The organism is Bradyrhizobium sp. STM 3843, assembly GCF_000239815.1.
Taxonomy (GTDB): Bacteria; Pseudomonadota; Alphaproteobacteria; order Rhizobiales; family Xanthobacteraceae; genus Bradyrhizobium.
Genome location: NZ_CAFK01000085.1, coordinates 1 through 57,119, shown reverse-complemented (window position 1 = coordinate 57,119; position 57,119 = coordinate 1). Strand labels below are relative to the sequence as shown.

The 57,119-nt window shown below is 64.0% G+C and carries 48 protein-coding genes; 31 read left to right on the top strand and 17 right to left on the bottom strand.

The features are described from left to right. Positions 1-229 precede the first annotated feature (229 nt). Positions 230-1,225, top strand: a complete 996-nt coding sequence (locus BRAS3843_RS11740; RefSeq protein ID WP_008969102.1) for an MBL fold metallo-hydrolase — start codon at positions 230-232, stop codon at positions 1,223-1,225. Positions 1,226-1,258: 33 nt separating this feature from the next. After that, complete coding sequence (locus BRAS3843_RS11735; protein WP_008969101.1) at positions 1,259-2,410, top strand: tetratricopeptide repeat protein; 1,152 nt, start codon at positions 1,259-1,261, stop codon at positions 2,408-2,410. 198 nt (positions 2,411-2,608) lie between these two features. Here BRAS3843_RS11735 and BRAS3843_RS11730 read toward each other — a convergent pair whose 3' ends face one another. Further along, positions 2,609-4,120 (bottom strand): acetyl-CoA acetyltransferase, encoded by a 1,512-nt coding sequence (locus BRAS3843_RS11730; protein WP_008969100.1) that lies wholly within the window; start codon positions 4,118-4,120, stop codon positions 2,609-2,611. Positions 4,121-4,295: 175 nt separating this feature from the next. Between BRAS3843_RS11730 and yghU the strand changes: the two genes are divergently transcribed. Further along, entirely contained in the window at positions 4,296-5,174 is an 879-nt protein-coding gene (gene yghU, locus BRAS3843_RS11725; protein ID WP_008969099.1) for a glutathione-dependent disulfide-bond oxidoreductase, read from the top strand. Positions 5,175-5,583: 409 nt separating this feature from the next. On the opposite strand, the gene BRAS3843_RS11720 is transcribed toward yghU, so the two are convergent. Beyond that, a complete protein-coding gene (locus BRAS3843_RS11720; RefSeq protein WP_008969098.1) occupies positions 5,584-6,195 on the bottom strand; it encodes a flavin reductase family protein in 612 nt (203 codons plus the stop codon). Positions 6,196-6,372: 177 nt separating this feature from the next. Between BRAS3843_RS11720 and BRAS3843_RS11715 the strand changes: the two genes are divergently transcribed. Further along, positions 6,373-6,660 (top strand): hypothetical protein, encoded by a 288-nt coding sequence (locus BRAS3843_RS11715; protein ID WP_008969097.1) that lies wholly within the window; start codon positions 6,373-6,375, stop codon positions 6,658-6,660. 708 nt (positions 6,661-7,368) lie between these two features. Here the strand turns inward: BRAS3843_RS11715 and BRAS3843_RS11710 are convergent. Both BRAS3843_RS11710 and BRAS3843_RS11705 read right to left on the bottom strand, forming a co-directional pair. After that, positions 7,369-8,211 carry an alpha/beta hydrolase gene (locus tag BRAS3843_RS11710; RefSeq protein ID WP_008969096.1) on the bottom strand — a complete coding sequence of 281 codons (843 nt, stop codon included), beginning with the start codon at positions 8,209-8,211 and terminating at the stop codon, positions 7,369-7,371. 228 nt (positions 8,212-8,439) lie between these two features. After that, positions 8,440-9,219 (bottom strand): SDR family oxidoreductase, encoded by a 780-nt coding sequence (locus BRAS3843_RS11705; protein ID WP_008969094.1) that lies wholly within the window; start codon positions 9,217-9,219, stop codon positions 8,440-8,442. Positions 9,220-9,393: 174 nt separating this feature from the next. Here BRAS3843_RS11705 and BRAS3843_RS11700 point away from each other — a divergent pair, with 174 nt between their 5' ends. The 3 genes from BRAS3843_RS11700 to BRAS3843_RS11690 are packed head-to-tail and all read left to right on the top strand — an operon-like array spanning position 9,394 to position 11,621. Beyond that, positions 9,394-10,188: an enoyl-CoA hydratase/isomerase gene (locus tag BRAS3843_RS11700; RefSeq protein WP_008969093.1), complete on the top strand. Its 795-nt coding sequence runs from the start codon at positions 9,394-9,396 to the stop codon at positions 10,186-10,188. Further along, a complete protein-coding gene (locus tag BRAS3843_RS11695) occupies positions 10,185-11,177 on the top strand; it encodes a phosphotransferase family protein (RefSeq protein WP_035981477.1) in 993 nt (330 codons plus the stop codon). The genes BRAS3843_RS11700 and BRAS3843_RS11695 overlap by 4 nt, the downstream gene beginning before the upstream one ends. A 57-nt stretch (positions 11,178-11,234) precedes the next feature. Beyond that, entirely contained in the window at positions 11,235-11,621 is a 387-nt protein-coding gene (locus BRAS3843_RS11690; RefSeq protein ID WP_008969091.1) for a DUF6285 domain-containing protein, read from the top strand. A 241-nt stretch (positions 11,622-11,862) separates the two neighbouring features. Here BRAS3843_RS11690 and BRAS3843_RS11685 read toward each other — a convergent pair whose 3' ends face one another. After that, positions 11,863-12,642 (bottom strand): enoyl-CoA hydratase-related protein, encoded by a 780-nt coding sequence (locus BRAS3843_RS11685; protein ID WP_008969090.1) that lies wholly within the window; start codon positions 12,640-12,642, stop codon positions 11,863-11,865. 178 nt (positions 12,643-12,820) lie between these two features. Here BRAS3843_RS11685 and BRAS3843_RS11680 point away from each other — a divergent pair, with 178 nt between their 5' ends. After that, complete coding sequence (locus BRAS3843_RS11680; RefSeq protein WP_008969089.1) at positions 12,821-14,098, top strand: acyl-CoA dehydrogenase family protein; 1,278 nt, start codon at positions 12,821-12,823, stop codon at positions 14,096-14,098. A gap of 89 nt (positions 14,099-14,187) precedes the next feature. On the opposite strand, the gene BRAS3843_RS11675 is transcribed toward BRAS3843_RS11680, so the two are convergent. Then, positions 14,188-15,789: an esterase-like activity of phytase family protein gene (locus BRAS3843_RS11675; RefSeq protein ID WP_008969088.1), complete on the bottom strand. Its 1,602-nt coding sequence runs from the start codon at positions 15,787-15,789 to the stop codon at positions 14,188-14,190. A gap of 293 nt (positions 15,790-16,082) precedes the next feature. Further along, the gene (locus BRAS3843_RS11670; RefSeq protein WP_008969087.1) at positions 16,083-16,958 is read right to left on the bottom strand and encodes an SDR family oxidoreductase; all 876 of its coding nucleotides are present in this window, start codon (positions 16,956-16,958) and stop codon (positions 16,083-16,085) included. A 101-nt stretch (positions 16,959-17,059) separates the two neighbouring features. Here BRAS3843_RS11670 and BRAS3843_RS11665 point away from each other — a divergent pair, with 101 nt between their 5' ends. Next, complete coding sequence (locus tag BRAS3843_RS11665; protein WP_008969086.1) at positions 17,060-17,872, top strand: crotonase/enoyl-CoA hydratase family protein; 813 nt, start codon at positions 17,060-17,062, stop codon at positions 17,870-17,872. Between the two features lie 105 nt (positions 17,873-17,977). After that, positions 17,978-20,797, top strand: a complete 2,820-nt coding sequence (ppc, locus tag BRAS3843_RS11660) for a phosphoenolpyruvate carboxylase (protein ID WP_008969085.1) — start codon at positions 17,978-17,980, stop codon at positions 20,795-20,797. A gap of 192 nt (positions 20,798-20,989) precedes the next feature. Here ppc and BRAS3843_RS11655 read toward each other — a convergent pair whose 3' ends face one another. The 4 genes from BRAS3843_RS11655 to BRAS3843_RS11640 form a co-directional block, all read right to left on the bottom strand. Further along, positions 20,990-21,868 carry an SMP-30/gluconolactonase/LRE family protein gene (locus BRAS3843_RS11655; RefSeq protein ID WP_083841355.1) on the bottom strand — a complete coding sequence of 293 codons (879 nt, stop codon included), beginning with the start codon at positions 21,866-21,868 and terminating at the stop codon, positions 20,990-20,992. A 432-nt stretch (positions 21,869-22,300) separates the two neighbouring features. Further along, positions 22,301-23,215 (bottom strand): SDR family oxidoreductase, encoded by a 915-nt coding sequence (locus tag BRAS3843_RS11650; RefSeq protein ID WP_008969083.1) that lies wholly within the window; start codon positions 23,213-23,215, stop codon positions 22,301-22,303. A gap of 99 nt (positions 23,216-23,314) precedes the next feature. Beyond that, complete coding sequence (locus BRAS3843_RS11645) at positions 23,315-24,454, bottom strand: thiolase (protein WP_008969082.1); 1,140 nt, start codon at positions 24,452-24,454, stop codon at positions 23,315-23,317. Between the two features lie 5 nt (positions 24,455-24,459). Continuing rightward, positions 24,460-24,873, bottom strand: coding sequence for a Zn-ribbon domain-containing OB-fold protein (locus BRAS3843_RS11640; RefSeq protein WP_008969081.1), 414 nt, complete (start codon positions 24,871-24,873; stop codon positions 24,460-24,462). 215 nt (positions 24,874-25,088) lie between these two features. Between BRAS3843_RS11640 and BRAS3843_RS11635 the strand changes: the two genes are divergently transcribed. The 9 genes from BRAS3843_RS11635 to BRAS3843_RS11595 all read left to right on the top strand — a co-directional run bounded on the left by BRAS3843_RS11635 (position 25,089) and on the right by BRAS3843_RS11595 (position 34,171). Further along, a complete protein-coding gene (locus tag BRAS3843_RS11635; protein ID WP_008969080.1) occupies positions 25,089-26,336 on the top strand; it encodes an ABC transporter substrate-binding protein in 1,248 nt (415 codons plus the stop codon). A gap of 43 nt (positions 26,337-26,379) precedes the next feature. Next, positions 26,380-27,306, top strand: a complete 927-nt coding sequence (locus BRAS3843_RS11630) for a branched-chain amino acid ABC transporter permease (RefSeq protein WP_008969079.1) — start codon at positions 26,380-26,382, stop codon at positions 27,304-27,306. Next, positions 27,299-28,219 carry a branched-chain amino acid ABC transporter permease gene (locus tag BRAS3843_RS11625; RefSeq protein WP_008969078.1) on the top strand — a complete coding sequence of 307 codons (921 nt, stop codon included), beginning with the start codon at positions 27,299-27,301 and terminating at the stop codon, positions 28,217-28,219. The genes BRAS3843_RS11630 and BRAS3843_RS11625 overlap by 8 nt, the downstream gene beginning before the upstream one ends. After that, on the top strand, positions 28,209-28,940 hold the full coding sequence (locus BRAS3843_RS11620; RefSeq protein WP_008969077.1) for an ABC transporter ATP-binding protein: 732 nt from the start codon (positions 28,209-28,211) through the stop codon (positions 28,938-28,940). Before BRAS3843_RS11625 ends, BRAS3843_RS11620 begins: the two co-directional genes overlap by 11 nt. Then, entirely contained in the window at positions 28,930-29,643 is a 714-nt protein-coding gene (locus BRAS3843_RS11615; RefSeq protein WP_008969076.1) for an ABC transporter ATP-binding protein, read from the top strand. The genes BRAS3843_RS11620 and BRAS3843_RS11615 overlap by 11 nt, the downstream gene beginning before the upstream one ends. A 137-nt stretch (positions 29,644-29,780) precedes the next feature. Beyond that, positions 29,781-31,133, top strand: a complete 1,353-nt coding sequence (locus BRAS3843_RS11610; protein WP_008969075.1) for an amidase — start codon at positions 29,781-29,783, stop codon at positions 31,131-31,133. A 334-nt stretch (positions 31,134-31,467) separates the two neighbouring features. Further along, positions 31,468-32,211 carry a 2OG-Fe(II) oxygenase gene (locus BRAS3843_RS11605; protein ID WP_008969074.1) on the top strand — a complete coding sequence of 248 codons (744 nt, stop codon included), beginning with the start codon at positions 31,468-31,470 and terminating at the stop codon, positions 32,209-32,211. 6 nt (positions 32,212-32,217) lie between these two features. Then, positions 32,218-32,871 carry a DNA oxidative demethylase AlkB gene (gene alkB, locus BRAS3843_RS11600; RefSeq protein WP_008969073.1) on the top strand — a complete coding sequence of 218 codons (654 nt, stop codon included), beginning with the start codon at positions 32,218-32,220 and terminating at the stop codon, positions 32,869-32,871. A 79-nt stretch (positions 32,872-32,950) separates the two neighbouring features. Continuing rightward, positions 32,951-34,171: an MFS transporter gene (locus tag BRAS3843_RS11595; RefSeq protein WP_008969072.1), complete on the top strand. Its 1,221-nt coding sequence runs from the start codon at positions 32,951-32,953 to the stop codon at positions 34,169-34,171. A gap of 50 nt (positions 34,172-34,221) precedes the next feature. Here BRAS3843_RS11595 and BRAS3843_RS11590 read toward each other — a convergent pair whose 3' ends face one another. From BRAS3843_RS11590 to hpaH, 5 genes are read right to left on the bottom strand one after another with little or no spacing between them, the layout of a single operon-like run. After that, positions 34,222-35,847: a thiamine pyrophosphate-dependent enzyme gene (locus BRAS3843_RS11590; RefSeq protein ID WP_008969071.1), complete on the bottom strand. Its 1,626-nt coding sequence runs from the start codon at positions 35,845-35,847 to the stop codon at positions 34,222-34,224. A gap of 21 nt (positions 35,848-35,868) precedes the next feature. Further along, positions 35,869-36,744, bottom strand: coding sequence for a fumarylacetoacetate hydrolase family protein (locus tag BRAS3843_RS11585; RefSeq protein WP_008969070.1), 876 nt, complete (start codon positions 36,742-36,744; stop codon positions 35,869-35,871). A 10-nt stretch (positions 36,745-36,754) separates the two neighbouring features. Next, positions 36,755-38,293 (bottom strand): 5-carboxymethyl-2-hydroxymuconate semialdehyde dehydrogenase, encoded by a 1,539-nt coding sequence (gene hpaE / locus BRAS3843_RS11580; protein ID WP_008969069.1) that lies wholly within the window; start codon positions 38,291-38,293, stop codon positions 36,755-36,757. After that, the gene (locus BRAS3843_RS11575) at positions 38,286-38,684 is read right to left on the bottom strand and encodes a 5-carboxymethyl-2-hydroxymuconate Delta-isomerase (protein WP_008969068.1); all 399 of its coding nucleotides are present in this window, start codon (positions 38,682-38,684) and stop codon (positions 38,286-38,288) included. Before BRAS3843_RS11575 ends, hpaE begins: the two co-directional genes overlap by 8 nt. A 23-nt stretch (positions 38,685-38,707) precedes the next feature. Next, on the bottom strand, positions 38,708-39,514 hold the full coding sequence (hpaH, locus tag BRAS3843_RS11570) for a 2-oxo-hept-4-ene-1,7-dioate hydratase (RefSeq protein WP_008969067.1): 807 nt from the start codon (positions 39,512-39,514) through the stop codon (positions 38,708-38,710). A 113-nt stretch (positions 39,515-39,627) separates the two neighbouring features. Here hpaH and hpaR point away from each other — a divergent pair, with 113 nt between their 5' ends. From hpaR to BRAS3843_RS11530, 8 genes are all read left to right on the top strand, one after another. Next, positions 39,628-40,137: a homoprotocatechuate degradation operon regulator HpaR gene (hpaR, locus tag BRAS3843_RS11565; RefSeq protein ID WP_008969066.1), complete on the top strand. Its 510-nt coding sequence runs from the start codon at positions 39,628-39,630 to the stop codon at positions 40,135-40,137. Between the two features lie 241 nt (positions 40,138-40,378). After that, positions 40,379-41,524 (top strand): ABC transporter substrate-binding protein, encoded by a 1,146-nt coding sequence (locus BRAS3843_RS11560; protein ID WP_008969064.1) that lies wholly within the window; start codon positions 40,379-40,381, stop codon positions 41,522-41,524. An 85-nt stretch (positions 41,525-41,609) separates the two neighbouring features. Then, entirely contained in the window at positions 41,610-42,485 is an 876-nt protein-coding gene (locus tag BRAS3843_RS11555) for a branched-chain amino acid ABC transporter permease (RefSeq protein ID WP_008969063.1), read from the top strand. Then, entirely contained in the window at positions 42,482-44,263 is a 1,782-nt protein-coding gene (locus tag BRAS3843_RS11550; RefSeq protein WP_008969062.1) for a branched-chain amino acid ABC transporter ATP-binding protein/permease, read from the top strand. Before BRAS3843_RS11555 ends, BRAS3843_RS11550 begins: the two co-directional genes overlap by 4 nt. Further along, positions 44,263-44,991 carry an ABC transporter ATP-binding protein gene (locus BRAS3843_RS11545; RefSeq protein ID WP_035981490.1) on the top strand — a complete coding sequence of 243 codons (729 nt, stop codon included), beginning with the start codon at positions 44,263-44,265 and terminating at the stop codon, positions 44,989-44,991. Before BRAS3843_RS11550 ends, BRAS3843_RS11545 begins: the two co-directional genes overlap by 1 nt. Before the next feature lie 18 nt (positions 44,992-45,009). Then, the gene (locus tag BRAS3843_RS11540) at positions 45,010-46,095 is read left to right on the top strand and encodes a malate/lactate/ureidoglycolate dehydrogenase (protein WP_008969060.1); all 1,086 of its coding nucleotides are present in this window, start codon (positions 45,010-45,012) and stop codon (positions 46,093-46,095) included. A gap of 79 nt (positions 46,096-46,174) precedes the next feature. Beyond that, the gene (locus BRAS3843_RS11535; RefSeq protein ID WP_035981473.1) at positions 46,175-46,978 is read left to right on the top strand and encodes an aldolase/citrate lyase family protein; all 804 of its coding nucleotides are present in this window, start codon (positions 46,175-46,177) and stop codon (positions 46,976-46,978) included. 112 nt (positions 46,979-47,090) lie between these two features. Next, complete coding sequence (locus BRAS3843_RS11530; RefSeq protein ID WP_008969058.1) at positions 47,091-48,614, top strand: altronate dehydratase family protein; 1,524 nt, start codon at positions 47,091-47,093, stop codon at positions 48,612-48,614. A gap of 53 nt (positions 48,615-48,667) precedes the next feature. On the opposite strand, the gene BRAS3843_RS11525 is transcribed toward BRAS3843_RS11530, so the two are convergent. Beyond that, positions 48,668-48,862, bottom strand: a complete 195-nt coding sequence (locus BRAS3843_RS11525; protein ID WP_008969057.1) for a hypothetical protein — start codon at positions 48,860-48,862, stop codon at positions 48,668-48,670. A gap of 582 nt (positions 48,863-49,444) precedes the next feature. Here BRAS3843_RS11525 and BRAS3843_RS11520 point away from each other — a divergent pair. The 4 genes from BRAS3843_RS11520 (at position 49,445) to BRAS3843_RS11505 (ending at position 56,711) form a co-directional block, all read left to right on the top strand. Next, positions 49,445-52,753 (top strand): transglutaminase family protein, encoded by a 3,309-nt coding sequence (locus BRAS3843_RS11520; RefSeq protein ID WP_008969054.1) that lies wholly within the window; start codon positions 49,445-49,447, stop codon positions 52,751-52,753. A gap of 30 nt (positions 52,754-52,783) precedes the next feature. Then, on the top strand, positions 52,784-55,348 hold the full coding sequence (locus BRAS3843_RS11515; RefSeq protein WP_008969053.1) for a circularly permuted type 2 ATP-grasp protein: 2,565 nt from the start codon (positions 52,784-52,786) through the stop codon (positions 55,346-55,348). Next, on the top strand, positions 55,345-56,223 hold the full coding sequence (locus tag BRAS3843_RS11510) for a transglutaminase family protein (protein ID WP_008969052.1): 879 nt from the start codon (positions 55,345-55,347) through the stop codon (positions 56,221-56,223). Before BRAS3843_RS11515 ends, BRAS3843_RS11510 begins: the two co-directional genes overlap by 4 nt. Positions 56,224-56,330: 107 nt before the next feature. Continuing rightward, a complete protein-coding gene (locus tag BRAS3843_RS11505) occupies positions 56,331-56,711 on the top strand; it encodes a hypothetical protein (protein ID WP_008969051.1) in 381 nt (126 codons plus the stop codon). Positions 56,712-57,119: the final 408 nt, after the last annotated feature.

Sequence of the window (57,119 nt, the reverse complement as noted above, 5' to 3'; positions counted from 1 at the left end):
CTAATCAGAAAATCCCGTCGATTTGAAGGCGGCTGCGGCTTTGCCGCCGCAGAGGTGCAGTGAGATCGCACCGATCAACCTGCGCATGCATTTGCGCGGTATGTGCACACAGCCGGGAGGCAAGTTCGGCCGAGGGCCGCCATGGCGCCATATTCCCCATTACGTTCACACAGACCTCGCGAGCGAGGCCTATTCGACTGACGGTCCAATATTCGTGGTGAATACGCTCATGACATATTCTCCGTCCCGGCGGACGCTGGTGCTGTCGGCGGCCACCGCTGCGGCCGCATTCGGGCTCGACGCAGAGCTCGCCGTCGTCGCGGCGCGGCCGCATCGCCGCACCGAGGATCCGGAGCGCGGCTTTTTCCGTGCCCGGATCGGCGAGGCCGAAGTCATCGCACTCTATGATGGCATCTGGGAGAAACCGCATGAAGCCGGCTTCATCAGCAATGCGAGCGTGAGCGAGACCAAACAGGCGCTCGCTGCCGCCGGCCTGCCGTCCGCCTTCGTCACCATTCCGATCGCGACCTATGTCGTCCGGTTCAAGGGCAAGACCGTGCTGTGCGATGCCGGCGGCGGCGGCCAGGTGCAGGGTTACAATCCCGACTCCATCTTCATCTCCGGTCGCATGCTCGGCAATCTGAAGGCCGCCGGCATCCAGCCAGGCGAGATCGACACGATCCTGGTCTCGCATTTCCATCCCGATCATATCTTCGGACTGCTTGGCGAGGACACCAATGCGCCGGTGTTTCCCAATGCCGAGATCATCGTCGCCGGGGCCGAATACAAATGGTGGACCGATCCGTCTTTGACCGGCCGGCTGCCGCCGGGGCGACAGCCACTGGCCCGCCGCATCCAGACCGTGATCCCAAACTGGAAGAACGTCCTGCCGGTGGACGGCGAAGACGAGGTCGTTCCCGGCATCCGCTTCGTCAGCGTGCCCGGTCATACGCCGGGCCACACCGCCTTTCATCTCTCCTCCGGTTCGGAGCAGCTGATGATCTCGAACGATACCGCCTATCTGCCGGCGCTGTGCGCGCGGCATCCTGGCTGGCACGGCGCGTTCGATCAGGACGGGGTGCTCGCGGAAGCGAGCCGCCGCAAGCTGCTCGATCGCGTGGTGGCGGAGCAGATGCTGATCTGTGGGACCCATTTCCCCTGGCCCGGCTTCGGCCGGCTCACCCGTGACGGCGGCAGCTATGCGCTCGATATGCTCCACGCCTGACCCCGCGCGGGTCCTGGGAGCGGGGGGCCGCGCATGGCCGTGAGGACGCATTATGAGATTCTCGGCGTCTCGCCATGTGCCGATGTCGAGATCATCAAGCAGGCCTTCCGCAAGGCGGTGAAGGCGCATCACCCGGACCTGCGCGGCGGCCCTGACGCTGCAGCCGACCGGCACGTCAAGATGATCATCGCGGCCTACCGGGTGCTGCGCGACCCCGATCTGCGCGCCGAATATGACGCCCTTCTCGCTGAGGCGCGCGATCGCGCGAGGTCCGAGCGATGGAATGCGATCTTCCAGTTCACGGCGATGACGGCCGTGCTGAGCGTGATCCTGATCGGGGTGGAGCTCTTGTTCTTGCCGGAGATCCACGGCTGGATGTCGACGGCCTCGCTCCGATCGATCGCGATGCGGATGCGGCCGCGCGCGCCCGAGCCCGCGCTTGCGCCCAAGCCTGCTGCTACGCCTGAGAGCCGTGCCGACACGGCGCCGGTTGCGACCGCTCGACCGGCCGGCTCGCCGATGGCGTTTGACGCCGGTCCCGATGATCGCGACATTCCGCCGATCCCGCCAGCTGCTGCCGCGGCGCATGGGGAGATCACGAGCCCCGGCGACGAGGAACAGACAGCCGCAGTCTCCAGTCTCGATCACGGTGTTGACCTCAGTCGCCGCGACGATCTCGATCGCGCGATCGCTGATTTCGACGCGGCCATCCGGCTCTGGCCCGACAATGCGCAAGCCTACCGCTATCGAGGCCGTGTCTGGAGCCGCAAAGGCGACCTGGACCGCGCAATCGCCGATCTCGATGTGGCGATCCGGCTCGATCCCAAGAATCCGGGGCTGCTTCACGACCGCGGCCTGATCCGGCAGCAGCGGGGCGAGTTCGACGAAGCCCTGGTCGATCTCGACCACGCCGTGCGCATGAGCTTCAGCGATGCCGAGATCTATAGTGATCGCGCGGCGGTGTGGCTTGCGAAGGGAAGCTACGACCGCGCGCTGGCCGACCTGGATCAGGCGCTCAAGCTCAACCCGCAGCTTCTGAGCGCGGTGCGGCGCCGCGATGAGGCGCTCGAGCGCAAGCACGAACGCGACCACGCCAGCGAAAGCGGCAATGTCCCGCCGGCGCTTCGCGATGATATCACCGGCGCGCTGCCGAACCCTCCGGCGCCCCCGAGCGGCACGCGTTGAATACCCTCTCCCCTTGTGGGAGAGGGTGGCAGCCGAAGGCTGCCGGGTGAGGGGTTTCTCTCCGCAGAGGCGGTTGCGCCGGCGAGGCAAACCCCTCACCCGAGTGAGTATGACGTTGACGTCGGCGTAGCCCTCTCCCGCAAGGGAGAGGGCGCAGTCATCGGCGCTGTGCATCTCAGACGAGAGTCGAAGCTGTCTCTACCTCACTTGCCACTCCGGCACGCCGTCCTCCGCCATCATGATCTCGCCGCGCATGCCGACCGGAGTGCGATCCATGTTCAGCAGAGCCGCGAGCGTGATCCTGTCGCGCGCGGGCACGCGGGCCAGCGTGCGCGCATTGGCTTCGGTGCGCAGCATCACCACGCCATGCTCGACCTCGCCATCGCGATCGTACAGCACCGTGTAGCTCTCGACCTGGCCTCGGCCTGAGGCCTCGGTGACGAACTCCGGCACGTCGCCACGGCTGCGATCGGCGGCCGCCTGCACGCTCGTCTCCTGCGAGAGCGGCGCCTCTGGCGCCTGACGCGACAGCACCAGCGCATGATGCTTGGTGACGAAGCCGCCCTGGCCATAGAGCAGACCGCGCCTGGCACCGCCGCCGCGCAGCCGCCGCACCATCGCGCAGGCCGCATGCGTCATGTAGCTGTTGAGCGGCGCGCCGAAGAAGGTCAGGCCACCGGTCACGGTCGGCTCGATATCGGCGCTCAGGCCGAGCGTTCGCCGCGCCATCTTCGGCACGCAGGGAAAGCAGCTGTAGAGCTCGATGACGTCGAACGCATGCCCCTTGCCGCCGACCAGATCCATCGCCGCTTGCAGCACGGCATTCTGCGGATGGCTTGCAGTGAACTGATCGCGTGCGAGATAGTCCCGCGGGTCCTCGGCCGCGGCGCCGCCGAGCGGATAGATCATGCGCACGTCGGCAATGCCGGCCGCACGCGCGCGTGCCAGGCTGGTGAGGATCAGCGCCGCGCCCATGTTGACCATGGGATTGGCGACCATCAGCTTGGTATAGGGCCAGGCGATCGGGCGGTTCTCGGCCGAGGGCGTGATGATTTCGTCCGACGAAAAATGCCGCTTCAGCCATGCATTCGGGCTGTACGCCGCCACGGCCGAATAGTGCGACCACAACTCGCCGGATTCCTCCAGCGCCTGGCGCGGCGTCTGGCCCCAGGCCGCCGAGGTCGCGGCCTCGTAGAACGGGTAGACCGACACCGGGCGGAACACGCCGAGCTTGACTGCGAGTGGCTTCTGGAACGCAGCGCCGCGCTTCGGCTCCTCGACGTCATGTGCGAACGGCGTCCAGGGCAGGGTAAGCCCGGCGCGCTCGGCCTTGGTCGCCGTCGATTGCGCCTCGGCGCCGCAGACCACCGCCACCTCGCATTCGCCGCGCGCAATGCGTAAGCCCGCCTCGTGGAGGAAGCGGATCGGGCTCTCGCCGCCGACCGGGCCGTAGTGACAATGCGCTGGGTGAGCGCCGAGCCGCTGCGCCAGCAGCTTCTCCGGGTCGCGATAGCGCCAGCTCAGGAAATTGACCACGTCGAGCGAGCCGATGTCGCCCAGCAGTTTCGCCCCGGAATCGAGCTCGGCGCGCCGCACCGCCTGTTCGAGCAAGGCCAGCGGCTCGAGCCCGTCCATGAGATCCTTGGGCCGATCGACGATCTCGCCGACCCCGACGATGACGGGTATGCGTTCTGCGGGCAGTGAAGTCATGGCGTTTCCGAGGGTGCAGCCCATTGAGGGCCGTTATGTTCTGTGGGATCGTTCTGTCATCGCAACGCGGCGCAGGCAATGCAGAAATGCGCAACGCAGACGCGCAGGCTGGACTTCCGCTTGGCCCGCCCAGCGCATAGAACCGGCTTCGCGCCCGTGATGTTCGGAGGATGCCGTGTCTGACGAAACCGCCTATACGCCACCCAAGGTCTGGACCTGGAACAAGCCGAGCGGCGGCCAATTCGCCAGCATCAACCGCCCGATCGCGGGTCCGACGCATGAGAAGGAATTGCCGGTCGGCCGTCATCCTTTGCAGCTCTACTCGCTGGCAACGCCCAACGGCGTCAAGGTGACGGTGATGCTGGAGGAGCTGCTCGCGCTCGGCCATTCCGGTGCGGAGTACGACGCCTGGCTGATCCGCATCAGTGAGGGCGACCAGTTCGGCTCGGGCTTCGTTGCGATCAATCCGAACTCGAAGATTCCGGCGCTGATGGATCGCAGCGGCGAGGCGCCGATCCGCGTGTTCGAATCGGGGTCGATCCTGGTCTATCTCGCCGAGAAGTTCGGCAATGCATTCCTGCCGACCGCGCCGGCGCAGCGCGCCGAATGCTTGTCCTGGCTATTCTGGCAGATGGGGGCCGCGCCCTATCTCGGCGGCGGCTTCGGGCATTTCTACGCCTATGCGCCGAGCAAGATCGAATATGCGATCGACCGGTTCGCGATGGAGGTGAAGCGCCAGCTCGACGTGCTCGACCGGCGCCTGGCGGAGAGCGAATATCTCGCGGGCACGGACTATACGATCGCCGACATCGCGGTGTGGCCGTGGTACGGCGCGCTTGCCAAGGGACTGATTTATGGGGCCGGCGAATTCCTGTCGGTCGACGACTACAAGAACGTGCAGCGCTGGACCGACCAGATCGCGCAGCGGCCCGCGGTGAAGCGCGGCCGCATGGTCAACCGCGTCTTCGGCGATCCCAAGAGCCAGCTGCACGAACGCCACGATGCATCGGACTTCGAGACCAGGACGCAGGACAAGATCGGGGAGGGAGGGTAGTCGGCGCAGTGTAGCCGCTCAGGAGATCGTCTTGGCCACGCCGTGTTTGGCCCGGAGACATCGCTGATGCCGCTGCGCGCTGCTCTCGTGTCCCGGACGCGGTGCAGCACGAAGTGCTGCGCCGCAGAGCCGGGACCCAGTCACGCCGCGAGAGTATTGAGCTGGCCTGTTGAATTCCGGCAATTGGATCTGATTGCGCGATCAGTGCGAGCATCTACGCACGTCGCCAGCGCGTCAGAACATTCGCGCGATCGAGCTTCGCGGATCGACTCAAAAGTTCGAAAGAGCCGAGCAGGGCTACGCCGTACTCCCGCGTGAAGTCGGGCATGAGGCTTCTGGGTCCCGGCTCTGCGGCTCGTCACTGCGTGCCGCACCGCGTCCGGGACAAGCAAACGGCGGCGAAAGACCGTTATCCTTCTCCCTTCGCCGGCGGAAAATCCATCCGGTCATTGGTGCGGCAATAGCGGTCGGCGAACATGCGCCCGACCGGGTGGAACAGCTCCATATGCACCCGCATCTTCTCGCGGTCCCACAACTCGTCGCGGATGTGGAAGTTGACGCCTTCGCCGAACACCAGCTGGCGGTCGCCGTTGACGTCGATGATCTTCCAGGTCCTGCATTCCATGGCGAACGGCGCCTCGGCAAGCCGCGGCACCAGCACCGTGCTGGAGGGCGCGAGATTCAGCCCGAGATGATCGGGCTCGCTGACATCGGGGGGAAAGTCGCCGCCGGTGTCGTGCATCGCCTGGGCCAGCGGCTCGTCGGTGATGTGCACCACGAACTCGCCTGAGCGGCGAATGTTGACCAGCGTGTCCTTGGTGCGGCCGTCGGGGCGCAGGTTGATCGCGAACACGCAGAGCGGCGGATCCTCGCCGAGCACGTTGAAGAACGAGAATGGCGCCGCGTTGACGACGCCGGTCTCGCCCATGCTGGTGACCCAGGCGATCGGCCGCGGCAGCACAAAGGAGGTCAGGATCTTGTAGCGCTCGCGCGGGGACAGATCGGTGGGAAGATATTCCATGGACGGGTCCTGCTTGTTGGCTTCATCGCCGAGCGTAGTGCGATGCAGCGTGGCCATAAAGCCGATAAAGCGGGCAGGAGCCGAGCGGAACGGGGCAGCTTTAATTTGCCGGTTGTCGGAACGCCGCGGCTGCCGCGACGTTCGAACTGCACAAAATACTCGTTTTGGAGGTACGCCATGAAAGCGATGGTGAGTGCAATTGCGATCGCGTGTCTGCTGTCTGCAAGTGCGGCATCGGCGCAAAGCGGGGCTCAGAACAATCCGCCGAGCGCGCAGAATTCCGGCGCCGGTATCCAGGGCGCCCCGGGGAACAAGAACGGTCCGCCCACCGACAAGGGCACGGTCGGCTCCAGCTCGTCGATGAGCCGGCAGAACCCTGATGTCAGCGCGCAGGATCCGTCCAACATCAAGGGCATGCCGGGGAACAAGAATGGCCCCGCGGCGAAGTCGCCCTCAAAGAAGTGAGCTGCTGCACGGACGCAGTTTGTCTCGATCGTCGTTCCGGGCTCGCGCACTCTTGCGCCCCGGAATGACAGCGAGTTTGGCTTAAGCCTGCAAATGCTGCCTGTCGGGCAAAGCATCTCACGATGAGAGGGGATGCGGCGGCTGAAACGCGCCCGACCGCCGTAAATCGGCATGCGCGGAAAGATCAATTTGCGCAATCGGGTCAAGCGGATCGTCCCGCTCGGCTCCATCAGCGAAATTATTTCTGTTTCGTTTTTTCAGAATTCGTGCATAGTGTGCGCCATCCCGCCTCGATGAGAGGGGCGTACGCGCGTCGTCACGATACGCGGGGCGGGGATGCGGTGGGCGCTTTGGGTTGCAGCGTGAGGTCACGCGGACGAACAACTCACGGCGCACGGCGAAGTCGCGTGGTCCTGGCATCCCGGTGCTGATGTCCGCGCAACGCGTCAGCGTTGTCGCGAAAATGGGGGCAAGAAAGCCGGTCCCCAAGGAGAGCGCGTATAAGCCGTAAAGCCATCGCGCAGGGAAGGCCGGGAGTTTCGGCCAGACCTGTGGTGACTGCCGCCTGCTTTCCTTGTTGCAGGCGGGCCATGGGCGAGGCCAACGCCCGGTCTTCCCTGCGCCCTCTCGTTATCAAGAGGGTCTCGATCAGAACAACTCGGACGCCGATCGCGCCGCGAGGAGGTGAATGCACATCTGCGTGTCACTTCACGGCAGCGCAGCTGCGCCGTTGTTGACAAGCAGGCTGTTGGGGTCGGTCGGCGCCGGCGCAAGGTCGCTCGACGAGTCGCCGCCGAGGAAGCTGTCGAGCGTCGCCTGGATCCGCTCCTTGACGCTGTCGGGACCACGGTCGCTCATCCAGGTGTGCTGGAAATGGGTCTTGACGATATCGATCCCGTCTTTCTTCGCCACCTGCGGCGCGGGCAGCACGCCGGGGTCGGTCTTGAACACGGGGTCGTCGGAGCGGAAGGACAGGATCTTGAGCTTGTCGCGGATCACGAAAGGAACGCGCAGATTATCGAGCGTGACGACCTGCGACACCAGGTCCGGATGTTCCTTGGCGAAATACATCGCGGTGTCGCCCCCGTTGGAATGGCCGACCAGGGTCAGATGCGTGTAGTCGGCATTCGGACGCCGCTTCTTCAACTCGCTCAGCACGAACAGGATGTTGGCCTCGCCTTTCTCATAGACCGGCAGCCGCCCGACATAGGGCATGCCGATCTTGGTTACGAGCGGCGGATCGGTCGGCAGATCCTGCTGGATGCTGGCGACGAGATAGCCGCGCGCGGCAAACACGTTGGCGAGGAAGGAATACTCGGTGTTCCTGACCGTGTTACCGTTGCTGATGACGGCAACCGGCAGAGGCCGGATGCCGGCTTCGGCCTTCATCTCATAATCCTTGCGGACGGCGACATCGACCGTCACCGGGCGTTGCCGCGCGGCGTCGTAGAGGTCCAGACTGTCGTGTTCGATTCCCCATTTGCTCATCGCGACATAGCCCGCGACGGCCAAGGCAGACACGCACGCCAGAACCGTTATTCCCCGTTTCATCGCTTCCGTCCCGATCAACTTTTTGAGTTATCTAAAACGAAGCAACGCACGTTTCATCACCCTGTCGCAGAGACGCGGCCATTAAATTTCAGAAACGTGACAGAACGCCGCGGGAACGGAACCCTGTTCCGCGCAAGGCGAGCTGAACGGCGGGAGCTTGCAGACGTTGGTGCGCGCGACGAAGAGCCGCGATTCGCACGCACTTCGCGCCGCGCGTCCAGGCCGGTCTCAGAAGGCCGTATAGCCGCCGTCGATCACGAAGCAATCCGCGGTGTGATACGACGAGGCCTTGCTCATCAGGTACACCGCGATGCCGCCGAAATCGGAGGGCTCGCCGAAGCGGCGCATCGGAATGCGCGGCATCACATTGGCGACGAACTTGTCGTTGGCCATCAGGCCTGCGGTCATGTCGCTCTTGATCCAGCCCGGCAGGATCGCATTGGCGGTGATGCCATAGCGCGCCAGCTCGACGGCGAGCGCCCGGCACAGCGCGTTGATCGCAGCCTTAGTCGCGGCATAGTGCTCGTTGCGGGCGGTGCCGAACAGCGAAGCCAGGCTCGAGGTGGCCACCAGCCGGCCGAACGCGTCGCCATTTTGCGCGCGCTCGGTCATGTGCTTGGCGGCGGACTGGAAGGCATGGAAGACGCCGTCGAGATTGGTCGAAAACATCGTGCGCCACTCCTCCTCGCTGCGCTCGATGAAGGATCTGCGACCGCCGCCGCCGATGCCGGCATTGGCAAAGCAGCCGTCAACGCGGCCGAACCGGTCGAGCGTCGCCTTCATGGCCTCGTTCACGGAGGCAGGATTGGTGACGTCGCAGATGCGGGTGTCGATCTTTCCGGGGCCGGCCGCCATCGAGCTGGCAGCAGCCTGGTTCTTCTCGGCATTGCGGCCCCAGATCGAAACGTTGCAGCCACTGGACGCAAGTGCCTGGGCGATGCCGAGGCCTATGCCCCCATTGCCGCCGGTGACGACGGCCACGCGGCCGGTGAGATCGAAAATGGTCATGGGCGTTTCCGTATGTTGTGCCGCGCAGCCGCTGTGCGCTTTTGGCAGATCCTTCCGATCCGGCAAGCATGGACAAGGCGCCTGCAAAAATCAAATATGTCGCCACGACGCACGCCGCCGGTGAAATTTCCACGCCAAAGAATGCCGGCCTCGGCGAGCGCTTGAGAGGAAACCATGCAGTTCAAACACGTCACGCTGGATATTGAAGGATCGGTCGCCGTTCTGACGCTCGACCATCAGGAGGTCATGAACGCGGTCTCGATCGACATGCTCGGTGGCCTCGCCGAGGCGCTCGACGAGATCGAGGAGAGGAAGGCCGAGGTGCGCTGCCTGGTGCTCACCGGCGCCGGCCGCGCATTCTGCACCGGCGCCAATCTGCAGGGCCGCAATACGCAGGCCAAGCCGGGTCGCAGCAATGCCGGCGCGGCGCTGGAGACCGCGTTTCATCCGTTCCTGCGTCGGCTGCGCAACCTGCATTGCCCGATCGTCACCGCCGTGAACGGCCCCGCCGCCGGCGCCGGGATGAGCTTTGCACTGATGGGCGACATGATCCTGTGCGCAAAGTCCGCCTATTTCCTGCAGGCGTTCCGCCGCATCGGCCTGGTGCCGGACTGCGGCTCGACCTGGCTGCTGCCGCGCTTGGTCGGCAAGGCGCGCGCGATCGAGCTGTCGCTGATGGGCGAGAAGCTTCCGGCCGAGACGGCGCTGCAGTGGGGGCTCGTCAACCGCGTCTACGACGACGGCGCGCTGATGGAGGAGGCGATGAAGCTCGCCCGTGAACTCGCCAGCGGCCCGACGGTGGCGCTGTCGCTGATCCGCAGGCTCTATTGGGACAGTCCGGAGAACTCGTTCGAGGACCAGCTCAACCTGGAATTCCAGCTCCAGCGCGTCGCCGGGAGGACCGAGGATTTCAAGGAGGGCGTCGGCGCGTTTCTGGAAAAGCGTCCCGCCAAGTTTCGGGGCCAATGATCGAGGCGGCGCTGTCCCGCTGCGTCGCGCGATTCATGCCGGGTGCGACCGGCGTGACGGGGGCTGCAATGCTGTCGGGCGGCGCCAGCCAGGAGACCTGGCGCTTCGACATCGTTCATCCCGATGGTGCTATTGGCGCGATCCTGCGCCGCGCGCCGAAGGGCTATGGCGCAGCACCGGGACGCGCGGCGGGCCTCGACAACGAGGCGGCGCTGATGCAGCTGGCTTATGAGGCCGGCGTGCCGTCGCCGCGCGTGCTGCATCTGTTGACGCCGGACGACGAGCTCGGCACCGGCTTCATCATGCAGCGGATCGAAGGCGAGACCATCGCGCGCAAGATCCTGCGCGATGCTGATTTCGCCGATGTGCGGCCGCATCTGGCGCGGCAGCTCGGCGGTATCGCCGCGGGCATTCACGGCGTTGCCCGCGACGAACTGCCGACGAGCCTGCGCGAGTTGAGCGCGACAAAGGAGATCGCCGAGCTCACGCGCGAATATCGCAGCTTCGGCTGGCCGCGGCCGGTGTTCGAGCTGGCGCTGCGCTGGTTGGCCGAGCACGATCCCGGTCCGCCCGCGGAGGTGACGTTGGTGCATGGCGATTTCCGCCACGGCAACCTGATCATCGGTCCCGACGGCGTCCGCGCCGTGCTCGACTGGGAGCTCGCCCATCTCGGCGACCCGATGGAGGATCTCGGCTGGATCTGCGTCAACTCCTGGCGCTTCGGCGAGATCGACAAGCCGGTCGGCGGCTTCGGCGCGCGTGAAGACCTGTTTGCGGGGTACGAGGCGGCAGGTCGCAAGGTCGACGCCGCGCGCGTGATGTTCTGGGAGGTCATGGGCACGCTGCGCTGGGGCGTGATGTGCTGCGGCATGATGCAGCGCTTCCGTGAGGCGCCCGATCATTCAATGGAGCGCGCGATGATCGGCCGCCGCGCCTCGGAGACGGAAATCGATTTGTTGCGGCTGCTTGCGCCGAGGGGAGCGGCATGATCCCGAAAAGTGGGAACCGGTTTTCGGAATCAGATCATGCCAAGAATGGAGAGCCTTATGCAGGACGAGCCGACACCCGCGGAATTGGCCAAGGCCGTCGCCGATTTCCTGCGCAACGACATCGCGCCCCTGATCTCGGGCCATCAGGGCTTCAAGCTGCGCGTCGGCATCAACGCGCTGGATCTGGTGGCGCGGCAACTGACCTCGGCGGAGCAGGGCGAAGCCGCAGAGCTGGCGCGGCTGAAAGCGTTGCTCGCCGCGGATGGGTCACTTTCCGACTTGAACCGCGCGCTCGCCGACAAGATCGCCAGCGGCGCGATGGATCTTTCAACGCCGGGCCTGAAGGAGCATCTCTGGCAGACCACGCTCGACAAGCTTGCCGTCGACCAGCCGAACTATGCGTCCTACCGGCGCGAAGCGGGAAGGACGGATGGTGATGCCTAGTCCTCCGTCCTTGCGAGGCGCGTCAGCGAACGGAGCATGTTGGGCACGCCGTTTCCTATCCTCGTCCCGGCGAACGCCGGGACCCATAGCGCGTGATGTCAGTTTGAGGCGCGCTGGGAGAGACCGACCGTCAGCACGTCCGCCAGTGGCTATGGGTCCCCGCGTTCGCGGGGACGACAGACGAAAGTGGACGGCGAGCGGGCGTCTCATCACGATCATGCCGCGGAATGACAATGGAGTGTTACTTCCCCACCCATTTCGGCGGGCGCTTCTCGGCAAAGGCTTTTGGCCCTTCGATATAGTCCTGCGAGTTGAGCATCGCCTGCACGGCGGGATAGTCGCGCTGCTCCATGACCGCCTGCTGCAGCGACACCGCAAGGCCTTTTTCGATCGCCTGTTTGGAGGCGCGGATCGACATCGGCGAGTTCTTGGCAATCATTTCGGCCCAGCGCATCGCTCCGGCCAGCGCCTCGCCCTGCGGCACCACCTCGTTGACGAAGCCGAGTTCGAGGCCTTCCTTTGCGCTGACATGGCGCGCGGTCAGGATCATGCCCATCGCGCGCTTCAGACCGATCTGTCGCGGCAGCCGCTGCAGGCCGCCGGCGAGCGCGGCCAGCCCAACGCGCGGCTCGGGCAGGGCGAAGGTGGCATTTTCGGAGGCGATGATCAGATCGCAAGCCAGCGCGATCTCGAAGCCGCCACCCATCGCGACGCCGTTGACCGCCGCGATCAGCGGCTTGTCGCAGTCGAAGCGCGAGGTCAGTCCGGCGAAGCCGCCCTTGTCCCAGCCGCGCGCGCCGCCCGCTGCCTGCCATTTCAGATCGTTGCCGGCGCAGAAAGCCTTGTCGCCCTCGCCGGTTACGATCGCGACCCACTGCTCGGGATCGGCGGCGAACTGATCGAACACCTTGTTGAGCTCGTAATGCGCCTCGATATGCAGCGCGTTGTAGACCTCGGGCCGCGCCAAGGTGACGACCGTGATCGGGCCGTTGCGGGTGATCTTCGAATATTTCAGCTCCATCGGCGGTCCCTCCAGTTTTTCGTTGATGTGGAATGTTCGCGCGCGAGACTAGCGCAAGCTCAGCTCGCGCGCTGCCTCAAATACGCAGGGACGGCGCGCGTCGCAAGCAGACCGCCGATCACGGCGAGATGCGTCGCGCGTGCGGTACGACAAACAACAAAATGCCGGGAGAGATGCCATGGACTTTTCCTTGCCCCAGGAGCTCGTCGCCTATCTCGCCGAGCTCGATCGTTTCATCGACACCGAGATCAAGCCCTTGGAACAGTCCGATGACAACATCCGCTTCTTCGACCATCGCCGCGAATGGGCCCGCACCGACTTCGACAATGGCGGGCTGCCGCGGCATGAGTGGGAGGCGCTGCTGCGCCAGGCCAAGGATCGCGCCGACCGAGCCGGCCACCTGCGCTTTGCGATCCCGAAGCGCTATGGCGGCAGGGATGGCTCGAACCTCTGGATGGCCGTGATCCGCGAGCACTTCGCATCCAAGGGGCTTGGCCTGCACAACGATCTGCAGAACGAGCATTCGATCGTAGGCAATTTTCCTGTCGTCACCATGCTCGACCGCTACGGCAGCGAGAACCAGAAGGAGATGATCGACGGGACAATCACCGGCAAATACCGCATCACCTTCGGCCTGACCGAACCACATCATGGCTCCGACGCCACGCATATGGAGACCAAGGCGGTGCCGGCAACGCGCGACAACGTCAAGGGCTGGCTGATCAATGGCGAGAAGATGTGGACCACCGGTATGCATGTCGCCACGCACTGCGCGCTGTTTGCCCGCACCTCCGGCAATGACGGCGATGCCCGCGGCATCAGCTGTTTCCTGGTGCCGGCAAACAGCGAGGGCGTGAAGGTCGAGGAATATCTCTGGACCTTCAACATGCCGACCGATCATCCGCGCGTCAGCTTTAACGACGTGTTCGTGCCGGAAGACGCCGTGTTCGGCGAGGTCGGGCGCGGCCTGTCGCTGGCGCAATGCTTCGTGCATGAGAATCGCATTCGCCAGGCTGCGAGCTCGCTGGGGGCAGCGGTCTACTGCATCAATGAGAGTGTGAACTACGCACGCGAACGGAAACCCTTCGGCAAGGCGCTGGCCGAGAACCAGGCGATCCAGTGGCCGCTGGTGGAGCTTGCGACGCAGGCGGAAATGCTGCGGCTTCTGATCCGCAAGACGGCCTGGCAAATGGACCAGATGACCCAGGCCGAGGTCGAGCACACGCTCTCCGACAAGGTCTCGATGTGTAACTACTGGGCCAACCGGCTCTGCTGCGAGGCCGCGGACCGCGCGATCCAGGTGCATGGCGGCATGGGCTATTCGCGGCACAAGCCGTTCGAGCACATCTACCGCCATCACCGCCGCTACCGCATCACCGAGGGCAGCGAGGAGATCCAGATGCGCAAGGTGGCGGGATTCCTGTTCGGCTATATGGGGGCGGGCAAGCGCGCGTGAGAGATCGATCGATTCGTTGCGACGTGGCATCAGCAAAAACCGCCGGCCTTGGGCAGGCCGGCGGTCGGATCGCTGCACTTTCGGCGAGATCAGTGATGATCGTCGAAATCGAAGCCGAACCCGAAACCCGCAAAATGCTCGAACGGATTAGTCTGCGGACGCACATAGGTCGGCAGCGTCACGCGATAGACCAGCACCAGCGTGTCGACATTGGCACCCGTGGCATCGGCGTAGGCTTGCCCGACCATATGGCCGTCCTGGGTGATGAAGTCGTTGTCGCTGCCGACGAACAGGAAGTAGTCGTGCGGCGCCCTGGGATCACCGACGGGCACCACCGCCATGCTTTCCCACTTTTCGTACAGGTCATTGCTGTCGTTCGGTGCGCCGTTGTGCAGGCCGAAGCGGTTCAGCTGGGTGTTGTCGTTGATATCAAGAAATTTCTGATAGATCGCGGGCGTGATCGTGCTGAGGAGCACGCCTTTCGGCGCGACCGGCGTAGTAGGGCTGTCATACGCGGTACCGGCGATGTTGGTCGCTCCGGAAATGTCGAGCAGGTCGACGCTGCGATAGACAGAGCCGGCGCTCTTCGCTGTAAAGCCGCCACTGCTGTCGCGGGCGAGCACCAGGAACTGATGATCGTTGAGCGCAAGCAGCTCGCTCTGAGCCGCCGTGAGCAGGGTCGGGGTCGTCGTGGTCTGATCCTGATAATGCGGCAGCTGCACGACATATTCGCCGACCAGCTTGGGCTGGCGGTGGCGCAGATCATAGGCCAGCAGGCGGGTGTTGTTGCGGGTCAGCTTGATGGTCTTCGAACTGGTTGCATCGAGGTCCTGGATCAGCGCGCTCTGCAGCAGGATGAACAGGGTCTTGCGGTCCGGGCTCATGGCCAGACCCTCGAAGCCCTGGTTGTTCTGCCGGCCCGAGACTGGATTGCCCTTGTCATAGGTCGCGCCGATCGGCGGGCTATTGGCGGAGAAGTCCTCGACCAGGTTGCCCGAGCTGTCGCGGCGCATCGGGATGAAGGCATCCGGCGGCCGGATCACGTTCAACAGCGCGCCGTGGTGATCATAGTGATAAATGTAGGCGCCGTATTCATCGCTGACCCAGTAGGTGCCGTCGCCGACATGCACCACGGCCTCATTGTCGAGGCTGATGCTCTTGTTGGAGGCGATCGGCAGATCGGGGAAGATGAGATCCGCCGGCTGCACGCCGGCCGGATCGAGGCCCGTGGTCTGCTGGCCACCCCAGCGATGAAACAGGATCGAGCCCTTGTAGTTCAGCTGCAGCTGGTTCTGGCTGGTGGTCGAGCCGGAATAGAGCGGATTGAGCGTGAGCTCGAAGCGATGCAGCCGGCCGTGGAAGTCGACCGTTCCTTGCGTATTCCAGCCACGGTCCGGCAGCATGTACGAGGTGCCGCCATAGCTGCCGTCGCGATTCTTGTGCCAGCTGTCGAGATTCATCGCCATGCCGGAGCCGAAGCCGCCGAGCGTGTCGCCGAACTGATCGACAGCGTTCGACGGAACGCGGGCGATGCCGACCAGGCCCTTGTTGACGTAGGTCTGTCCCTGGAAAGTGACGGAGGAATCCGCGCAGGCGGCGCCCGTCATCAGCAGCAGCGCGCTCGCACCGGCTGCGAGAGACGTCCAGGCGTCATGGCGCGAAGCCCTCAGCGAAGAGAGATTTGTGATCATTTATGTCTATCCAATCTTGGGGCGCAGAAAATTATGCCGACGAACGAAGCAGAAATGTCTTCGCGTCAGGGGAAGGAAGGAGACGATCGTCGAATTTCAGATGAATCCGAATTTGATGACACTGCGATGACGCGTCGCAGTTTCGCACGCGTGGTCAACAGCAGAGTGCATCGCTTCAATCGCGTCGCGGATCGTGCCGCGATGAGGCGATTGGCACCACAACCGAGGTCCTATCTCACCGTGGCCGCACAAACTGCGCTGCGATTGGCGCTGGCTTCGCGGAGGCGAGCGTGTCAGCTCGCGCGGGTCGCGCGGTCCTTCTCGTTCTGCGCCTTGATCGAATCCTTCGCCTTGGCCCAGTCCTCGTCGGTCCAGTCGCGCAGCTGATAGAAATTGCCGCCCATCGCCAGCGCCTGGGCTCCATCCATCGCGATCGTCTCGCCGTTGATCCAGTCGCAGCCGCCGGAGATCAGGAACACCGCGAGGTTCTGCAATTCCTCCATGGTGCCGACCCGGCCCATCGGGTTCATCGCCTTGGTTCGTGCGCCGGCCTCGTCGCCGGGCTTGATGCGCTTGCTCATGCCTTCCGTGGGGATTTCGCCGGGTGCGATCGTGTTCAGCCGAATGCCATAGCGGCCCCATTCGGCCGCAAGCGACATCGTCATGGCGTGGATCGCCGACTTGCTCATCGCCGACGGCACCACATAGGGCGAGCCGTTGCGCACCCAGGTGACCGTGATCGACACGACATTGCCGGGCTGCTTGGCTGCGATCCAGCGTCGGCCGACGGCGTGCGTCACGTAGAAGGTGCCGTGCATGACGATGTTCGCCACGGCATCGAAACCGCGCGGACTGAGGTCCTCGGTGCGCGAGATGAAATTGCCGGCGGCATTGTTGATGAGATCGGTGAGGCCGCCTTCGCGGAAGATGTTCTCGACCATCTCCTCGACGGCTTGAGCGCTTCTGATATCGACGCCATGGCTGGTGACCTGGCCGCCATGGAGATCCATCAGCTCGGTCGCGGTCTCGTCGCAAACGATTTTCCGCCGCCCGCAAATATGCACTTCGGCGCCGAGCTGCAGGAAGCGCGCGGCCATCGCCTTGCCGAGTCCTGTCCCGCCACCTGTCACCAGAATCCGTCGGCCTGCGAGGAGATTGTCCTGGAACATGTGCTGTACCTCAGAATCCCGTCGTACATCGGTTGATTGACTAAATCGCTCTGCCGGTTTCCTGTAAAGCCGGAAAGAAGAGGGCCAGGGAGAACCTTTCGATGGAAAGCCGGATAGCAATCGAGATCAAGAACGGGGTTGCCGACGTCCGCCTCGTCAGGGCCGACAAGATGAATGCGCTCGACATGGCGATGTTCGAGGCGCTGGTTAAGGCGACCGAGCGGCTGTCCAAGGAGAAGGGCCTGCGCGCGGTCGTGCTCTCAGGTGAGGGGCGTGCATTCTGCGCGGGTCTCGATATGGGACGCTTTGCGGCGATGAACGACAGCGGCGGCAACGGTATTCCCGGCGGTGAGGCGCGCGATCTGACCATCCGCACCCACGGTCAGGCCAATTTCGCCCAGCAGGCGGTGTGGGGCTGGCGGCAATTGCCGGTGCCGGTGATTGCTGCGGTGCATGGTGTTGCGTTCGGCGGTGGTTTCCAGCTCGCGCTCGGCGCGGACATGCGTTACGCCGCCCCCGATACCAGGATGTCGATCATGGAGATCAAATGGGGCCTGGTGCCCGACATGGCGGGAACTCCAATTCTGGCGACGCTCATGCGCGACGATATCCTGCGCGAGCTGACCTATACGGGACGCGTCTTCTCGGCCCAGGAAGCGCAGTCCTATGGCCTGGTCACCCGCATCTGCGATGATCCGCGCGCCGCTGCGTTGGAGACAGCGTTGGAGATCGCCGGCAAGAGCCCCGATGCGATCCGCGCCGCAAAGCGGATGCTGAACAACCTATCTGTCGATCCCGGTCCAGCACTGCTGGCCGAGTCGGTCGAGCAGCAGAAGCTGATTGGCAGTCCGAACCAGCTCGAGGCCGTGCGTGCCAATATCGAGAAGCGGGCGCCGCGATTTGTCGATGTTTGACGTCTCGCCTCGTCCCGGAGCGGCACAGCCCGCATCTTCATCTTGCGCTGCGGCAAAAAACTTGCAGACTGACGGGTTGCCGGGCAGCTTCTGGGGAGAAGAGCCATGTCGCCGCAGCCGAAGCCTTCCGACATCACGCCTTCCGACGTCCAGCCTTCCGACGCCGACACGAGATCAAATCGCGCTGCTGAGGCGCAGGCGATGGAGGAAGACGTACGGCTCCGCGAGGACATTCGGCTGCTCGGTCGAATCCTCGGCGATACCGTCCGCGACCAGGAAGGCGCCGACGTGTTCGAGCTGGTCGAACGCATCCGCCAGACCTCGGTGCGGTTCCACCGCGATGAGGATCGTTCGGCGCGGCGGGAGTTGGAGCAGATCCTCGACGGCATGACGATCGCGGAGACCGTGCGTATCGTCCGCGCCTTCAGCTATTTCTCGCATCTCGCCAATATCGCCGAGGACCAGAACAATATCCGCCGCATGCGGGCGCGCACGGATGCAAATGGCGGCAGCGGAATGCTGGCCGCCACCCTGTCACATGCCAAAGGGGCCGGCTTCGGCGCGGCCGACCTGCGCAAGTTTTTTGCGACCGCTCTGGTCAGCCCCGTGCTGACCGCGCATCCGACCGAAGTGCGCCGCAGGAGCACGATGGATCGCGAATGGGAGATTGCCGCGCTGCTCGACCGCCGCGAGCGCGTGCAGCTCACGCCGGAAGAGCGCGAGGCGAGCGACGAGGCACTGCGACGGGCGGTGCTGACCTTGTGGCAGACCAACCTGTTGCGCCGGACCAAGCTGACGGTGCTCGACGAGGTCACCAACGGCCTGTCGTTCTACGACTACACCTTCCTCCGCGAAGTGCCGGCGCTGCTGTGCGCGCTGGAGGACCGGCTCAATGACGGCGAGGAGGTCGCTGGCGATCTCGCGTCCTTCTTGCGGATGGGGAGCTGGATCGGCGGCGACCGCGACGGCAATCCTTTCGTGACCGCCGACGTGATGCGAGGCACCCTGAAGCTGCAGTCCAGCCTCGTCCTGCATTATTATCTGGAGGAACTGCATCTGCTCGGCGGCGAGCTGTCGATCGCCGCTCATCTGGCGGACATTTCCGACGAGCTGCGCGCGTTGGCCGAGCGCTCGCCGGACACCTCGCCGCATCGCAGCGGCGAGCCGTATCGGCTCGCAGTCTCCGGCATCTATGCGCGGCTGACCGCGACCGCGAAGAAGCTCGGCATTCAGATCAGTCGGCCGCCGGTCGGCGAGGGCGCGCCCTACAAGAGCGTCCGCGAATTGCAGGACGATCTCGATGTCCTGCATCGGTCGCTGATCGCCAACAATGCGGCGGTCATCGCGCGCGGGCGCTTGCGCATGCTGCGTCGCGCGGTGGATTGCTTCGGCTTCCATCTGGCGCGGCTCGACATCCGGCAGAACTCCGCCGTGCACGAGCGGACTGTCGCCGAACTGCTCGACACCGCGATGCCCGGCATGTCCTATCTCGCTCTCGGCGAAGAAGCGCGGATCGCGCTCTTGACTGGCGAGTTGCGTAACGCGCGTCCGCTGGTCTCGCATTTCGTCAAATATAGTGATGAGACGATCGGCGAGCTGGAATTGTTCCGGGCTGCTGCCGAGGCACACGCGACGTTCGGCGCCGACGTCATCCCCCAATGCATCATCTCGATGTGCAAGGGGATGTCGGATATGCTGGAAGTCGCGCTGCTGTTGAAGGAGGTCGGGCTGATCGACCCGTCGGGGCGCAGCGGCGTCAATATCGTGCCGCTGTTCGAGACGATCGAGGACCTCCAGGCCTCGAGCGGCATCATGGATCGGATGCTGGCGTTGCACGATTATCGCCGTTTGGTCGACAGCCGCGGCGCGGTGCAGGAAGTGATGCTCGGTTATTCCGACAGCAACAAGGATGGCGGCTTCGTCACTTCGGGCTGGGAGCTCTACAAGGCCGAGATCGGCCTCGTTGAGATCTTCGAGCGCCACGGCGTAAGGCTGCGGCTGTTTCATGGTCGCGGCGGGTCGGTCGGTCGCGGCGGCGGCCCAAGCTATGACGCGATCATCGCCCAGCCGGGAGGTGCCGTGAACGGGCAGATCCGGATCACCGAGCAGGGCGAGATCATCTCCAGCAAATATTCCAACGCGGAGGTCGGCCGCAACAATCTGGAAATTCTCGCCGCTGCGACGTTGGAGGCGAGCCTGTTGCATCCGCGGCAGCCGGCGCCGAAGCGGGAGTATCTCACCGCGATGGATCGGTTGTCGGAGCTCGCCTTCAACGCCTATCGCGGCCTGGTCTACGAGACCGACGGCTTCGTCGAATATTTCTGGGAGTCGACCGTCATCAACGAGATCGCGACGCTCAACATCGGCAGCCGGCCGGCCTCGCGCAAGAAGACGCGCGCGATCGAGGATCTGCGCGCGATTCCCTGGGTGTTCTCCTGGGCGCAGTGTCGGCTGATGCTGCCGGGATGGTACGGATTCGGCAGCGCGGTGGAAGCCTGGATCGCGGAACATCCGGAACAGGGCATGCCGTTCCTGAAGGAGCTCTATCGCGAATGGCCGTTCTTCCGCATGCTGCTGTCGAACATGGACATGGTGCTGGCGAAGAGCTCGATCGCGATTGCCTCGCGCTATGCCGAGCTGGTGCCGGACGAGGCCTTGCGCGAGAAGATCTTCGGCCGCATTCGTCGTGAATACCACCTGGCGATCGAAACGCTGCTCGACATCATGGGGCAGGACCGACTGTTGCAGGGCAACCCGCTGCTCGAGCGCTCGGTGCGCAACCGTTTTCCCTATCTCGACCCGCTCAACCACGTGCAGGTCGAGCTTCTGAAGGAACACCGCGCGCAAAATCCGGACGAGCAGATTCTGCGCGGCATTCAGCTGACGATCAATGGCATTTCGGCGGGGCTGAGAAATACGGGCTGAGCTGTCGTCCTGGTCCTTTACGGCTAAAGCGCTTCTTCCTGCTCCGCCGTCATGCCCGGGCTTGACCCGGGCTCTACGATCTTCCTACGGCGGAGCCAGGACGTGGATGGCCGGGACGAGCCCGGCCATGACGCTGTGGAGACAGGGCATCGCATCAACAAATATGCTGGCGCTCTGTCATAACCAGGCCAGTTATGGCTTCATCGCACCCTGCACGCTGGTGTAGACCGCATACAGCGATGACGAGCCGCAGATATAAAGTCTGTTTCGCTGCTGGCCGCCGAAACACAGGTTGGCGACGGTTTCCGGGATGTGGATCTTGCCGAGGAGATCGCCGTCTGCCGTGTAGCAGCGCACGCCGTCCTCGTTCGGATCACCCCAACCCACCGAGCACCAGACACGCCCGTCTCTGTCGGTGCGCAGGCCATCGGTAATGCTGGGTTTCGGCATCTCGGCGAAGACCTTGCTGTTCGACAGCTTTCCGGCCGCAAGATCCACATCGAATACCCGGATATGCGACGGGTTGTCCGGCCCGTCGGTGAAGCCGGTGTCGATGATATAGATCTTCTTCTCGTCCGGCGCGAAGGCGAGGCCGTTGGGCTCCACGAAGTCATCGACGACCACTTTGATGTCGCCGGATTTGGGATCGACCCGGTAGACGTTGTGCTTTTCCTGCTCGGGATTGGCTTTCACGCCCTCATAGAATCCGCCGATACCGTAGACGGGATCGGTGAACCAGATCGAGCCATCGGACGCGACCACCACGTCGTTTGGCGAGTTCAGCCTCTTGCCGTTGTACTTGTCGGCGACGATGGTGATCGAGCCGTCGAGCTCGGTCCGGGTGACTCGTCGGCCACTATGTTCGCACGTCAGCAGGCGTCCTTCCCGATCGATGGTGTTGCCGTTCGAGTTCATCGACGGCTGGCGATAGACGCTGACGTGACCGTCATCTTCCGAGAAACGCATGATGCGGTTATTGGGAATGTCACTGAACAGCACATAGCGTCCGGCCGGGAAATAGACCGGGCCCTCGGCCCAGCGGAAACCGGTTGCGACGCGCTCGACCGCCATCGTGCCTGCGAACGCCGGGAATCCGGCGGGCCCGAATGACGTCTTGGGATGCGCTGACTCCAGATGGGAATCCGGATAGCGGCTCCCCGGGAGCGGGCCCAGGGGCAACGGGGCAGTGGACCTTGTTGGAGTGCCTGTTTGGCCAAACGGCGGTACGGTCTCGCCAGACGCCGCTTGCGTCGTCACCGCCGCCGCAGCGAGCGCCGCCGCGCCTTTCAGGAGTTTGCGTCGGTCAAAGCCATGAGCTTCGACCGGCGAGGCATTGTCAGGACTATGGCGTAGATCTGTCATATGCGTCCTCCCAGGTTTTTGTTGGAAGGACGGCATACGCCATAATCTGGGCACAATGCGGGCAAGTTGTTTGTAAAACAACTTGCGATTGTTGCAGTGCAAGCAGCCGTGTCGCGACGCAACTGGATGCGGACGGTCGGCTCAGATCGGATCCCAGCTGAAGATGTCGGCGGAACGGTCGAGCTTGTAGAACGAGGGCTTCAGAGCCGGCATCGCGTGTTCCGCGACTGTCTGCGGTGTCCAGCCTTCGCCGCGGTGGACCGAGCGGATCGGCCGCGACTGGCCCATCAGCACAATCTCGTTCATGCGCACCGCAAACACCTGCCCGGTGACGTCTTTCGCTGCGTCGCTCAGAAGATAAGCGACAACCGGCGCGATCTTTTCCGGTCCCATCTGCTTCATCCGCTCGACGCGTTCCCGCTCGGCTTCGGTTTCGGTCGGGATGGTCCCGATCATGCGGCTCCAGGCAAACGGCGACACGCAGTTCGAACGCACATTGAAGCGATGCATGTCGAGCGCAATCGACTTGGAGAGGCCGACGATGCCGAGCTTGGCGGCGGCATAATTGGCCTGCCCGTAATTGCCGATCAGGCCGGAGGTCGAGGTGAAGTGGACGAAGGAACCGCTTTCCTGTTCCCGGAATAGACGCGCTGCAGCATGGGCGACGTAGAATGAGCCCAACAGATGCACCTTGATGACGGCCTCGAAGGCCTCGACGCTCATCTTATGGAAGATCATGTCGCGGAGGATGCCGGCATTGTTGACGACGCCGTCGAGCCGGCCGAAATGATCGGTGGCGGTCTTGACGATCCGGCTCGCCGGAATCGCTTCGGCTACCGACTCGAAATTCGCGACCGCTGTGCCGCCGCGCTTCTTGATCTCCTCGACCACTTCCTCGGCGGGCGCGGCGCTGGTGCCGGAGCCGTCGGAGGCGCCGCCGGGGTCGTTGACGACCACCTTGGCACCTTCGGCTGCGCAGAGCAGGGCGATCTCGCGGCCGATGCCGCGGCCCGCGCCGGTGACGATAACGACTTTGTCCTGAAGTAGTTTGCTCAATGCTGCCTCCTGCTGTCATTCCGGGGCAAGCGAAGCTTGAACCCGGAATCTCGAGATTCCGGTTCGGTCCTGCGGACCGCCCCGGAATGACGAGCCTCGTTATTTCTCGTTCGTAAAAATGATCGTGCCCGACGCGGCGAACATGCCGCCGACGCCGTGACATACCGAGATCTTCGCGTTCGGCACTTGCGCTGGCGCAATGCCGCGCATCTGCCGTACGCTCTCCTGCAGCGCATACATTCCGTACATTCCGGAATGCATGTAGGAGAGGCCGCCGCCGTTGGTGTTGAGCGGGAGCCTGCCGCCGGGCCGCGTATGACCTGCTGCGATGAAAGGACCTGTCTCTGCATGCGGCATGAAGCCGAGATCGCCGAGCCCGAACAAAGGCAGGTGCGCGAATGCGTCGTAAATCATCAGGTGATCGACGTCTGAATGCGTGATGCCGGCCTCCTTGAAGGCGAGGGGACCCGCGACCTTGAAGGCGCGCGACGAGGTGAAGGTCTCCATCTGGCTCACCATCGGCGTCTCCACGCTCTCGCCGGTGCCGAGAATGTAGACCGGCTTCTGCGGAAAATCCTTGGCGCGGTCGGCCGATGTCAGGATCAGGGCGCCGCCGCCATCCGTCACCAGACAGCACTGCAGCAGCCGGAACGGATAGGCGATCATACGCGAGTTGAGCACGTCGTCGACCGTGATCGGCTCCTTCATCATGGCGCGCGGATTTTTCGCCGCCCATTCGCGCTGCACCACGGCGACCATCGCGAGCTGCTCATGGGTGATGCCGTAGGTCTTCATGTAGCGCAGCACCGGAATCGGAAACATGCTGGGCGGGCCGAACACGCCGAACGGCGCCTCGAACTGACCCTGCAGGCTGTCGGCCGCAATCGAACGCGGCGGCTTCCCGATCATCGGCTTGCCGCTTTCGGCATGGGTGATCAGCACCGTTTTGCAAAGGCCCGCTTCGATCGCTGCGGCCGCATGGCGCACATGCAGCATGAACGAGCAGCCACCGACTGAGGTACCGTCGACCCAGGTCGGCGTGATGCCGAGATAGTGGCAGACCTGCTGCGGCGTCTCGACCGCGGTCGCGAAGCCATCGATATCGGAGAGCTTCAAGCCGGCATCGGCCATCGCGTTCAACGCCGCATCCGCATGCAGCTGGAGCTGCGACATGTCGGGGATCACGCCCAGCTTGGTGGTCTCGGCGGCACCGACCACGGCGACCTGGTTTCTGCGCATGCGCTCTATCCCTTCGCCGGCCGGAACAAGGGCAGGGTGATCTGGTCGTCCAGTTTTTCGAAGGTGACTTCCAGCTTCATGTCGAGCTCGAGCGCCTCCGGCGTCTGCGGGCAGCCCGTGATGTTGCTCATCATCCGCGGCCCCTCATCGAGCGCGACAACTGCGATCGCGTAAGGTGGCGTGAAGCCGGGCGCCGCAGGGCGGTGATTGATGACGTAGCTATAAAGCGTGCCCTTGCCGGATGCCTTGAACACACTCACCTTGCGGCTGGCGCAGGACGGGCAGAACGGACGCGGTGGGAAATAGACATGTGCGCAAGAGTCGCAGCGCTGCAGCCGCAGCTCGCCGGCTTGCGTTCCATCCCAAAAATGCTGCGTCTCGGGTGTCGGTTTGGGGCGTGCACGCGCTGCCTCGGCCATAGCTGTCGTCCTCCCGGAAGGCGGGCGCGGCCGCCCCTGATTTGCAGAAGTGATGCGCCATTTGACTATTTGGCGTCAACGGTCCATCACTGCCTGCATGCCGGTCGACGGCATGCGCATAAGCAAGGGCCGACACGGCGCGCTTGTTGTCTGACGAGGGCGCGGTCAATTGCCGCCATACGAAAAAAGACGAAAAGAGACCCAGGGAGGAACGGATGTTCAGGCTGACGGGTGCGGTCATGGCCGCGGCTTTGGCGTTTGGTGGCGCGGCCTTCGCTGCAGATGCTCCCGCCGAAATCAAGATCGGCACCCTCTATGCTTCCTCCGGCCGTTATGCCTCGATCTCGATGCCCGTGCACAGCGCTCTGAAGCTCTGGGCGGACCAGAAGAACGCCGAGGGCGGCGTCTATGTGAAGGCGTTCGACAAGAAGATCCCGGTCAAGCTGGTTGCCTATGACGATCAGAGCAACACGGCCACCGCTTCCACGCTGTACAATCAGCTCGTCACCCAGGATAAGGTCGACCTTCTGGTCGCCGATTCCGGCTCGGTTCTGACTGCGCCTGCGGTCACGATCGCCCGCGATCACAAGATGTTCCTGTTCGACCAGACCGGCACGGGGGCGAGCTTCTTCTCCAAGGACAATCCCTACATCGCGCTGATCGCCGATCCGGTCTCGACCGTTTGGCCGAAGCCGGTCGCCGATTTCATCACCCATGATGGGCCTGCGCTCGGCATCAAGAAGATCGCGATCCTCTATGCGACCAATGAGTTCACGGGGACGCAGGCCAACGCCTTCCGCAAGTTCGTCAAGGAGTCGGGCGCGCCGATCGAGATCGTCTATGACCAGGGCGTGCCGACCGAGACCACCAACTACACGGTGATCATCAACAACATCAACAATGCCAATCCGGATGCCGTGATCCATTTCGGTTACGCGCCGAATGACATTGCCTTCCTGCGCAACGTTCAGGATGTCGGCGTCAAGTTCAATATGCTGTTTGCGATCTATGCCGGACTGGAAACCGAGCTCCTGGAAAAGAACATCGGGGCCAGGGGCCTCGAACATATCTGGACCTATGTGCCGCCGTCCGAGATCGACTATCCCGTCAACTTCGGGATGACCATGAAGGACTACAAGGCGGCCTGGGATAAGAAATATACCGACGGCAAGATCGAGTTCGGATTCAACGCCGTTGCGGGCTACACCACAGGCCTCGTGATCGAGAAGACGCTGTCGGTTGCGACCTCGCTCGACCAGATGGAGCTACGGCGCGCCGTGTTCTCGCTCTCCGGCCAGCTCAAGACGCTCGACGGCACCTTCGCGCTCGACGAGATGGGCGGCCAGATCGGCGAGCTGACGCCGCTCGGGCAGCTCACGCTGGACGACCACGGCCATATCAAATTCGTGTCGATCTATCCGCACGAAACCGCCACCGGCAAGCCGGTCTATCCGGCGCCGTAGTGTTGCAACAGCGAGGGGAGGAACTCCGGGGGCAGGGCTGGAGATGCTGAGTTACGCGCTGATCGCCGGCGTTCTGTTCGGCCTCTATTTCAGCCTGGTCGGTATTGGCCTCAATCTGGTGTTCGGCGTCATGCGCATCGTCAATCTTGCGCATGGCGACACCATCATGCTGGGCGCGTTCATCGCGCTCGGCGTGGTGACGCTGGCCGGCATCGATCCCCTGTTCGCGGTGCCGCTCGCCTTTGTCGTGTTCCTGCTCGCCGGCGTCTTGCTGTATTGGGTTCTGGTGCCGCGGCTGCAGGGCTCGTCCAACCCCGAGATGTTGTCGATCATCCTGTTCTTCGGCCTGTCCCAGGTGATCGAGGCCGTCACCACGATCTTCGCCGGCACCAGCGAACGGTCGATCCAGAGCCGGCTGCTCGGCACCGTCTTCACCACCATCAAGGTCAAATGGTTCGGCGGCACGCCGGGCCGCGGGGGACCGATCCAGATTCTCGGCCAAGGTTTTCCGGCGCCATGGGTGATCGCTGCCGTCACCAGCCTGATCGCGATCGCTCTCGTCTACCTCTATCTCTACCGGACTCGGCTCGGCACCTTGACCCGCGCGGTGATGTCGCGGCGCGATGAGGCCTTCGCGACCGGGATCGACGTCGATCGTGTGTCGGCTGTCGCTTTCGGCATAGGGCTCGGGCTCGCCGCCATTTCCGGCGTGTTCGCGCCGTTCATGTTCGGCTCGATCACGCCGGCCTTCGGTGCTGATGCGACCGTGACATCCTTTGCCATCGTCGTGCTGGGGTCGCTCGGCAATCCGCTGGGCACCGCACTCGGCGGCATCGTCTATGGCGTCTGCTACATGCTGGTGCAGACCTATTTGAGCTCATGGGCCGATCTGCTGCCCTATGTGCTCCTGATCCTCATCCTTCTGTTGCGTCCGAGCGGTCTGCTCGGAAGGCGGGTGCGCGTTGCATAACGGCTTCAAGCACACCTTGATCATCCTGGTGCCGCTGCTGATCGTGTTCGCGGCTCTGCCCGGCGTGTATCAGAACCACCTTCTGCTGTTCAACTTTGTGATCTTCCTGATCCTCGCGCAGGGGGTGAACATCATCTACGGGTTCACCGGCTATTTGCCGTTCGGCTATGTCGGCTTCTTCGGCGCTGGCGCCTATGGCTTCGCGGTCATGGTGATGCATTTCCAGACTCCCGCGGTGGCGGCCGTGCTGGTCGCAGGCCTCGTTGGCATAGCGCTTGGACTGCTGCTGACGCCGCTGCTGCGGCTCACGGGCGCCTATTTTGCGATCGCCAATCTCGCAGCCTCGCTCGCCGTGCTTCACCTCGTCGCCAATCCGGCGCTGGAAAACATCACCAAGGGACCCTACGGCGTCTCGCTGACCGGTACCTTCAATCCGTCATTTGCCTACGATGCTGCCCTGGTGGTGCTGGCGATCACACTGGGCGGTGTCATCTATCTGCGCAATTCGAGCTTCGGCCTCGCGCTGCAGGCGGTGCGCGAGGATGCCGTCAGCGCCGCCATGGCCGGCGTGGACGTGGTGAAGATGCGCGTCATCGCCTGGCTGGCTTCGGCGCTGGTCGCCGGTCTCGCCGGCGGCGTGTACGCCTGGTACGTCTCGGTGTTCTATCCCGACAACGTGTTCTCCGGCGAGTTCTCGATCTTCGCCATCGTGTTCGCGCTGTTCGGCGGCGTGGCCACGATCCTGGGGCCCATCGTCGGCGTGATCATCCTCTATGGCATCTACAACCTGATCGGCTTCACCACGCCGCAATATTTCCAGCTCGTCTACGGCCTCCTGATCATGGGGCTGGTGCTGTTCCTGCCGGCCGGCCTGATGTCGCTGGCGACAAGGAGAGGCTGGCATGTCCCTTGAGACCACGCCGATCCTCGACGTCAACAGGCTGGTGAAGCGCTTTGGCGGCTTCACGGCGCTCGATGGTCTGAGCTTTCACGTTGTGCCCGGCGAAATCCTGGGACTCGTCGGGCCAAACGGCTCGGGGAAGACCACCGCGATCAACGTGATTTCCGGGCTTTATTCACCCGATGGCGGCGGCGTCATCTTCGAGGGACGCGCGGTCGGTGGCGTCGCCTCGCACAGGCTGGTTCATCGCGGCATCAACCGCACCTTCCAGGTGCCGAAGCCCTTCATGTCGCTCTCGGTGCGCGAGAATGTCGAGGTTGCGCTGGCTTATGGACGGGCCGATGGCGTGCCGCCCGCGATCGATGCGCTACTTGAGGAATACCGGCTGGCGGATGTCGCCAAGCGGCCCGCAGCCGATCTCAACAGCGCGCAGCAGAAGATGCTGGATCTCACCCGCGCGCTCGCCACCGCGCCGCGCCTGCTGCTGCTCGACGAACTCGCGGCCGGCCTCAACCCGGCCGAGCTCGACTGGATCGCAGACCGCATCAAGGCCCTCGCGGCAAAGGGGATGGCGATCATCGTGGTCGAGCATCTGATGGGCTTCATCGAGCACATTACCGACCGCGTCATCGTGATGAATGCCGGCAAGGAGATTTTTGAAGGCAAACTCGCCGCTGCGGTGAAGGAGCCGCAGGTGATCGAGGTGTTCCTGGGAGGCGAGCATGCCGCCTGACGCGACGGCGCTGTTGCAAGCAGCCGGCGTCGATGCCGGCTATGGCACCATGCAGGTATTATGGAGCGTCGATCTTGACGTGCGCGCCGGCGAGACCGTGCTGCTGCTGGGAGCCAATGGCGCGGGCAAGACCACGTTCCTGAAATCGCTGGTCGGCCTGATCGAGACGCGCCATGGCAGCATCCAGCTTGGTGGCGACGATATTACGCGCATGCGTTCCAGCGACCGCATGCGCCGCGGCATGACCTACATGTCGGAGCTTGCAGTGTTCCCGGATCTCTCGGTCGAGGAGAATATCCGCATCGGCGCGCAGGCGCTCGGTCACCGCGATGCCGATGTGGACGACCTGTATGCGCTATTCCCGGTCTTGCGCGACAAGCGCAAGGATCCGGCATCGAGCCTGTCGGGCGGGCAGCGCAAGATGCTCGGCATGGCCAAGGCGCTCGCGGCGGACCCGAAGCTGTTGGTGCTGGACGAGCCGTCCGCCGGCCTGTCGCCGCTGTTCGTCAAGGAGGTGATCCGGATCCTGAAAGGTCTGCAAAGCCGCGGCATCGCGCTCCTGGTTGCCGAGCAGAACATCGGCTTCCTGGAGGTCGCGACCCGCGTGTTCGTGCTGGAGGGCGGACGCATCCGCTTTTCCGGCACCGTGGCGGAAATGACCGACAACGAGGCGCTGCGGCGGGCCTATTTCGGGCTGAAGTGATCCGGTCCTATCGGTGGTGGCCGCGCGGGGCAGGCCCGTCCCGCCGGCAATTGTCGTGGCCGCGCCGGTCAGCTATGAGCTGTCTCACCCCCCCTGAAACTGCGGCGCCGGCCGCAGATGGAGAGCGATGAGGCATCATGAGCGCAGCACGTCCGACCCTTGTTTCATTGGCTGATGATCTCGCAAGCGGCCGGACCACATCGCGCAAGCTGGTCGAGGAGTGCCTGACGCGGATCGCCGATCCTGATGGCGAAGGGCAGCGCACCTTCATTCACGTCGACAAGGATGCGGCACTGGCGGCCGCCGATGCCATGGATGGTCTGCGCAAGGCCAATGCCGCGCCGTCGCGCTTTGCCGGCATTCCGGTCTCGGTCAAGGACCTGTTCGACATCAAGGGGCAGGTGACCCGTGCCGGCTCGCGCGCGCTGGAGGATTCCGCGCCGGCGGATGCCGACGCGCCGGTCGTGGCGCGGCTGCGCAGGGCCGGCTTTGTGGTGATCGGCCGTACCAACATGACCGAGTTCGCCTATTCCGGCATCGGCATCAATCCGCATTACGGAACTCCGAAGAGCGCCTGGAAGCGCGAGGTCGGCCATGTTCCGGGCGGCTCCTCGTCCGGCGCGGCCGTTTCGATCGCCGACCGCATGGCCTATGGCGCGCTCGGTACGGATACCGGTGGGTCCTGCCGGATTCCGGCGGCCTTCAACGGCATCGTCGGCTACAAGCCGACGCAGCGCCGGGTCCCTCTGGACGGCGGCGTGCCGTTGTCGACCACGCTCGACAGTTTCGGGCCGCTCGCCAACACCGTCGAGTGCTGCGCGATCCTCGATGCCGTGCTGGCTGACGAGCCGATCAAGCCGCTGCAGCCGCGCGCAGTCAAAGGCCTGCGGCTCGCAGTGCCCACCACCGTCGTGCTCGACCAGCTCGATGCGGAGGTGGCGCAGACCTTCGATCGCGCGCTGGAGACGCTGTCGAAGCTTGGCGCGCTGGTCGAGCGCATCGAATTTCCGGAGTTCCTTGACGTCGGCATCATCGGCATGAAGGGCGGTTTTGCTGCTGCCGAGAGCTATGCTTGGCACCGCTTCCTGATCACCAGCAAGGGCGATGTCTATGATCCCCGCGTCTCGGTCCGCATCATGCGCGGCGAGGCGATCACCGTGCCGGAATATATCGAGATGCTTGCCGGCCGGCGTTCGCTGGTCGCACGCGCCGCTGCGCGCATCGCGCCTTACGATGCGTTGGTGATGCCGACCACGGCCAATGCGCCGCCCAGGATCGCCGATCTCGCTAACGACGAGGCGTTTGGCCGCGAGAATATCCGCGCGCTTCGCAACTGCACCATGATCAACATGATGGACGGTTGCGCCATTTCGCTGCCGGCCCATCCCGCGGGCGAGGTCCCGGTCGGCCTGATGCTGGCGCAGTCCGGAGGCCAAGACCGCAAGCTGTTCGAGATCGCGGCGGGAATCGAGGGCGTGATCCGCGGGTAGTGCCCGGTCAGATGGGAACTCTCGGTCCTCCGTGAGTTCGAGCGAAGCGACGCAATCGAGTCTTGGAAAACCGGATCGCTTCGTCGCGGAGCCTGCCCTCGGGCTCGCCAAAGGCGAGACCCGGGGCTCCTCGCAACGACGAACAGCCCGCTGCCTCCAACTGAAGCTCACATTTCGCGGAAATCGGGTGGCGAACTGCGTGCTTTTGTAGCACCGTCGTCATTCCGGGATGCGCGCTCTTGCGCGCAGGCCCGGAATCCATAACCACCATCGTGAGTATGGATTCCGGGCTCGCGCTACGCGCGTCCCGGAATAATAAACTTGGATTCTCGGAATGGCCAATCTCAAGCCAGCAGCTTTTCGCGCCGCCACTCCTGCCGCCTCACGGGTCGATGCGATCGACTGGGCGCAGGTCGAGCGTGACCTCGACGCGCAGGGCTGCGCGATCCTGAAGGGTCTGATTTCGCCGGATCGATGCCGTGCGCTGGCCGCGCTCTATCCTGATGATGCGCATTTCCGCAGCCGGGTCGTGATGGCGCGGCACGGGTTTGGGCGCGGTGAATACAAGTATTTTTCTTATCCTTTGCCCGAACCGATCGCGCAGCTGCGCCCGCAGCTTTATGCCCGTCTCGTCGGGGTCGCTAATCGCTGGAATCAGACCATGGGCATCGACATCAGCTATCCCGAGGACCATGACGCGTTTCTGCAGCGCTGCCACGCGGCCGGGCAGACGCGGCCGACGCCACTGTTGCTGCAGTATGAGGAAGGCGACTACAACTGCCTGCATCAGGACCTCTATGGCGAACACGTGTTTCCGATCCAGGTTGCGATCCTGCTGTCGGAGCCGGGGCGCGATTTCGAGGGCGGCGAGTTCGTCCTGACCGAGCAGCGCCCGCGCATGCAGTCGCGCGCCGAGGTGGTGCCGCTCCGCCAAGGCGATGCGGTGGCTTTCGCGGTGCATGTCCGCCCGGTGCAGGGCACCCGCGGCAGCTACCGCGTCAATATGCGCCACGGCGTGAGCCGGCTCCGGTCCGGTCGTCGCCACACGCTGGGTGTGATTTTCCATGATTCGAAGTGACCTGCATTGACGGCCGATCTGTTTGACAACATCGATGCGATGGTGCCGGCGCGAGAGCAGCTCGCCGAGGGAGCGATGCTCTTGCGTGGTTTCGCGCGGCCGCAACAGCACGAACTGCTCGCAGCGATCGACGCCATCACCGCGCAAGCGCCGTTCCGCCGCATGTTTACGCCCGGCGGACATCAGATGTCGGTGGCGATGACCAATTGCGGGAACCTCGGCTGGGTGACGGATCGCAGCGGCTATCGCTATGACGCGATCGATCCGGAAAGTGGCCAGCTGTGGCCGGCGATGCCGGCGCTGTTTCGCGAACTCGCCGAACACGCCGCAGCCGAGGCCGGCTTTGGCGGTTTCGCGCCGGATGCCTGCCTGATCAACCGCTATGAGCCGGGCGCGAAGATGTCGCTGCACCAGGATCGTGACGAACGTAACATGGGCGCGCCGATCGTCTCGATTTCGCTGGGCCTGCCGGCGATCTTTCTGTTCGGCGGGTTGAAGCGCAGCGACAAGCCGCAGCGCTATCGCCTGCAGCATGGCGATGTCGTGGTCTGGGGCGGCCCGGCGCGGCTCGCCTTTCACGGCGTTATGCCGCTTGCCGACGGCGAGCACGGCCTCATTGACCGCAAACGCATCAACCTGACCTTCCGCCGCGCGCGTTAGCCGGCTGGCGAAACCGTGATGTTGGCCGCATGTTGATCGGCTTCCGCTTCGCGCTATGCTCCCGGACGGGAGAGAGCGAATGAGCGCAATCGAGCTGTCAGCCGATGAGGAAGAGGAGACGGGCGCAAGCCGGCTCGGGCTCTATCTCGCCTTTCTGCAACTCGTGTTCACGCTGCTGTGGACCACCTATGTGATCTTTCTGCCGAAGCTCGCGGCCGGCGTCGGCATTCGGCCATCGTCGGTGATCATCATTCTGATGATGGACCAGGCGATCTTCACGGTCACCGACACCGCGATGGGCATCGCCGCCAACAGAATCGCGCGACTGACCAAATGGCTTGGACCGTTGATCGGACTTCTGACGGCGCTATCCTGCGCGGCCTTCGTCGCTTTGCCGTTCGTCGCGGCGACCGGCATGCCAGCCGTCTTCATTGCGCTGATCGTGACCTGGGCCATCACATCGTCGGCACTGCGCGCGCCACCCTTGATTCTGCTCGGGCAGCACGCCGCCAAACCCCGGGTCCCGTTTCTTGCGGCGCTGGTCCTGCTGGGCTATGGAGTCGCGGGCGCGCTGGTGCCCTATCTCGGTGTCGTTCTGCGCGATTATGACGCGCGACTGCCCTTCATCATCTCCTCAGCCGTGCTGTTGCTGACGGCGCTTGGTCTGTCGCGCGTCGCTGATCTCGGGCAAGGCGCGAAGCAGGTGCAGGCCGCGGTCAAGCCGGTCCGGCTGAGCGGTCTGCCCATGCTCTTCATCGCCGCGATGGTGATCCTGGCGCTCGGCTATCAGCTGCATTTCAGCATCAACAGCGAGGCGTTCTATCTGCGCTTCGCCAAGCCGGCCGACCTGCAATGGCTGATGCCCGTGTTCTGGATCGGCTTCAACATCGCAATGTTTCCGGCGAGCGTGATCGTCAAGCATCGCGGTGCCGTGATCGTGATGGGGATCGCGGGCCTGCTCGGCGCGGCCGCGATCGTGATCGCCGAGATCGCCGGCGCGCTGAACGTGCTGATCGTCGCGCAGTTCATCGCGGGCGCGGCCTGGGGCTGCATGATGATGAGCGCCATTTCCGCCGCGCTCTGGATCGGCATGCGCGGCGCCGAGGGCAAGGTCACGGGGCTCGTGTTCTCGGCGCTCGCGCTTGCGACCGTCGCGCGGATGGCCGCGGTTGCCGGCGGCCTGCAGAAGCTCCCGGACTACGCGCCTTTGGTGCGCTGGGCGCCGGTGGCCTGCTGGCTCGTCGCAGGCACAGGGCTGCTGGTGATCGCGGCAGCCAGGGTGCAGGGAAACAGGCGGTGATCTAGAGTTGGTGTCATTCCGGGCTCAGCGCTTTTGGGCTGCCCCGGAAACTAAGGCTTCGCCGGATGGATGAAGGCCCATGGCGAGACCTCGCTGTCCCTGGGCACCTCGATGTCGATCAGATAGGGCCCGCCATGAGCCAGCGCCTTCTCGAGCGCGGTGCGGAAGTGATCCGGCGCAGTGACCCGGCTCGCCGCCACGCCGAACGATTCCGCGAGCTTGACGAAATCCGGATTGACCAGGTCCGAGGCGACCACGCGGCCGTCGAAGCGCTCGCGCTGGTCGCGCCGCACGTTGCCGTAGGCATTGTTGTTGAACACCAGCGTCACCACGCCGATGTTGTACTGCACAGCGGTGGCGAGCTCCTGGACCCCGAACATGAAGCCGCCGTCGCCTGTGATCGCGACCACCGGCTTGTCGGGGCGGGCGACCTTGGCGCCAAGCGCGGTCGGAAAGCCCGAGCCGAGCGTGCCCTGATAGCCTGAGGTGATGAAAGTGCGCGGCTCATAGACCGGAAAGCCGTACCAGGAGGCGAAGCCGACCTGCGACAGCTCGTCGGTGACGACAGCGTCGTGCGGCAGCACTTCGCGCAGCACGTTCAGATAGGCCATCTGCGGCTGCACTTTCTGGATCTCCTGCAAGCTCGCGGCGGTGGCCTCGCGAATGGCGGCACGGCGGCCGGCGGTCTTCTTATGAGCGGCCTTGCCGACGGCGCTGATCAGCGCCGCCGTGCCAGCCTTGGCATCGCTGACGACGCCGACATCCACGCTGATCCGCCGCATCTCGGCCGGGTCGATATCGATGCGGATCGACTTCAGCCCATCGGGCCGGAATGGCCAGCGGAAAGTGGTCGGCAGCTCCATGCGGGAGCCGATGCCGATCATCAGATCAGTCGTGGGCCACAGCTTGTAGGCGGCCGCCATGGTGAGCCCGAGCTCATGCGCATTGGAAACGATACCGCGTCCGGAGCGGAAGGCGACCACGGGCGCATCGATCATCTCGGCGAGCTCGAGGATCTCCTCACGCGCATCGATCGCGCCGCCGCCGACGAAGATCATTGGCGCTTTCGAGCCTGCAATCAGCGCTGCCGCCTTTGCGATACGGTCGGGATCAGGCAGCGGCGCCGGGAATGGTGCGAATGGCTTGGCGGCGGCGGTCTCGCCGGCTTGCGTGAACACGTCCCAAGGCATCTCGAGCGCGGCCGGTCCGCGCCGGCCGGACATCATCTCCTGGAAGGCGCGCGAGACCAGCGTCGGCGCGGCGTCGGGATATTCGATCCGCTCGGCCCACTTGATAAAAGTGCGCAAGGTCGCGAGCTGATCCGGCATCTCGTGCAGATGGCCGCGGCCCTTGCCGAGATAATCGGTAGGCACCTGGCCGGTCAGGCACAACACCGGCTCGTTGCAGCCGAACGCCGTGAGCATCGCTGCACCCGCATTGAGCACGCCGGGGCCGGGCACCACGCTGAACACGCCCGGCCTGCCGCTCGCGCGCGCATAGCCGAACGCCATGTAGCCGCAGGCCTGCTCGTGGCGGGCGCCGATCACCTTCAGCTGCGCCTGATGGAATGCGTCGAACAGGCCATAGATTTGCGCGCCCGGCAGGCCGAACACAGTATCGACGCCGTGGGCGACAAGGCCGCTGACGATGGCTTCGCCGCCGGTCATGATGGTCATTGGCAGTTCCAATTTCCGGAGTTACAGGGCTTCGTCGACGACGCCGTTGCGCAAGATGCCGATGCCTTCGGCCTCGACCTCGATCACGTCGCCGGGCTTCAGATAGCGCGGCGGATCGAACCGCGCACCGGCGCCGGTCGGGGTGCCCGTCACGATCACGTCACCGGGTACCAATGTGGTGAAGGTCGAGATGTAATTGATGAGATATCGGAAGCCGAAGATCAGCCGCGAGGTGCGGTCGTCCTGCCGCAGCTCGCCATTGACGCGCGTCATCAATCGGATGTCGGCGATCTGCGTCTCGTCCGCATAGGGCACGATCCACGGTCCGAGGCTGCCGGTCGAATCGAAATTCTTGCCCTGGGTGACGTTGAATTTGGCGTGCCGCACCCAGTCGCGGATGGTGCCTTCATTGCAGAGCGTGAGCGCGGCGATGTGGCCCAGCGCATCCTTCTCGGCGATGTGGCGTCCGGCCTTGCCGATGATGATGACGAGCTCGCCTTCATAATCGAGCTGCGGCGAGGCGCGGGGACGCACCAAGGGCGTATTGTGGCCGACGAAGGAGCGCGGCGTCCGCATGAACATCGACGGATATTTCGGCGCGTCCTGGCCGTCCTTGTACTCGGCGTTGCGGTCGGGATAATTGACGCCGATGCAGATGATCTTTTCCGAGGCCGGGATCGGCGGCAGCCAGGTGATCGCGTCCAGCGCGTGATCCGGCGCGCGCCCTGCGGCGGCCTCAGTCAATCGCGGCAGCGCGCCTGCGGCGATCACCTCGCGCAAGCTCGGATAGTCCTTGGCAAAGTGCGATGACAGATCGACGATGCCGCGATCAGTGACGGCACCGTAACGGACGGCGCCGTCGATTGCATAGGTCGCGAAACGGGCAGGGGCGGGCATGAGCGTCTCCTTACACACCGAGCCGCTGGATCTTGTGGGTGCCGCGCGCCATGGAGACGTGCTTGGTCTCCATGTAGAACTCGAACGAGTAGTCGCCGCCATCGCGGCCGATTCCGGACGCCTTCATGCCGCCGAACGGCGTCGGCAGATGACGGACGTTTTCCGAATTCAGCCAGATCATGCCGGCCTCCAGCGCGTCGGCAACGCGTAAGGCGCGGCCCATGTCGTTGGTCCAGACATAGCCGGTCAGCCCGTAGCGCACATCATTCGCAATCTCGATCGCCTCCGCTTCGTCACCGAACGGGATCACCGTGAGGAATGGGCCGAACACCTCTTCCTGCGCGACGCGCATCTTGCTGTGGGCGCCGGTGACCAGGGTCGGCTGCACATAATGCCCGCCGCCGGGCCCATCATGCGGCTGGCCGCCGGCCGCAATCACGGCGCCATCCTGCCGCGCGATGTCGAAATAGGAGCAGACCTTTGCCAGGTGCCGCTCATGGATCAGCGGTCCGATCTCGGTTGCCGGGTCGAGCGGGTGGCCGACCTTCAAAGCCTTGACCCGGGCGGTAAGTTTTTCAACGAAGCTGTCGGCAATGCTCCGCTGCACCAGCAGCCGGCTCGAGGAGGTGCAGCGCTCGCCATTCAGCGAGTAGATCATGAACACGACCGCGTCCAAGGCACGGTCGAGATCGGCGTCGTCGAACACAATCACCGGGTTCTTGCCGCCCAGCTCGAAATGCACGCGCTTCAGGGTCTGCGCGCCCTGCGCCATGATCGCCGAGCCCGTGGCGCTTTCACCGACGAAGCCGATCGCCTTGATGGCGGGATGCTGGGTCAACGCCTTGCCGGCGTCTTCGCCGAAGCCGTGCACCGTGTTGAGCACGCCATCGGGGATGCCGGCCTCCTTCGCGATCTTCGCGAGCCAATGCGCCGTGATGGGCGACCATTCCGCCGGCTTGTGCACGACGGTGCAGCCGGCAGCGAGGGCGGGCGCGATCTTCCAGGTCGACAGCATGAACGGCGTATTCCAAGGCGTGATCACGCCGACCGGGCCGATCGGCACGCGCGTCGAAATGTTCCAATGCTCCTCGCTCGGCATGTTGAGGCCGTCGCGGGCTTCCGTGCATCGGTCGGCAAAGAAGCGGAAATTCTCCGCGGCGCGGATCGCGGCCTTGGCCATGAACCGATAGGCCTGGCCGGTATCGATGCATTCGAGCACCGCGATATCTTCGGCATGATCTTCAATCGCGTCGGCGACCCGATGCAGGAGCTTTCGCCGCAAGGAGGGCGGCATCTCGCGCCAGCTCCTGAACGCGAGTGCTGCCGCCGTCGCGGCGCGGTCGATATCCTCGGCATTGCCGCGCGCCACCGTGGCAAGCTGCGCACCATCGATCGGCGAGCGTGTTTCGAACGTCGCGCCCGAGATCGACGGCACGATCCGGCCGTCGATCATGTGGCCGATGCCGTCCTCCTTCAGCTTGGCGAGCAGGGGCGCCGCGCGGTCGAGGTTGGCCTTGAGGATGTCTTGTTTCGGCGTGGCCTTATCCATGGGTAGCCTCCGCTTTCAGGGCGTCGTGGATGTTGTTGCGCTTCCAGCTCGTCGCGGCATCGTTGATCTGCATGTCGAATGACAGTGCGAACTTGCTGTTGGCGAAGACAGGATCGAGATAGTTGGAGAGCGCTCCGAACACATGCTCGCCGGCCTTCTGTCGGGCGGGAAGGTCGCGGCCTTCGCCGAGCCGCAGCAGCATCGCGAGGAAGCCGTAATCCGTCTTGCCGTCGGCGATCGCGTAGTGCTCGCAGCGGATGGCGCGGACGCGAATGCCGCCGATCGGGAAGATGCCGGTCTCGGCCGCCGCCTTACGGACGACCTCGCAGAGCTCCTTGATATCGACGCGTGGCTCGAGATTGGCGGAATATTCGATGCTGAAATGCGGCATGATCGGATCGTCCGGCAGGATGTTCAAGCGAAGTAGCAACTGACGGTCCCATAGGGACCATAGTCGGCCTGGATCGTGTCGCCTTTGCGGGCCTCGATCGGGCGGATGAACGAGCCCGCCAGCACCACCTGGCCCGGCTCCAGCGCGAGCTCTTGGGCTGCGACCTTGTTGGCCAGCCAAGCCACGGCCGTCGCCGGATGATTGAGCACGCCGGCGGCGAGCCCGGTCTCCTCCAATTGTCCGTTCTTGTAGCAAAGCGCGCCGATCCAGCGCAGATCGGCGTCCAGCGGTCGCAGCGGTCGGCCGCCGAGCACGATGCCGGCATTGGCCGCATTGTCGGCAATGGTGTCGAAGATCTTGCGTGTGGCCCTGGTTTCCGCGTCCACCCGTTCGATGCGCGTGTCCAGGATCTCGAGCGCCGGCACCACGAAATCGGTTGCATTGAGAACGTCGAACAAAGTGCAGTCCGGTCCTGACAGCCGCTGTTTCATGACAAAAGCCAGCTCCGCCTCGATCCGGGTCGCGATGAAGCGATCGGAGGGAACGGTCCCGCCGTCTGCAAAGAACATGTCGTCCAGCAGCACGCCGGAATCCGGCTCGTCGATATTGAGGGCGCTCTGCATCGCCTTCGAGGTCAGACCGATCTTGTGGCCCTTGATGATGCGCCCTTCGGCGACCTTGATCGTGATCCACGCTTTTTGAATCGCATAGGCGTCCTCGATCGTGATGTCCGGAAAGTCCTGCGACAACTGCCTGATCTGCACGCGGCTTCGCTCCGCCTCATGCAGGCGTGTGGCGCATCGGCGAATGTCAGCGTCGGAAAGGGTCATGGCGCGAGCACATATGGGGTGTTGCCACAAATGATTAACATGTTAAGTTTCGGCGCGCAAACCGGATAACGTTTGCTGCATTGCAAACATTTGAATGGGCGGTCGGCGATCATATGGCGCAGAAGCGGGCAGCGAGCGGCAAGCAAGGAGCAAGGGAGGCGCATCCGGTCCCGATGCGGGGCTTTTCGCAATCCTTGCCGATGGCGCTGCTTCGCGCTCGCGAAGCCGTGATGCGCCAGTTCCGCCCCAACTTGCGCAAGCATGACCTGACCGAACAGCAATGGCGCATCCTGCGTGCATTGGCCGCAGTCGAGGCGATCGATGTAACGGAGCTTGCGCGGGTGGCTTTTCTGCTCGGCCCCAGCCTGTCGCGAATCCTGCGGGATCTTGACGCACGCGGCTTGATCGAGCGCCAGACTGATACGAACGATCTCAGGCGCGGTCTCCTCTCGATTTCACCGAAAGGCCTGAAGCTGATTGCCCAGGTTGCTCCCACGTCGGAGGCCATCTACGCGGCGATCGCGGCCCGCTACGGCGTACGCAGATTGGACGAGCTGCAAAAGATGCTGGTTGATCTGGAGGCCAGTCTTGCTGGAGACCTTCTTGTCGCGGAGAGGGAGTGAACGCAGTTTTGCATGACGCTCCGGCTTAGTTGCATAACTTGATCAAGAGCTAGGCAGGTGGAATGCGGAAGCCCCAGCGGCGTTAATCATTTTAAAGTGGCGTGACTACTCACAGGATCGATATCGTCGCGATTGCAATTTACTCGGGCCTAAAGAGCCCTTAAACAGCCATGGTTCTGCGGACGAAGATCCGCGAGCACGAGCAGGGCCGCTCACAACAGGCGGTCAGGGAGGACTATAGATGAGTTTGACGAGACGCGATTTCGCGGCCGGCATCGTCGCCGGACTTGCTGCACCTTCCATCATCACCAGCGCCCGTGCGCAGGCCTCGACGATCAAGATCGGCATGTGCGCACCCGTGACGGGTCCGGCAGCGGAATCGGGCGGCTACGCCATCAAGGGCGCCAAGCTCGCCCTCGACGCGGTCAACAAGGCCGGCGGTATTCTCGGCAAGCAGGCCGAACTCATCGTCGAGGATGACCAGACCACCAATCCGGGTATTGTGCTGGCCTTCTCCAAGCTCGCTGCCCAGTCCGACATCGTGGCCTTCCTCGGCTCGATCCGTTCGACCCAGGTGCATGCGATGGCGCCCGACGTGCTCAAGCTCGGCAAGCCCGTGATGATCGGCGGCACCGATCCGAACCTCACCCATATGGGCAACCAATGGCTGTTCCGCTTCCGTCCTAACGACAGCTACTCCGGCCGTGTCATCGCCGAATATGGCGTCAATACGCTCGGCAAGAAGAAGTGGGCAATTTTGCATTCGACCGACGCGTTCGGCACTGCGGGCGGCAAGGCGCTCTCGGCCGCGCTGGAGAAGCTTGGCTCCCCGGCCGTGCTCGATCAGGGCTATGCCAACCAGAGCCAGGACTTCACGCCGGTCGTGCTCGCGATCAAGCAGTCGGGTGCTGACATCCTCGGCTCCTATTTCACCTTCGAGAACGATCTTGGCATCTTTGCGCGCCAGCTACGCCAGCTTGGCGTCAATATTCCCTGGGTCGGCTCGCCCTCGATCGTCAATATCACGGCGTTGAAGCTCGCCGGTCCAGCTCTCTACAACACCTATGGAGTCGCCGATTACGCCGAGGACTCCAGCGAGGCCTCGAAGGCGTTCGGCAAGGCGTATCGCGAGGTCGCCAAGGTTGCACCCGACAACCAGAGCTCGTGGACCTACGACGCTATCAATGTGCTTGCGGCCGCGATCAACAAGGCCGGCTCGACCGAGCCCGGCAAAATCCGCGAGGCGATTCTTGCGATCAAGAAATTCCCGGGCGCCGAGGGCGAATACAATTTCGACCAGAACGGCGACGGCCTGCACGGCTACAACATCGTGAAGAACGATAAGGGCAACATCGCCTTCGACAAGCATATCGAGTTCACGGACTGACCGTGCGCAGCGACCTCTCCGCATCGGGCGGGGAGGTCGCCATCGCTTCGTCGCAAGCGCTTCCCTCGAGGGGTCTCCGGCCGTCATGGATCTCGTTCTTCAACTCTTGTTCACGGGTATCGGGATCGGTGCCGTCTATGCGCTGGTCGCGCTCGGCTTCGTTCTGATCTTCCGTGCCACCAATGTGGTGAACTTCGCGCAAGGCGAGTTCTCGATGGTCGCGGCCTATCTGATGGTGGTCTTCGCGGTCGATCTCGGCTGGCCCTACTGGCTGTCGTTCCTGATTGCCCTTGCGGGCATGGCGCTCCTCGGCATGATCTTCAATCTCGGTGTGTATTATCCGCTGCGTCATCGCAGCTATCTGCCGGTCATCATCGCGACCATCGGCGCCTCGATCCTGCTTGCCAATTCGGTGCTGGCGATCTACGGCCCGCAGCCGCAGGTGCTGCAGGGCTGGTTTGAGACGCCGGGAATTCAACTCGGACCGGTCTATCTGGACAGCCAGTATCTTCTGATCATCGCGGTGACGATCGCGCTCGTCATCTTCAACTATTGGTTCTTCGAGCACACGCTTCTCGGCAAGAAGCTTCAGGCCACCTCGCAAGACAAGGAGATGGCGTCGTTGCTCGGAATTTCCGTGTCGACGATGATCATGATCACCTTCATCTATTCCGCAGTTCTTGGCGGCCTCGCGGGCATCCTGGTGGCGCCAATTCTGTTCGTCTCGATCCAGATGGGTTCGACGATCGCGCTGAAGGCCTTCGCGGCGACCATCATCGGTGGCTTCGGCGATGTGGCCGGTGCGATCATCGGCGGTCTTGCGCTCGGCGTGATCGAGACGTTTGGCGCGGCCTACATTTCTGTCCCGTACAAGGACGGCTTCGCCTTTCTGGTGCTGGTCGCCTTCCTGATCTTCCGGCCGCAGGGCATTTTTGGCGAACGCGTGGCGGAGAAGGCATGAGCGTAGAAAGCGACAACATGCGGGGTACCGTATCGACAGCGCGTTCGAGGCCCGCCGTGCTGAGACACGTTCCCTATTTCATCGCCGCCGCAGTTCTGGTGATGCTCGCCGCGTCGATGCAGTTCGACGGTTATGTCCTCAACATCCTGTTGCAGGCGACGACCTTCTCGATCGCGGTCTTCGGGGTTTCCGTCGTGCTCGGTCTGTGCGGTCAGATCAATCTGGCACAAGCGGCCTTCTTCGGCCTGGGCGCCTACGCCGTGGGTCTCGGCACCACTGACCTGCAGATGAGCTATTGGCTCTGCCTGGTCGCTGGCTGTCTGGTCGCGATCGTCGCGGGCGCATTTTTGGGCATGTCGACCTTGCGGCTCGGCGGACACTATCTCGCGATGGTGACGATCTCGTTCCAGCAGATCATGACGCTGGTGATGATCAATGCCATCTGGCTGACGCATGGGCCCGACGGCGTGTCCCGGATTGGTCGTCCATCGCTGTTTGCGAGCTCCCAGAGCTATCTGGCCTTCTGCGTCGCGGCGCTGGCAATCGTGGGCTACATCGTCTGGCATCTGCCGGACACCAAGCTCGGCCGCGCCATGCGAGCGGTGCGCGACAACGAGCTCGCGGCCGGCGTGAACGGCATCGATATCTTCAAAACAAAGGTCTACGCCTTCGCGATCTGTGCCATGCTCGGCGGGCTCGCCGGTGGCTTGTTCGCCGGCGGTTTCGCCTATGTCAGTCCGGATCAGTTCTCCTTTGCCGAGTCGATCGTGTTCCTGACGATGTCGCTGCTTGGCGGCGTGGCGTCTCCGATCGGGTCGGTGATTGGCACCGGTCTTCTGATCCTCATCCCGGAATGGCTGCGCTTCCTCAAAAGCGTGCCGGGACTTTATTTGGCGATCTACGGTCTGTTCGTGATCCTGATCATTCGCTTCATGCCCGAGGGCATTTGGGGCTTTGTCACCGCGGGGTTCGACCGCTGGCGGACGAAGACCAAGGCGCCGCCGGCCGTCAAGCCGCTGCAGCTGAAGCCCGCGACAACAGGCGGCGATATCGTGCTGGAAGTCAAAGGCCTGTCGAAGCACTTCGGCGGTCTCAAAGCGGTCGACAGTGTCGATATTGCGGTGAGGCGCGGGGGCGTGCACGCTTTGATCGGGCCGAACGGATCAGGCAAGACCACCACGCTCAACGTGCTCTCGGGCCTGTATAAGGCCACGTCGGGCACGATCCTGCTCGACGGGACTGATATCACCAACATGCCGCCGCATCAGCGTACGGCAGCAGGGCTCGGGCGGACGTTCCAGAACATCCGGCTGTTCCGGTCGATGACGGCGCTCGAGAACGTCGAGATCGGCGCCGAGCGATCCGGCAACACGATGATCGGAACCGGGGGCCATGCGGCCCTGACGGAGCGGGCCATGGAGGCGCTGACCTTCGTCGGGCTCGGCAACCGTGCCAACGAACTGATCACGAGCTTCTCCTACGGGCACCAGCGGCTGATCGAGATCGCACGCGCGCTGGCGGCAAACCCGACGCTGCTTCTGCTCGACGAGCCGGCGGCCGGGCTGAACTCGACCGAGAAGCTCGAACTGCATGAGCTGCTGAAGCGGATCGCCGCGCAAGGCCTCACGATCCTGATCATCGATCACGACATGACCTTGGTCAGTGAAGCCGCGCAGCACATCACGGTGCTCAATTTCGGTCGCCGCATCGCGGACGGTGAATCGATGGCCGTGCTGCGCCATCCCGATGTCGTCTCCGCCTATCTCGGGAGCGAATGATGCCGCTACTCGAAGTTCGTAACCTTGTCGTGCGCTACGGTGAGATCGAGGCGCTGCGCGGCGTTTCATTCAGCGTGGAGGAGGGCAAGGTTGTCACCCTGCTCGGCGCCAATGGTGCCGGCAAGTCGACCACCTTGCGGGCGATATCGGGCCTGACAAAGCCGGCGTCGGGCGAGATCGTCTTCGATGGCGAACCAATTTCAGGACTCGGGCCGGAGACGATCGTGCGGCGCGGCATTTCGCACGTGCCGGAGGGGCGGCGGGTGTTCCCGGGCCTGACGGTGAAGGAAAACATCATGCTCGGCGCCTCGAACCGCCGCGCGCCGAAAGCGCAGCTGTCGCGCGAGGCGGACGCCATGTTCGACCTGTTTCCGGACATCCGGAAGTTCTCCAATGCGCTGGGCTGGACGCTCTCCGGCGGCCAGCTGCAAATGGTGGCGGTGGCGCGCGGACTGATGGCCAAGCCGAAGCTGCTGCTGCTGGATGAGCCATCACTCGGCCTCGCGCCCGTGATCGTGCAGGCGGTGTTCCGGATCATCTCGGAAATTCGCCGATCAACGACGGTCTTGCTTGTCGAGCAGAATGCGCGCATGGGGCTATCTGTTGCCGACTATGGCTATGTGCTGGAAACCGGGCGTATTGTGCTCGGCGGCAAGCCCGACGAGTTGTGGGGCAACGAAGCCATTCGCGCCGCCTATCTGGGCGGTCATGCGAAAGTTCCTGCCTGATCGTATCTGCGAGTTGTCATGGTCACCATCAAGGTCGCAAATCTCATCGATTTCGTTGCCGACATTTTCGAGCATGCCGAATCCTCATCCGAGGAGGCGCGCCGGATCGCAACCTATCTCACCACGGCGAACCTCACCGGGCATGACAGCCACGGCGTGATCCGCGTGCCGGTCTACATCCGATGGAAGAAGATGGGCTCGATCGTGCCCAACCAGACCCCTGAGGTCGTGATCGACACGCCTTCGCTCGTGGTGGTCGATGGCAAGTTCGGCTACGGTCAGACGGTGACGCCCCAAGCGGTGAAGCTCGGCATCGAGAAATGCAAGACGGCGGGCCTTGCCGCGCTTGCTCTGCGCAATTCCGGCCATCTCGGCCGGGTTGGTGATTGGGCCGAGATGGCGGCCGCCGAGGGGCTGGTGTCGGTGCATTTCGTCACCGCCGCCGGCTCGCTTCTGGTTGCGCCGTTTGGCGGCGTTGAGAAACGGTTCTCGACCGCACCCTATTGCGTCGGCATCCCGCGCCAGGGGCAGGATCCGATCGTGCTGGATTTTGCCACCTCGATCGTTGCCGAAGGCAAGGTCCTGGTCGCAAGCCGCGGCGGCAAGAAGCTGCCGAAGGGCGCGCTGATCGATGCCGACGGCAGCCTGAGCGAAGATCCCGCCGTGCTCTACGGTCCCTATGAGGCTGAGGGCGCGCGCGACCACACCAAGGGGACGGGCGCGATCCGTGCTTTCGGCGAGCACAAAGGCTCGGGGCTCGCCTTCATCTGCGAGCTGTTGGGTGGCGCGTTGACCGGCACCGGCGCGACCTCGGCCAATCGGCGCTTCGCCAACGGCATGCTGGCGTTCTATATCGACCCCAAGGTGGTCGATCCCTCGGACTTCTTCGACGACGAAGTCACGCGCTATACGGACTTCATCCGTGCGACCAAGCCGGTTGGCGGCGTCGATCAGGTGCTGGTGCCCGGCGATCCCGAGCGAAAGATGCGTGCCGAGCGCACCGCGAACGGCGTACCCTTGCCGGATGACACGTGGGCGGCGATAGTAGGCACAGCGCGCGAGGTTGGCGTCAGCGAGGCAAGCATTCAGCGGGCAACCGCCTGATCGATACCGGCCTTGCAAGTGCAGGCGATACGACCAGGCATGATCGCTCGACCGCCTTGTTGGCAACGGTGAGAGCGGGATGGATAAAGGGGAAGGAAACCAAGTGGCAAACAACAAGGTCAAGCAACTCTGGGCGCAAGGCAAGGCCGTGGTCAACGCGTGGCTTGCGATCCCCTCCGGCTTCTCCGCCGAGGTGGTAGCGCAATGCGGCTTCGACAGCGTCACGGTCGATATGCAGCACGGCGTGCAGGACTATCTGTCGATGGTGCAATGTTTCCAGGCCATGCATGGCCATCCAGTGACGCCGATGGTGCGCGTGCCCTGGAACGAACCCGGCGTCATCGGCAAGGTGCTCGACGGCGGCGCCTATGGCGTGATCTGCCCGATGGTCAATACACCCGACGAAGCCAGGAACCTTGTCTCTTATTCCAAATATCCGCCGAAGGGCACCCGCTCGAACGGGCCGATCCGGTCCGGCCTGTATGGCGCCGCCGGCGAATATCAGAAGACCGCCAACGACGAGATCGTACTGCTGCCGATGATGGAAACCAGGACGGCGGTCGAGAACATGGAGGCGATCCTGGATGTGGAGGGTATCGACGGCGTCTATATCGGTCCGTCCGATCTCGGCTTCTCCTACGGTCTGGTGCCGAAGCTTGACCGCGAAGAGCCGGAGATCCTGGCCATCTACGAAAAGATCGTGAAGGAATGCGGCAAGCGCGGCCTCAATCCCGGCATTCACTGCAGCGGCGCCGAAGGCGCGGTGCGTGCGATCAACATGGGCTTCAAGCTCGTCACCCTGTCGAACGAGGTCGGGCTGATGGCGACCTACGCGAAGATGCAGGTGGCACAGACCCGCAAGGATTCCGCGGGCAAGGCGTGAGGTGTGCGAATAGCGGACAGGGAGTAGCGAAAAGGGATCGATCCATTCGCTACTCGCCATGTGCTATTCGCCCATCTCGCTCGATCTTCAACTAAACCAGAGAGACTCCGCCATGACTCCCGCTCCCGTCATCCGTCTGCATCCCGACGATAGCGTGCTGATCGCGCGCGCGAGCTTGCCAGCGGGATTGGCGGTTATCGATGGAGTCACGACCTCGGAACGCATCCCGGCCGGTCACAAGGTTGCCATCAGGCCGATTGCGAAAGGAGAGCCGATCCGGCGTTATGGCCAGATCATCGGCTTTGCGACTGCGCCGATTGCGCCGGGCCAGCATGTCCACACCCAGAACTGCGGCATGGGGGATTTTGCCAAGGACTATGCCTTCGGCGTCGACGTCAAGCCGACGCCGAATTTCGATTTGCCGGCGACCTTCGATGGCATCCGCCGTCCGGACGGGCGGGTCGCCACCCGCAACTACATCGGCATTCTCACTTCCGTGAATTGCAGCGCCCACGTCGCGGGTCTCATTGCTGATGTCTTCAAGAAGAACCCGTTCACCGGCGATAATCCGCTGGCGGACTATCCGAACGTGGATGGCGTGGTGGCGCTGACGCACAAGACCGGCTGCGGCATGACGCTCGATGAGCCGTTGAGACTGCTGCGGCGGACACTCGGCGGCTATGCACGGCACCCCAACTTCGCCGCCGTGATCGTGCTGGGGCTGGGCTGCGAGGCCAATCAGATCGGCGGCTTGATGGAGGAGCAGAAGCTTGCGGGCCGTCTCCGCGCCATGGACATCCAGGAGGTCGGCGGCACCCGCAAGACCGTCGAGGCCGGCATCGCGTTCGTCAAGGAGGCGCTCGCCGACGCCAACAAGGTCAGGCGTGAGCCGGTCTCGGCCAGCGAGCTGACGGTGGCACTCCAATGCGGCGGCTCCGATGGCTATTCCGGTATTTCGGCCAATCCGGCGCTGGGCGCGGCGAGCGATCTGCTGGTCCGCCATGGTGGGACCGTGATTCTGTCCGAAACGCCGGAAACCTATGGCGCGGAACACCTGTTGACCCGGCGCGCGGTGAGCCCCGAGGTCGGCGAGAAGCTGGTCTCGCTGATGCGCTGGTGGGAAGAGTATACCGCGCGCGAGGGCGCGGAGATGAACGCCAATCCGAGTCCCGGTAACAAGGCCGGCGGCCTCACGACCATTCTGGAGAAATCGCTCGGTGCGATGGCGAAGGCCGGCAGCACCAACCTGGTCGACGTGCTGCGCTACGCCGAGCCCGTCACCAAGAAGGGTTTCGTGTTCATGGACACGCCAGGCTACGACCCGGTCGCAGCAACGGGCCAGGTGGCCGGTGGCGCCAACCTGGTCTGCTTCACGACCGGACGTGGCAGTGTATTCGGCTGCAAGCCTGCGCCGTCGATCAAGCTCGCAACCAACACGCCGATGTACAAGCGGATGGAAGACGACATGGACGTCAACTGCGGCACCATCCTCGATGGCGGGGAGACGGTGCAGGAGTGCGGCCAGCGTATCTTCGAGCTGATGCTGAAGACGGCCTCCGGTCAGCCGACCAAGAGCGAGAGCTTCGACTTCGGCGGCGCCGAATTTGCCCCGTGGGTGTTAGGGGCGACGATGTAAGCCGGCGCAGCCCGGCACGATGTCCGGGCTGTCGTGCGCGCCCCGCCAACGCGTTAGCGCTGGTGGCCCAAGCCGATCCCGAGCGCCAGGGCCTTCTGCCGCAGCGAGCCTTCGGTGCGCTTCATCTGCTTCGCGATCTTCGCGACCGGGGTCTTCGACTTCGAATGCTGCTTCAACAGCTTGATGTCAGCTGCCGTGTAGGGCTTGCGCGCCAGTTTCTTCGGTGCCTTCTTAGTTGCCTTAGCCACATGATTCTCCTTTGGTGAGGTTTGCCCTAAATAGCACGCGGGGGCCAGCTATCAAGCAACTGCGGCGCGTGAAACCGCGATTAGTTGCAGTTAGTTAGTGGTATAGTTGTTGATATAACAACGGGAGGCGAGGTCAATCTTACGTGACAGAGCGGCTTTGCCGCCTGTGGACAACTGGCCCTGCGGCGGGGACTGGTAATTCCATCTTCAAATTAGATCAACTCCAATATGTTACCACAGGTGTCATGGTCTGGCATGACGGACACGCGCCCCCGGTCAGGAAAGACGGGAACCGAGACGGAATACACGTCGTTGTCGAACCTTGGCCCCTCATCACGAGCCTCCCTCATATCTGGTCGCAACTACGCCGTTATCAGGATTTCGGGACGTGGATACTAGCAAGCTCATGATTCCAGTAATGCTTTCGATCTGACCGGCCTGGAAGCGAGTGTGTACTCCAGGAACTGACACCTCCGGCGGTACCAGCGCGGGTAGTTCATAGGCACGATTGCCGTTTGTTAATGCTTGATCCTGCGGCACAGCAATGTTCTGCTCAAAAAAGCCGCTGGAGCAATCAGTCCCGTGTCAATCTACGTCGCGTTACATCACGTTACTCATTATAAGTACGACCGCCCCGTCGACCTCGGCCCACAGACCATCCGATTGCGGCCGGCGCCCCACACCCGCACGCCGATTCTGAGCTATTCGCTCAAGGTCACGCCGCCGGACCACTTCGTGAACTGGCAGCAGGACCCCCAGGGCAACTGGTTGGCTCGCTATATCTTCCCGGAAAGGGTGAACGAACTCAAAATCGAGGTGGATTTCACGGCGCAGATGACCGTGATCAATCCCTTCGACTTTTTCGTGGAGCCGTATGCGGACAGCTTTCCGTTCAACTATCCGGACGGATTGAAGGCCGAGCTGGCGCCTTATCTCGAGACCATCGCGCCGGGTCCCTTGTTGGCTGATTACTTGAAGTCGATTCCGCGCGAGGCCACCAATACGGTCAACTTCCTGGTCGACCTCAATGCGCAACTGCAAAAAAAGATTCGCTACATCATCAGGATGGAGCCCGGCGTTCAAGCGCCGGAGGAGACGCTGTCGAGCGCTGCGGGTTCCTGTCGGGACTCCGCCTGGCTGCTGATCCAGATCTTGCGGCATCTCGGCTTGGCGGCGCGATTTGTTTCCGGATATTTGATTCAGTTGCGCCCGGACCTCGACCCGGTCGAGGGGCCGCGGGAGGTCGAGAACGACTTTACTGATCTGCACGCCTGGGCGGAGGTCTATCTGCCCGGTGCCGGCTGGATCGGCTTTGATGTCACCTCGGGCATGCTGGCGGGCGAAGGCCACATTCCGGTAGCTGCGACGCCGCATTATCGATCCGCGGCGCCGATTTCGGGCAGCGCCGGCGCTGCCGAGGTCGAGTTCGGCTTCGAGATGAATGTGAGGCGCATCCGCGAGGCGCCCCGGATCACCAAGCCGTTCTCCGATGACGCCTGGGCCAAGCTCGACCGGCTGGGCGAGGCGGTCGATGCCGACCTCGCCGCACATGACGTGCGCCTCACCATGGGCGGCGAGCCGACCTTCGTCTCGATCGACGACATGGAATCGCCCGAATGGAATACGGCTGCGGTCGGTCCGGCCAAGCGCGGGCTCGCCGACGATCTCATCAGGCGGCTGCGGACCCGCTTCGCGCCTGGCGGCCTGCTGCATTATGGCCAGGGCAAATGGTATCCGGGCGAAAGCCTGCCGCGCTGGGCCTTTGGCCTCTACTGGCGCAAGGATGGTGAGCCGATCTGGCGGAACGGCGACCTGATCGCGAGCGTCGATGGGCCGCGCAATGTCACGATCGAAGACGCCGAGCGGTTCCTTGATACGACCGCGCAGACGCTCGGGCTCGGCACTGATTATGTGCTGCCCGCGTTCGAGGATCCTACGCACTGGCTGCAGAAGGAAGCCGCACTGCCGGAGAATGTCGACGTCGTCGATTCCAAGCTCGCCGATCCCGAGGAACGCGCCCGCATGGCGCGGGTGTTCGACGAAGGCCTGCACATACCGCGTGGCTTCGTACTCCCGATCCAGCGCTGGAATGCGGAGGCGCGCCGCTGGCGCAGCGAGCGTTGGAAGCTGCGGCGCGGACGGCTGTTCCTGGTGCCGGGCGACTCGCCGCTCGGCCTCCGTCTGCCGATCGCCTCGCTGATCTACATCCCGCCGGGGGACTATCCCTATATCCATCCGCAGGACCCGTTCGAGCCGCGCGGTCCGCTGCCGATGTTTGCACCCGGCCGCCCCGTGATCGTTCCGCGGGTGGCGCCGCTCGAAAAGCTCGACCGCGTGCCCCAGCAGGACGTGCAATATCAGTCCGGGAGCGGACCGGGGATACGCACGGCGATCTCGGTCGAAATCCGCGACGGCGTCCTCTGCGTGTTCATGCCGCCGGTCGAAAATGTCCAGGATTACTTGGAGTTGATCGCCACTGTCGAAGCGACGGCTGAGGCGATGCAGATCAAGGTTCATGTCGAAGGTTATGCGCCGCCTTACGACCCGCGCATCGAAGTGATCAAGGTGACGCCCGATCCCGGCGTGATCGAGGTCAACATCCAGCCGGCGCAAAACTGGCGGCAGGCGGTCGACATCACCTTCGGCCTCTATGAGGATGCGTCCAAGGTCCGGCTCGGCGCCAACCGTTTCCTGATCGACGGCCGGCACACCGGCACCGGCGGCGGCAATCATGTCGTGGTCGGCGGCGTGAGCCCGCCGGACTCGCCGTTCCTGCGCCGGCCTGATCTGTTGAAGAGTCTTGTCTTGTACTGGCAGCGTCATCCGTCGCTGTCCTATCTGTTCTCCGGCATGTTTATCGGGCCGACCAGCCAGGCGCCGCGGATCGATGAGGCCCGGCATGACAGCCTTTATGAGCTCGAGATCGCGCTGGCCCAGGTGCCGCCGGCCGGTCAGAGTGTGCCGCTGTGGTTGGTTGACCGTCTGTTCCGGAATTTGTTGGTCGATATTACCGGCAACACCCATCGCGCCGAGATCTGCATCGACAAGCTCTATTCGCCGGAAGGGCCGACGGGCCGGCTTGGTCTGGTCGAGTTCCGCGCATTGGAAATGCCGCCGGATCCGCGGATGTCGCTGGCGCAGCAGCTTCTGATCCGGGCGCTGATCGCAAAGCTGTGGCGCGAGCCGCAGGAGGGCAAGTTCGTCCGCTGGGGCACCGCGCTGCACGACCGATTCATGCTGCCGCATTTCATCTGGGAAGACTTTCTTGATGTGTTGGATGAGCTGAGGCTGTCCGGCTATGAATTTTCGCCTGAATGGTATCTGGCGCAGCTGGAGTTCCGTTTTCCGACCTTCGGCCGGGTCCAGCATGGCGGTGTGACATTGGAGCTTCGCCAGGCGCTCGAGCCCTGGCATGTGCTGGGTGAGGAGGGCATGGCCGGCGGCACGGTCCGCTTCGTGGATTCCTCGGTCGAACGGTTGCAAGTCAAGGCCGAGGGCTTCATCGAAGGGCGCCACGTCGTGACCTGCAATGGCCGGCGCCTGCCGATGACCCCGACCGGACGCTCGGCCGAGGCGGTTGCCGCGGTTCGTTTCAAGGCCTGGCAGCCGGCCTCGGGCCTGCATCCGACGATTCCGGTGCATTCGCCGCTGACATTTGACCTGATCGACACCTGGAATGGCCGTTCGCTCGGCGGCTGCGTCTACTACGTCGCCCACCCCGGCGGTCGCAACTACGACACCAAACCAATCAATTCCTATGAGGCGGAGGCGCGCCGGCTGGCCCGATTCCAGGATCACGGCCACACGCCCGGCAAGATCGACCCGCCGGGCGAGGAACGCACAATTGAATTCCCGATGACCCTCGACTTGCGGCGTCCGCTCCGTCATTGAAAATGGGAGAGGTGGGGCAGGAGAGCAGGGATGGCGGACGCGACCAGCCAAAACACCGGCCAAGAGACCGGCCGGGAGCAGGCGGGTAGCCCGGTCGCAACGAGCGTAGCAGCCGAGCCGCGGCCTGCCTCGCGGCGGGTGGCGCAATGGATGCGTGACTATCATCCGCTGCCTGGAATTCCTGATGAGTTCATTGCCGCGGATGGCACGCCGCGCCCGGTCTGGTCCCGCTTCGTCGATACGTTCGCTGCGCTCGCACCGACCGACATCGAACGGCGCTTCGCCTCCGCCGACCGCCATCTGCGGGAAGCCGGCGTCACCTATCGCGCACCCGGGGAGGGGACCGAGCGGCTGTGGCCGCTCAGCCATCTGCCGCTCCTGATCGACGAGACGGAATGGGCCCAGCTCTCCGCCGGCATCATCCAGCGCGCCGAATTGCTCGATCGGGTCCTGCAGGATCTGTATGGCGAGGGGCGGCTGGTTGCGGAAGGTGCGATCCCTGCGGCCGCGATCGCCGGCTCGACTGAATATCTGCGTCCGATTGCGGGTATGAAGCCACCGGGCGGCCGCTTTCTCGGCATTTACGCCGCCGATATCGGCCGCGGGCCCGACGGCCGGTGGTGGGTGCTGAGCGACCGCACGCAGGCGCCATCGGGCATGGGTTATGCGCTGGAAAATCGCCTGGTGCTGTCGCGCGCCTTCTCCTCGCTCTACAAGTCGATGAACGTCGCGCGTCTTGCGCCGTTTTTCGAGTCCTTCCGCGATTCGTTGCGTGCCAGCGCCGACCGCGACGAACCGCGCATCGGCGTGCTGACGCCGGGCGCGTTCAGCGAGACCTACTTCGAGCACACCACCCTGGCGCGCTATCTCGGCTTCCTCCTGGTCGAGGGGGAAGATCTCACCGTCACAGGTGATCGCGTTCATGTCCGCACCGTCGCCGGGCTCAAGCGCGTCGACCTGCTGCTGCGGCGGGTCGATTCCAACTCGCTCGATCCGCTCGAACTCGATGCCGCCTCGCGGCTCGGCGTGCCCGGGCTGATCGATGTGTTGCGCAAGAGCGGCGTCGTGGTCGCCAACATGCCGGGCTCCGGCGTCCTGGAAGCGCGCGCGCTGCTCGGCTTCTTGCCGAGCCTGTGCCAGCGCGTGCTCGGCGAGGAGCTCAAGATCCCGCATATCGCCACCTGGTGGTGCGGCCAGAAGGCCGCGCGCGAAGAGGTGCTGTCGCGGCTCGATGAGTTCGCGATCGCCGGCGCCTATGGCCGTGACGTGCCGGGTTTTGCCGGCGAGGGGCCGGTGCTTCCGAGCGAACTGTCCCCTGCGGAGCGCGAGCGGTTGCGCGTAGCGATGGCCGAGCGCGGCGTCGACTACGTCGCCCAGGAGGTGGTGCGGCTGTCGACGACGCCGGTGTGGGAGCAAGGCAAGATCACGCCGCGGCCGTTCGTGCTGCGGGTGTTCGCGGCCGCCACCCCCGACGGCTGGGCGATCATGCCCGGTGGTTTCTGCCGCATCGCCGACAAGCTCGATGCGCGCGCGGTGTCGATGGGCGACGGCGCCCGCGCCGCCGACGTCTGGGTGGTCGCCGACAAGGCTGTGCCCGCGCATACGCTGCTGCCGGGCTCCGACAGCGTGCGCATCCGGCGCATCGCCGGCGTGTTGCCGAGCCGCGCCGCCGACAATCTGTTCTGGCTCGGCCGCTATCTCGAACGCGCCGAGGCGACCTTGCGGCTGATCCGTGCGCTGGCCGCCCAGCAGCGCGATCCCGGCAGGGGCTCGCCGGCAATGCTTGCCGCGGCCGAACGCATCCGCCGGCTGCTGCTCGCCTGGGGCGCGATCGCGCAAGGTCCGCGTGGGCAGGATCCGCGTGCCGCCGTTGAGGCGCTGCAGGCCGAGGCGCAGTTCGGCTCGGCGCTGTCGCTGCTGCGTGCGGCGCAGCGCACCGCGACGTCGCTGCGTGAGCGGCTGTCGCCGGATGCCTGGCAGATCATCGCGGAGATGCCGACGCGGCTTGCGCAACCGATCGACGACGATGACGGCCTCATCAGCGCGGCAGAGACAGGGCTTAGCGCATTGTCGAGCTTCGCGGGGCTTGCGCAGGAGAACATGAATCGCGCCGCCGGCTGGCGCTTCCTCGAGATCGGCCGCCGCGTCGAGCGCGGCATCAACACGCTGCGTTTCGCCCGCCAGTTCGGCTACGACGAGGCGAGCCCCGAGGACCTCGACATTCTGCTTACGCTGGTGGACTGTCAGATCACCTACCGCTCGCGCTATCTGATCGGACCGTTGCTCGCGCCGATCCGCGACCTCGTCGTGCTCGATCCCTATAATCCGCGCTCCATCGCATTCCAGGTCGAAGCGCTGAACGAGCACATCGCGAGCCTCCCGGTGCTGAAGGAGAACGGGTTGATCGAGCGTCCGCAGCGTCTGGCGGTGTCCCTGCAGGCCGCGCTGACCACGGCGGAGGCCGCGCATCTCGACACCAAGACGATGTTCGCGCTGGAACAGGATCTGCTCAACCTGTCGGACGCGATCGGGCAGCACTATTTCCCCCACGGGGCCCATGCCAGCCGGCCGGAAAAGCTGACGGGCCTGGCGTGATCTACGACATCCAGCACGTTACGACCTACGAGTATGAGAGCGCGGTGAGCTTCGCGCGCTGCACGCTGCGGCTCGAACCTCTCAATGGGGGCGGCCAGGAGCTGATCTCGCACAGCGTCGATATCCGTCCGCGCCCGGTCGAGCGCACCGCGCGGCGTGATTTCTACGGCACGCTGACCGAAAGCATCGTGATCGACAAATCGCATCGCAATTTGCGCATCGATTCGCGCTCGCGCGTGAAGCTGTCGCGCAAGCCGCCGGAGCGCAGCGCTTCGAGCCCAGCCTGGGAGAACGTACGCGAGGCGGCGTTTGCGGCAAGCAGCCTCGGCCCGTCCTCGCCGATCGGCTATGTCTTCGCCAGTGCGCTGGTGCCGATCCTGAAGCCTGCCACCGACTATGCGGCGGCGAGCTTTCCGGCATCGGCCGGCATTCTCACCAGCGCGGCCGATCTGATGCGCCGTATCCGCAATGAGTTCAGGTATGACCCCAAGGCGACCGTGATCTCGACACCGCTGACCGAAGTGTTCGGCAATCGCGCTGGCGTCTGCCAGGACTTCGCGCATGTCATGATCGCCGGCCTGCGCGGTCTCGGCCTGCCGGCCGCCTATGTCAGCGGCTATCTGCGTACGATCCCGCCGGAGGGACAGCAGCGGCTGCAGGGCGCGGACGCGACGCATGCCTGGGTGTCGCTGTGGTGTGGCGAGGCGCTGGGCTGGATCGGCTTCGACCCGACCAATGATCTCATCGTCGCCAATGATCATATCATCCTCGGCATGGGCCGTGACTTCGCCGACGTTTCGCCGGTCGACGGCATCATCGTCGGCTCGCCGAAGCAGAAGCTCGGCGTGGCCGTTGACGTGATGCTGATCGCGTAGAGCTGCCGAAGCGGTTCCGAACTGGGGAACTGGCGGAACGAATTGCTGCAGTCGCGCTTTGATCACACCGAGGGCAGGGGATGCTTGTTCCCTTTCCGAGCAATGGAGTGATCGACATGACACGTGTATCGGTTGTAGTTGGCTTGTTGGCCGCCTGTGTTGCCGGCAGTGCATCCGCGCAACCCCTTCCCAACCTCACCGGCACCTACCGCTGCATCCAGATGTGCCGCGACGGCATGATCGGCGCGCCGGCCTTCGTGACTCAGAACGGCGATGCCGTGAACCTGACCACCGAGACCGGCGAGTCCTATCGTGCCTGGCCGGACTGGAACGCCCCGTACAGCCGGCTGTGGATCGATGCGCGCGACGAAAGCGTGGTCTATTCGCCCGACGGCATGCGCATGCAGTTCGATGACGGCCGCGTCTGGCAACGTGAGCTGCCGCCGCCAGTGATCGTGCGCCGCGCGCCGGTGGTGTACGGGCGGTAGTCCAATTTCTGACGTCACGCGGGGAGCGATGGCGACGACGCAATCCAGAGCTTCGCGCGAGGCTCTGGCTCGCTTCGCGGCGCTCGCGATGACGGGTGAGTTAGGTCGATGTCTCCGCACATCGCATCATGCTGAGGCCGGCTCATCATCTATTCACCGCCGTCATCGTCCTTCGTATACAATCATGGGCGTCGAGAACGGCGGATGTTTCCCCCACCGTCATTCCGGGGCGCCCGGAGGGCGAGCCCGGAATCCATACTCACGATGGTGGTTATGGATTCCGGGCTCGCGCCTTGCAGGCGCGCCCCGGAATGACATCGGGTGTGTTGCTTCGCCAATCGACCCATAACCTCGTGTTCCCGCGGCTCGTTAGGCCCGAGTTGTGCTTGAAACTCATTGTCCCTCATC

What these genes read in the sequence shown, in the direction of transcription:
- BRAS3843_RS11690 (WP_008969091.1), top strand. Translation starts at nt 11,235, where the DNA reads ATGCAGGACGAGCCGACACCCGCGGAATTGGCCAAGGCCGTCGCCGAT.
- BRAS3843_RS11630 (WP_008969079.1), top strand. Translation starts at nt 26,380, where the DNA reads ATGCTGAGTTACGCGCTGATCGCCGGCGTTCTGTTCGGCCTCTATTTC.
- hpaH (WP_008969067.1), bottom strand. Translation starts at nt 39,514, where the DNA reads ATGACCCTTTCCGACGCTGACATTCGCCGATGCGCCACACGCCTGCAT.
- BRAS3843_RS11685 (WP_008969090.1), bottom strand. Translation starts at nt 12,642, where the DNA reads ATGGAGCTGAAATATTCGAAGATCACCCGCAACGGCCCGATCACGGTC.
- BRAS3843_RS11590 (WP_008969071.1), bottom strand. Translation starts at nt 35,847, where the DNA reads ATGACCATCATGACCGGCGGCGAAGCCATCGTCAGCGGCCTTGTCGCC.
- BRAS3843_RS11720 (WP_008969098.1), bottom strand. Translation starts at nt 6,195, where the DNA reads ATGGAATATCTTCCCACCGATCTGTCCCCGCGCGAGCGCTACAAGATC.
- BRAS3843_RS11710 (WP_008969096.1), bottom strand. Translation starts at nt 8,211, where the DNA reads ATGAAACGGGGAATAACGGTTCTGGCGTGCGTGTCTGCCTTGGCCGTC.
- BRAS3843_RS11740 (WP_008969102.1), top strand. Translation starts at nt 230, where the DNA reads ATGACATATTCTCCGTCCCGGCGGACGCTGGTGCTGTCGGCGGCCACC.
- BRAS3843_RS11730 (WP_008969100.1), bottom strand. Translation starts at nt 4,120, where the DNA reads ATGACTTCACTGCCCGCAGAACGCATACCCGTCATCGTCGGGGTCGGC.
- BRAS3843_RS11620 (WP_008969077.1), top strand. Translation starts at nt 28,209, where the DNA reads ATGTCCCTTGAGACCACGCCGATCCTCGACGTCAACAGGCTGGTGAAG.
- BRAS3843_RS11515 (WP_008969053.1), top strand. Translation starts at nt 52,784, where the DNA reads ATGGCGGACGCGACCAGCCAAAACACCGGCCAAGAGACCGGCCGGGAG.
- BRAS3843_RS11700 (WP_008969093.1), top strand. Translation starts at nt 9,394, where the DNA reads ATGCAGTTCAAACACGTCACGCTGGATATTGAAGGATCGGTCGCCGTT.
- BRAS3843_RS11665 (WP_008969086.1), top strand. Translation starts at nt 17,060, where the DNA reads ATGGAAAGCCGGATAGCAATCGAGATCAAGAACGGGGTTGCCGACGTC.
- BRAS3843_RS11670 (WP_008969087.1), bottom strand. Translation starts at nt 16,958, where the DNA reads ATGTTCCAGGACAATCTCCTCGCAGGCCGACGGATTCTGGTGACAGGT.
- BRAS3843_RS11635 (WP_008969080.1), top strand. Translation starts at nt 25,089, where the DNA reads ATGTTCAGGCTGACGGGTGCGGTCATGGCCGCGGCTTTGGCGTTTGGT.
- BRAS3843_RS11575 (WP_008969068.1), bottom strand. Translation starts at nt 38,684, where the DNA reads ATGCCGCATTTCAGCATCGAATATTCCGCCAATCTCGAGCCACGCGTC.
- BRAS3843_RS11535 (WP_035981473.1), top strand. Translation starts at nt 46,175, where the DNA reads ATGGATAAAGGGGAAGGAAACCAAGTGGCAAACAACAAGGTCAAGCAA.
- BRAS3843_RS11640 (WP_008969081.1), bottom strand. Translation starts at nt 24,873, where the DNA reads ATGGCCGAGGCAGCGCGTGCACGCCCCAAACCGACACCCGAGACGCAG.
- BRAS3843_RS11645 (WP_008969082.1), bottom strand. Translation starts at nt 24,454, where the DNA reads ATGCGCAGAAACCAGGTCGCCGTGGTCGGTGCCGCCGAGACCACCAAG.
- hpaE (WP_008969069.1), bottom strand. Translation starts at nt 38,293, where the DNA reads ATGGATAAGGCCACGCCGAAACAAGACATCCTCAAGGCCAACCTCGAC.
- BRAS3843_RS11605 (WP_008969074.1), top strand. Translation starts at nt 31,468, where the DNA reads ATGGCCAATCTCAAGCCAGCAGCTTTTCGCGCCGCCACTCCTGCCGCC.
- hpaR (WP_008969066.1), top strand. Translation starts at nt 39,628, where the DNA reads ATGGCGCAGAAGCGGGCAGCGAGCGGCAAGCAAGGAGCAAGGGAGGCG.
- BRAS3843_RS11695 (WP_035981477.1), top strand. Translation starts at nt 10,185, where the DNA reads ATGATCGAGGCGGCGCTGTCCCGCTGCGTCGCGCGATTCATGCCGGGT.
- BRAS3843_RS11735 (WP_008969101.1), top strand. Translation starts at nt 1,259, where the DNA reads ATGGCCGTGAGGACGCATTATGAGATTCTCGGCGTCTCGCCATGTGCC.
- BRAS3843_RS11680 (WP_008969089.1), top strand. Translation starts at nt 12,821, where the DNA reads ATGGACTTTTCCTTGCCCCAGGAGCTCGTCGCCTATCTCGCCGAGCTC.
- BRAS3843_RS11655 (WP_083841355.1), bottom strand. Translation starts at nt 21,868, where the DNA reads ATGGCGGTCGAGCGCGTCGCAACCGGTTTCCGCTGGGCCGAGGGCCCG.
- BRAS3843_RS11545 (WP_035981490.1), top strand. Translation starts at nt 44,263, where the DNA reads ATGCCGCTACTCGAAGTTCGTAACCTTGTCGTGCGCTACGGTGAGATC.
- BRAS3843_RS11540 (WP_008969060.1), top strand. Translation starts at nt 45,010, where the DNA reads ATGGTCACCATCAAGGTCGCAAATCTCATCGATTTCGTTGCCGACATT.
- BRAS3843_RS11585 (WP_008969070.1), bottom strand. Translation starts at nt 36,744, where the DNA reads ATGCCCGCCCCTGCCCGTTTCGCGACCTATGCAATCGACGGCGCCGTC.
- ppc (WP_008969085.1), top strand. Translation starts at nt 17,978, where the DNA reads ATGTCGCCGCAGCCGAAGCCTTCCGACATCACGCCTTCCGACGTCCAG.
- BRAS3843_RS11595 (WP_008969072.1), top strand. Translation starts at nt 32,951, where the DNA reads ATGAGCGCAATCGAGCTGTCAGCCGATGAGGAAGAGGAGACGGGCGCA.
- BRAS3843_RS11610 (WP_008969075.1), top strand. Translation starts at nt 29,781, where the DNA reads ATGAGCGCAGCACGTCCGACCCTTGTTTCATTGGCTGATGATCTCGCA.
- BRAS3843_RS11555 (WP_008969063.1), top strand. Translation starts at nt 41,610, where the DNA reads ATGGATCTCGTTCTTCAACTCTTGTTCACGGGTATCGGGATCGGTGCC.
- BRAS3843_RS11530 (WP_008969058.1), top strand. Translation starts at nt 47,091, where the DNA reads ATGACTCCCGCTCCCGTCATCCGTCTGCATCCCGACGATAGCGTGCTG.
- BRAS3843_RS11675 (WP_008969088.1), bottom strand. Translation starts at nt 15,789, where the DNA reads ATGATCACAAATCTCTCTTCGCTGAGGGCTTCGCGCCATGACGCCTGG.
- BRAS3843_RS11615 (WP_008969076.1), top strand. Translation starts at nt 28,930, where the DNA reads ATGCCGCCTGACGCGACGGCGCTGTTGCAAGCAGCCGGCGTCGATGCC.
- BRAS3843_RS11550 (WP_008969062.1), top strand. Translation starts at nt 42,482, where the DNA reads ATGAGCGTAGAAAGCGACAACATGCGGGGTACCGTATCGACAGCGCGT.
- BRAS3843_RS11715 (WP_008969097.1), top strand. Translation starts at nt 6,373, where the DNA reads ATGAAAGCGATGGTGAGTGCAATTGCGATCGCGTGTCTGCTGTCTGCA.
- BRAS3843_RS11705 (WP_008969094.1), bottom strand. Translation starts at nt 9,219, where the DNA reads ATGACCATTTTCGATCTCACCGGCCGCGTGGCCGTCGTCACCGGCGGC.
- BRAS3843_RS11560 (WP_008969064.1), top strand. Translation starts at nt 40,379, where the DNA reads ATGAGTTTGACGAGACGCGATTTCGCGGCCGGCATCGTCGCCGGACTT.